Origin of the sequence: Aquabacterium sp. A3 (assembly GCF_038069945.1) — a bacterium.
Lineage (GTDB): Bacteria > Pseudomonadota > Gammaproteobacteria > Burkholderiales > Burkholderiaceae_C > Aquabacterium.
This window is the reverse complement of the sequence record NZ_JBBPEV010000001.1, coordinates 1,992,603-2,048,597: the sequence shown is the minus strand read 5'-3', so window position 1 is coordinate 2,048,597 and position 55,995 is coordinate 1,992,603. Positions and strand designations below refer to the sequence as shown.

51 protein-coding genes (2 of these 51 running past the window's edge) are annotated in these 55,995 nt (G+C 67.6%); 27 read left to right on the top strand and 24 right to left on the bottom strand.

Annotated features, from left to right (window positions below; translation table 11 throughout):
• A protein-coding gene (locus tag WNB94_RS08900) for an HD-GYP domain-containing protein (RefSeq protein ID WP_341389797.1) crosses the window boundary here: on the top strand, nt 1-465 show its 3' portion. 603 nt of this gene lie to the left of the window's left edge; 465 of the gene's 1,068 nt are visible here — the last part of the coding sequence; the start codon falls outside the window, past its left edge; it ends in the stop codon at nt 463-465.
• Here the strand turns inward: WNB94_RS08900 and WNB94_RS08895 are convergent, their stop codons facing one another.
• On the bottom strand, nt 466-4,563 hold the full coding sequence (locus WNB94_RS08895; RefSeq protein WP_341389796.1) for a PAS domain-containing hybrid sensor histidine kinase/response regulator family protein: 4,098 nt from the start codon (nt 4,561-4,563) through the stop codon (nt 466-468).
• Between the two features lie 168 nt (nt 4,564-4,731).
• Between WNB94_RS08895 and WNB94_RS08890 the strand changes: the two genes are divergently transcribed.
• Genes WNB94_RS08890 through lptC form a run of 3 tightly spaced genes read left to right on the top strand, consistent with a single transcriptional unit; the run spans nt 4,732 to nt 6,960 of the window.
• Nucleotides 4,732-5,748 carry a KpsF/GutQ family sugar-phosphate isomerase gene (locus WNB94_RS08890; protein ID WP_445819033.1) on the top strand — a complete coding sequence of 339 codons (1,017 nt, stop codon included), beginning with the start codon at nt 4,732-4,734 and terminating at the stop codon, nt 5,746-5,748.
• A 13-nt stretch (nt 5,749-5,761) separates the two neighbouring features.
• Complete coding sequence (locus WNB94_RS08885; protein ID WP_341389794.1) at nt 5,762-6,343, top strand: KdsC family phosphatase; 582 nt, start codon at nt 5,762-5,764, stop codon at nt 6,341-6,343.
• The gene (gene lptC / locus WNB94_RS08880) at nt 6,340-6,960 is read left to right on the top strand and encodes an LPS export ABC transporter periplasmic protein LptC (protein WP_341389792.1); all 621 of its coding nucleotides are present in this window, start codon (nt 6,340-6,342) and stop codon (nt 6,958-6,960) included. Before WNB94_RS08885 ends, lptC begins: the two co-directional genes overlap by 4 nt.
• A gap of 72 nt (nt 6,961-7,032) precedes the next feature.
• Here the strand turns inward: lptC and rbp are convergent, their stop codons facing one another.
• Complete coding sequence (gene rbp, locus WNB94_RS08875) at nt 7,033-7,470, bottom strand: RNA-binding regulator (RefSeq protein ID WP_341389791.1); 438 nt, start codon at nt 7,468-7,470, stop codon at nt 7,033-7,035.
• Between the two features lie 269 nt (nt 7,471-7,739).
• Here rbp and WNB94_RS08870 point away from each other — a divergent pair, with 269 nt between their 5' ends.
• Both WNB94_RS08870 and WNB94_RS08865 read left to right on the top strand, forming a co-directional pair.
• Nucleotides 7,740-8,693, top strand: coding sequence for a hypothetical protein (locus WNB94_RS08870; protein WP_341389789.1), 954 nt, complete (start codon nt 7,740-7,742; stop codon nt 8,691-8,693).
• The gene (locus WNB94_RS08865) at nt 8,690-9,106 is read left to right on the top strand and encodes a YchJ family protein (RefSeq protein ID WP_341389787.1); all 417 of its coding nucleotides are present in this window, start codon (nt 8,690-8,692) and stop codon (nt 9,104-9,106) included. Before WNB94_RS08870 ends, WNB94_RS08865 begins: the two co-directional genes overlap by 4 nt.
• Here WNB94_RS08865 and WNB94_RS08860 read toward each other — a convergent pair.
• The gene (locus tag WNB94_RS08860) at nt 9,079-9,357 is read right to left on the bottom strand and encodes a YkgJ family cysteine cluster protein (RefSeq protein ID WP_341389786.1); all 279 of its coding nucleotides are present in this window, start codon (nt 9,355-9,357) and stop codon (nt 9,079-9,081) included. The two genes, WNB94_RS08865 and WNB94_RS08860, sit on opposite strands and share 28 nt — an antisense overlap.
• 95 nt (nt 9,358-9,452) lie before the next feature.
• A complete protein-coding gene (locus tag WNB94_RS08855; protein WP_341389785.1) occupies nt 9,453-10,109 on the bottom strand; it encodes a PEP-CTERM sorting domain-containing protein in 657 nt (218 codons plus the stop codon).
• Nucleotides 10,110-10,303: 194 nt separating this feature from the next.
• On the opposite strand from WNB94_RS08855, the gene WNB94_RS08850 reads away from it, so the two are divergent.
• Together WNB94_RS08850 and rsmG are read left to right on the top strand one after the other, a co-directional pair.
• A complete protein-coding gene (locus tag WNB94_RS08850) occupies nt 10,304-12,427 on the top strand; it encodes a tRNA uridine-5-carboxymethylaminomethyl modification enzyme MnmG/GidA (RefSeq protein WP_341389783.1) in 2,124 nt (707 codons plus the stop codon).
• Nucleotides 12,424-13,209, top strand: coding sequence for a 16S rRNA (guanine(527)-N(7))-methyltransferase RsmG (gene rsmG, locus WNB94_RS08845; RefSeq protein WP_341389781.1), 786 nt, complete (start codon nt 12,424-12,426; stop codon nt 13,207-13,209). Before WNB94_RS08850 ends, rsmG begins: the two co-directional genes overlap by 4 nt.
• A 50-nt stretch (nt 13,210-13,259) precedes the next feature.
• Here rsmG and WNB94_RS08840 read toward each other — a convergent pair whose 3' ends face one another.
• The gene (locus WNB94_RS08840; protein ID WP_341389779.1) at nt 13,260-14,747 is read right to left on the bottom strand and encodes a choice-of-anchor I family protein; all 1,488 of its coding nucleotides are present in this window, start codon (nt 14,745-14,747) and stop codon (nt 13,260-13,262) included.
• A 124-nt stretch (nt 14,748-14,871) separates the two neighbouring features.
• Nucleotides 14,872-17,481 (bottom strand): FAD-dependent oxidoreductase, encoded by a 2,610-nt coding sequence (locus WNB94_RS08835; protein WP_341389777.1) that lies wholly within the window; start codon nt 17,479-17,481, stop codon nt 14,872-14,874.
• A 169-nt stretch (nt 17,482-17,650) separates the two neighbouring features.
• Between WNB94_RS08835 and WNB94_RS08830 the strand changes: the two genes are divergently transcribed.
• From WNB94_RS08830 to WNB94_RS08810, 5 genes are all read left to right on the top strand, one after another.
• Nucleotides 17,651-18,427 carry a ParA family protein gene (locus WNB94_RS08830; protein WP_341389775.1) on the top strand — a complete coding sequence of 259 codons (777 nt, stop codon included), beginning with the start codon at nt 17,651-17,653 and terminating at the stop codon, nt 18,425-18,427.
• Between the two features lie 62 nt (nt 18,428-18,489).
• Nucleotides 18,490-19,143 carry a hypothetical protein gene (locus tag WNB94_RS08825; RefSeq protein ID WP_341389773.1) on the top strand — a complete coding sequence of 218 codons (654 nt, stop codon included), beginning with the start codon at nt 18,490-18,492 and terminating at the stop codon, nt 19,141-19,143.
• 45 nt (nt 19,144-19,188) lie between these two features.
• Nucleotides 19,189-20,091 (top strand): ParB/RepB/Spo0J family partition protein, encoded by a 903-nt coding sequence (locus WNB94_RS08820; RefSeq protein WP_341389772.1) that lies wholly within the window; start codon nt 19,189-19,191, stop codon nt 20,089-20,091.
• A 17-nt stretch (nt 20,092-20,108) separates the two neighbouring features.
• Nucleotides 20,109-20,861 carry a class I SAM-dependent methyltransferase gene (locus tag WNB94_RS08815; RefSeq protein ID WP_341389771.1) on the top strand — a complete coding sequence of 251 codons (753 nt, stop codon included), beginning with the start codon at nt 20,109-20,111 and terminating at the stop codon, nt 20,859-20,861.
• Between the two features lie 61 nt (nt 20,862-20,922).
• A complete protein-coding gene (locus tag WNB94_RS08810) occupies nt 20,923-21,438 on the top strand; it encodes a flavin reductase family protein (RefSeq protein ID WP_341389769.1) in 516 nt (171 codons plus the stop codon).
• 8 nt (nt 21,439-21,446) lie between these two features.
• On the opposite strand, the gene WNB94_RS08805 is transcribed toward WNB94_RS08810, so the two are convergent.
• From WNB94_RS08805 to WNB94_RS08795, 3 genes are all read right to left on the bottom strand, one after another.
• Nucleotides 21,447-23,012 (bottom strand): ATP-binding protein, encoded by a 1,566-nt coding sequence (locus WNB94_RS08805; RefSeq protein ID WP_341389767.1) that lies wholly within the window; start codon nt 23,010-23,012, stop codon nt 21,447-21,449.
• A 127-nt stretch (nt 23,013-23,139) separates the two neighbouring features.
• Nucleotides 23,140-24,324: a GGDEF domain-containing protein gene (locus WNB94_RS08800; protein WP_341389765.1), complete on the bottom strand. Its 1,185-nt coding sequence runs from the start codon at nt 24,322-24,324 to the stop codon at nt 23,140-23,142.
• Nucleotides 24,325-24,335: 11 nt separating this feature from the next.
• Nucleotides 24,336-25,508: a GGDEF domain-containing protein gene (locus tag WNB94_RS08795; RefSeq protein ID WP_341389763.1), complete on the bottom strand. Its 1,173-nt coding sequence runs from the start codon at nt 25,506-25,508 to the stop codon at nt 24,336-24,338.
• A gap of 157 nt (nt 25,509-25,665) precedes the next feature.
• Between WNB94_RS08795 and WNB94_RS08790 the strand changes: the two genes are divergently transcribed.
• From WNB94_RS08790 to WNB94_RS08745, 10 genes are all read left to right on the top strand, one after another.
• Entirely contained in the window at nt 25,666-26,229 is a 564-nt protein-coding gene (locus WNB94_RS08790; RefSeq protein ID WP_341389761.1) for a cytochrome b, read from the top strand.
• Between the two features lie 28 nt (nt 26,230-26,257).
• The gene (locus tag WNB94_RS08785) at nt 26,258-26,839 is read left to right on the top strand and encodes a YceI family protein (RefSeq protein ID WP_341389760.1); all 582 of its coding nucleotides are present in this window, start codon (nt 26,258-26,260) and stop codon (nt 26,837-26,839) included.
• 77 nt (nt 26,840-26,916) lie between these two features.
• Nucleotides 26,917-27,486: a YceI family protein gene (locus WNB94_RS08780; RefSeq protein ID WP_445819050.1), complete on the top strand. Its 570-nt coding sequence runs from the start codon at nt 26,917-26,919 to the stop codon at nt 27,484-27,486.
• Between the two features lie 259 nt (nt 27,487-27,745).
• Nucleotides 27,746-28,762, top strand: a complete 1,017-nt coding sequence (locus WNB94_RS08775; protein ID WP_445819049.1) for an ABC transporter ATP-binding protein — start codon at nt 27,746-27,748, stop codon at nt 28,760-28,762.
• Between the two features lie 191 nt (nt 28,763-28,953).
• The gene (locus tag WNB94_RS08770) at nt 28,954-30,171 is read left to right on the top strand and encodes an ABC transporter substrate-binding protein (protein WP_341389989.1); all 1,218 of its coding nucleotides are present in this window, start codon (nt 28,954-28,956) and stop codon (nt 30,169-30,171) included.
• 49 nt (nt 30,172-30,220) lie between these two features.
• Nucleotides 30,221-31,285, top strand: coding sequence for a porin (locus WNB94_RS08765; RefSeq protein WP_341389755.1), 1,065 nt, complete (start codon nt 30,221-30,223; stop codon nt 31,283-31,285).
• A gap of 22 nt (nt 31,286-31,307) precedes the next feature.
• Nucleotides 31,308-32,195 carry an ABC transporter permease gene (locus tag WNB94_RS08760; RefSeq protein ID WP_341389753.1) on the top strand — a complete coding sequence of 296 codons (888 nt, stop codon included), beginning with the start codon at nt 31,308-31,310 and terminating at the stop codon, nt 32,193-32,195.
• A 1-nt stretch (nt 32,196) separates the two neighbouring features.
• A complete protein-coding gene (locus tag WNB94_RS08755; protein ID WP_341389752.1) occupies nt 32,197-33,066 on the top strand; it encodes an ABC transporter permease in 870 nt (289 codons plus the stop codon).
• A gap of 24 nt (nt 33,067-33,090) precedes the next feature.
• The gene (locus tag WNB94_RS08750; RefSeq protein ID WP_341389751.1) at nt 33,091-33,849 is read left to right on the top strand and encodes a GntR family transcriptional regulator; all 759 of its coding nucleotides are present in this window, start codon (nt 33,091-33,093) and stop codon (nt 33,847-33,849) included.
• 14 nt (nt 33,850-33,863) lie between these two features.
• On the top strand, nt 33,864-34,574 hold the full coding sequence (locus WNB94_RS08745; RefSeq protein ID WP_341389750.1) for an aspartate/glutamate racemase family protein: 711 nt from the start codon (nt 33,864-33,866) through the stop codon (nt 34,572-34,574).
• 25 nt (nt 34,575-34,599) lie between these two features.
• Here the strand turns inward: WNB94_RS08745 and WNB94_RS08740 are convergent, their stop codons facing one another.
• From WNB94_RS08740 to WNB94_RS08720, 5 genes are all read right to left on the bottom strand, one after another.
• Nucleotides 34,600-36,537, bottom strand: a complete 1,938-nt coding sequence (locus WNB94_RS08740) for an ATP-binding protein (RefSeq protein WP_341389749.1) — start codon at nt 36,535-36,537, stop codon at nt 34,600-34,602.
• Nucleotides 36,538-36,684: 147 nt separating this feature from the next.
• Nucleotides 36,685-37,599, bottom strand: coding sequence for a PEP-CTERM sorting domain-containing protein (locus WNB94_RS08735; protein ID WP_341389748.1), 915 nt, complete (start codon nt 37,597-37,599; stop codon nt 36,685-36,687).
• 105 nt (nt 37,600-37,704) lie between these two features.
• Nucleotides 37,705-38,532, bottom strand: a complete 828-nt coding sequence (locus WNB94_RS08730) for an HDOD domain-containing protein (protein ID WP_341389746.1) — start codon at nt 38,530-38,532, stop codon at nt 37,705-37,707.
• A 64-nt stretch (nt 38,533-38,596) separates the two neighbouring features.
• On the bottom strand, nt 38,597-39,676 hold the full coding sequence (locus WNB94_RS08725) for an AraC family transcriptional regulator (protein ID WP_341389744.1): 1,080 nt from the start codon (nt 39,674-39,676) through the stop codon (nt 38,597-38,599).
• 113 nt (nt 39,677-39,789) lie between these two features.
• Nucleotides 39,790-40,995 carry a class I SAM-dependent rRNA methyltransferase gene (locus WNB94_RS08720; protein WP_341389742.1) on the bottom strand — a complete coding sequence of 402 codons (1,206 nt, stop codon included), beginning with the start codon at nt 40,993-40,995 and terminating at the stop codon, nt 39,790-39,792.
• A gap of 137 nt (nt 40,996-41,132) precedes the next feature.
• On the opposite strand from WNB94_RS08720, the gene WNB94_RS08715 reads away from it, so the two are divergent.
• On the top strand, nt 41,133-42,776 hold the full coding sequence (locus tag WNB94_RS08715) for an ATP-binding protein (protein WP_341389740.1): 1,644 nt from the start codon (nt 41,133-41,135) through the stop codon (nt 42,774-42,776).
• Nucleotides 42,777-42,963: 187 nt separating this feature from the next.
• Entirely contained in the window at nt 42,964-43,278 is a 315-nt protein-coding gene (locus WNB94_RS08710) for a hypothetical protein (RefSeq protein WP_341389738.1), read from the top strand.
• Nucleotides 43,279-43,302: 24 nt separating this feature from the next.
• On the opposite strand, the gene WNB94_RS08705 is transcribed toward WNB94_RS08710, so the two are convergent.
• The 5 genes from WNB94_RS08705 to dapF all read right to left on the bottom strand — a co-directional run bounded on the left by WNB94_RS08705 (nt 43,303) and on the right by dapF (nt 47,056).
• Nucleotides 43,303-44,295, bottom strand: a complete 993-nt coding sequence (locus WNB94_RS08705; RefSeq protein WP_341389737.1) for a tyrosine recombinase XerC — start codon at nt 44,293-44,295, stop codon at nt 43,303-43,305.
• Between the two features lie 40 nt (nt 44,296-44,335).
• A complete protein-coding gene (locus tag WNB94_RS08700; protein WP_341389735.1) occupies nt 44,336-44,695 on the bottom strand; it encodes a PEP-CTERM sorting domain-containing protein in 360 nt (119 codons plus the stop codon).
• Nucleotides 44,696-44,757: 62 nt separating this feature from the next.
• On the bottom strand, nt 44,758-45,396 hold the full coding sequence (locus WNB94_RS08695) for a hypothetical protein (RefSeq protein ID WP_341389733.1): 639 nt from the start codon (nt 45,394-45,396) through the stop codon (nt 44,758-44,760).
• A 66-nt stretch (nt 45,397-45,462) separates the two neighbouring features.
• Entirely contained in the window at nt 45,463-46,170 is a 708-nt protein-coding gene (locus WNB94_RS08690) for a DUF484 family protein (RefSeq protein ID WP_341389731.1), read from the bottom strand.
• 10 nt (nt 46,171-46,180) lie between these two features.
• Nucleotides 46,181-47,056 (bottom strand): diaminopimelate epimerase, encoded by an 876-nt coding sequence (gene dapF, locus WNB94_RS08685; protein ID WP_341389730.1) that lies wholly within the window; start codon nt 47,054-47,056, stop codon nt 46,181-46,183.
• Between the two features lie 103 nt (nt 47,057-47,159).
• Here dapF and WNB94_RS08680 point away from each other — a divergent pair, with 103 nt between their 5' ends.
• Nucleotides 47,160-47,903 carry a PEP-CTERM sorting domain-containing protein gene (locus WNB94_RS08680; RefSeq protein ID WP_341389729.1) on the top strand — a complete coding sequence of 248 codons (744 nt, stop codon included), beginning with the start codon at nt 47,160-47,162 and terminating at the stop codon, nt 47,901-47,903.
• A gap of 3 nt (nt 47,904-47,906) precedes the next feature.
• Here WNB94_RS08680 and WNB94_RS08675 read toward each other — a convergent pair whose 3' ends face one another.
• The 4 genes from WNB94_RS08675 to WNB94_RS08660 all read right to left on the bottom strand — a co-directional run bounded on the left by WNB94_RS08675 (nt 47,907) and on the right by WNB94_RS08660 (nt 52,286).
• Entirely contained in the window at nt 47,907-49,469 is a 1,563-nt protein-coding gene (locus WNB94_RS08675; protein WP_341389727.1) for a methyl-accepting chemotaxis protein, read from the bottom strand.
• 97 nt (nt 49,470-49,566) lie between these two features.
• The gene (locus WNB94_RS08670; RefSeq protein ID WP_341389725.1) at nt 49,567-50,475 is read right to left on the bottom strand and encodes an LpxL/LpxP family acyltransferase; all 909 of its coding nucleotides are present in this window, start codon (nt 50,473-50,475) and stop codon (nt 49,567-49,569) included.
• On the bottom strand, nt 50,472-51,383 hold the full coding sequence (locus tag WNB94_RS08665) for a lysophospholipid acyltransferase family protein (RefSeq protein ID WP_341389724.1): 912 nt from the start codon (nt 51,381-51,383) through the stop codon (nt 50,472-50,474). Before WNB94_RS08665 ends, WNB94_RS08670 begins: the two co-directional genes overlap by 4 nt.
• A gap of 90 nt (nt 51,384-51,473) precedes the next feature.
• A complete protein-coding gene (locus WNB94_RS08660) occupies nt 51,474-52,286 on the bottom strand; it encodes a hypothetical protein (RefSeq protein WP_341389723.1) in 813 nt (270 codons plus the stop codon).
• 359 nt (nt 52,287-52,645) lie between these two features.
• Here WNB94_RS08660 and metK point away from each other — a divergent pair, with 359 nt between their 5' ends.
• Nucleotides 52,646-53,833: a methionine adenosyltransferase gene (gene metK, locus WNB94_RS08655; RefSeq protein WP_341389721.1), complete on the top strand. Its 1,188-nt coding sequence runs from the start codon at nt 52,646-52,648 to the stop codon at nt 53,831-53,833.
• A gap of 167 nt (nt 53,834-54,000) precedes the next feature.
• On the opposite strand, the gene eruA is transcribed toward metK, so the two are convergent.
• On the bottom strand, nt 54,001-55,995 hold the final stretch of the coding sequence (eruA, locus tag WNB94_RS08650) for an NACHT domain-containing antiphage protein EruA (protein ID WP_341389720.1). 2,088 nt of this gene lie beyond the right edge of the window; the window shows 1,995 of its 4,083 coding nt (coding positions 2,089-4,083); its start codon lies off the right edge, out of view; the stop codon is at nt 54,001-54,003.

The window sequence follows — 55,995 nt, the reverse complement described above, 5'->3', positions numbered from 1 at the left end:
GCCTTGCACGACGTGGGCAAGATCGGCATCCCCGACCATGTGTTGAGCAAACCGGGCCCTCTGACCGATGACGAGCGCGTGCTGGTGCGCCAGCATCCCCAGATCGGGGCCGACATCATCGGCCGCCACGAGCACGAGTTGCTGGCCACGGCCCGCACCATTGCGCTGACCCACCATGAGCGCTGGGACGGCACCGGCTATCCCCAGGGCTTGCAGGGCGAGCAGATTCCCTTGTTCGGGCGCATCGTGGCCATGGCCGATGTGTTCGATGCGCTCATGAACGACCGGCCTTACCGCCCCGCCATGACGGGCCCGCAGGCACTGGCCATCATCGCCGAAGAGCGCGGCCGGGCGTTTGACCCGGTGCTGGTCGATGCGTTCATGCAGCAGCAGTACGAGATCTTGCGGATCATGGAGCTGTACGCCGACGAGCGCGGCGCAGGCTTCGCCGATTCGGTGATCTGATCACGCCGGCGTGTGCTGGCCGTGGAGGGCCAGACCGTTCACCAGGGCCGTCAGCGCTTGCTGGGCGGCGCTGAAATCGTACTGTTCCAGCGCCCGACGCAGTGGCGTGATCAGCGGCTCGTCCAGCAGGGCCGGCCAGGTCTCCAGCAGTTCGTGCAGGTGGTCGCGGGCCTGCGCGTCGTGCTCGCTGATCAGGCGGGCCAGGGTGTCCCAGTCTTGGCCGTCGGTTTGTTGGGTCATGGCCTGCAGGGCCTGGCGCGCCGCGTCCTGGCGATCGGCGCCGGTTTGTTGCATGGCGTCGATCTCGCCGATGACCTGGTCGAGCGCGCTCACGGCCAGCTGCTGCAGTTCGCGACAACGGGTGCGCCACAGGGCCGGTTCTTCGGCGGCCTGCTGGCCACCCGACAGCGCCTGCTCCAGGTGTTCGCACGCCTCGGCCAGCGCCCGCGCGCCGATGTTGCCGGCCAGGCCCTTGAGGGTGTGCGTGAGCAGTTGGGCCTGCTCGCGGCTGCTGGCGTGATCGTAGAAGGTGCCGAAGTCGCGCTGGGTGCGCGCAAAGCCCTTGAGTAGCCGGCTGTACAGGTCCAGGTTGCCCATGCAGCGCGCCAGTCCGTCGGTGGTGTCCAGGTGCTGCAGCGAGCCGCTGTGTGGTGTCTGGCCGTCCACGCCCTGGAGCAGGTGCGCGGTGTCTGCCCGTCCTGAGGGCGTGATCCAGCGCGCCATGATGTCGAACATGCGGGCCAGGTCCAGCGGCTTGGTGATGTGGTCGTTCATGCCGCTGCGCAAGACGCGCTCGCGGTCGGTGGCCATGGCCGAGGCGGTCATGGCGATCACGGGCAGGCTTTGCCACTGGGCTTGCTCGCGGATGCGCTCGGTGGCGGAGTAGCCGTCCAGCACGGGCATCTGGCAGTCCATCAGCACGCCGTCAAAGGGCCCGTCGTCCTGCAGCCGGTTCAAGGCCTCCTGCCCGTTGTTGGCCGTGATCACCTCCATGCCGGCGCGCTCCAGCAGGTCACGGGCCAGTTCCTGGTTCATGGGCTGGTCTTCGACCAGCAGCACGCGGGCGCCCGCCAGACGCTCACGGGCCTGGGTCAGGATCCGGGTGCTCTCTGGCAGGGCGCTGGGTGGGGTGTTGTCCTGGCCGAGCACGCGGCTGAGCGTGTCGAACAGGGTGGAGGGCGTCACCGGCTTGTTGAGCACGCCGGCCAGGTCGACGCCGGCGTCCTGCGCGGCGGCGGTCGCTTCTTCACGCCCGAAGGCGGTGACCAGCAACACGCAGGGGCGGTGTTCCGGCGGCATGTCCAGCGCTTCGCGGGCAAAGGTGATGCCGTCCATGTCCGGCATGCGCCAGTCTGTCAGCAAGATGTCGTGGGGCTGGCCGGCCTGCACGGCCTGTTGCATGCGCAGCAAGGCGGCGTCGCCGCTGTCGGCGGTGTCGACGTGCAGACCCAGGCGACGCACCATGTCGCCCAGCACCTCGCGGGCGGTGGCGTTGTCGTCCACCAGCATCACGCGGCGGCCCTGCAGCTCGCTGGCCAGCAGGGCGCGGCGCGTCTGTTGCGACTGCACGCCAAAGCGCGCCGTGAAGTGGAAGGTCGATCCTCGGCCGGGCTGGCTGTTGGCCCAGATGCGGCCGTTCATGAGCTCGACCAGTTGTCGCGAGATGGTCAGGCCCAGGCCGGTGCCGCCGTACTGGCGCGTGGTGGAGCTGTCGGCCTGGGTGAAGGGCTCGAACAGGTGCTCGATCTGGGCCTGGTCCATGCCGATGCCGCTGTCGCGCACCCAGAAGTGCAAGAGCACGTCGTGCGGGCCCTGGCGCTGCACCTCGCAGCCGATGAGGATGTCGCCGCTGTCGGTGAACTTGATGGCGTTGGTGCCCAGGTTGATCAGCACCTGGCCCAGGCGGATGGGGTCGCCGATCAGGGCCGTGGGGATCTCGGGCGGGGCGGTGAACAGCAGCTCCAGCCCCTTTTCTTCGGCGCGCACGCCCAGCACTTCGGCCATGTGGCGCACGACGTTTTCCAGCTGGAAGGGCACGGACTCGAGCTCGAGCTTGCCGGATTCGATCTTGGAGACGTCCAGCACGTCGTTGAGGATCTGCAGCAAGGTGGTGGCCCCGCGGTGCGCCTTGTCCACATAGCTGCGGGCCTTGGCGGGCAGCTCGTCCATCAGGGCCAGATGGGTCATGCCCATGATGGCGTTCATGGGGGTGCGGATTTCGTGCGACATGTTGGCCAGGAAGTTGCTCTTGGCCTGGGTGGCCGCTTCGGCGGCGCGTTGAGCGGCCTGTTGGGCCAGCTCGGCCCGTTTGCGGGCACTGATGTCCTGGATGACGGCACAGTACTGCAGGCGCTGCTCGAACTCGAAGGGCACGAGCACGATCTCGGTGTCGAACGGCTCCCCGTCCAGGCGGGTGTGTCGCCATTCGAAGGTGACGGCCTGTTGGGTGTGGGCGGCCTGCGACAGGATGGCCTGGGCATCGGGGTTCAAGGCGGCCATCGGCGACAAGGGCGGGCGCGTCGGGTCCAGTCCCAGCAGGGCCTGGTCGGTTTCGGCACCAAACAGCTGCAGGGCGCTGGGGTTGCAGCGCGTGATGCCGTGTTCGGTGTCAAAGAACAGGAAAGCCACCGGCGAGTTGAGGAACACGGCCTGGGTGCGGGCCTCCACCTGCTTGCGCTCGGTGATGTCGGCCCAGTAGCCGTTGAAGACCTGGCTGCCGTCGCTGTGGTGCACGCACCGGCTTTCGCAACGCAGCCACCGGTTGCCTTCGGGTGTGCGGATCTGGAAGTCGGTGGGGTGCAGCGGTGGGCCCACCATGTCCGGCCCCATGAGCGACCAGACTTTCTGTGGTTGCGTGCGGAAGTCGTCGTGGCCCAGCGCCAGCAGGCTCTGGGCGCTTTGGGCCACGAAGCTGAATTCGCCCGGGGCGTCGGGTGGCTGGCGCCAGCAAAACACGCTCAGCGGCAGGGCGTGGGCCATGCGTTCCAGCTCGCGCTGGGCGCGGCTGAGTGCGGCCTGGCGACGGATGCGCTGCCCCATCAGGGCCAGGCCCCCCAGGCCCCCCAGCCAGGCCAGCGTGGTCACGGTGGCGCCGGCCGCGATCAGGGCGGCTTCGCCTTGCATCGGCACCAGCGCCCACAAGGTCAGGTCGCGCCCGTCCAGGGGCCGCGACAGCGCCATGAAGCGTTGCTCGCCTTCGCGCACCACCAGCACCTGCTCATCACGCACCCGCAAACGTTCAAGTTGCCAGTCCACGGGCACGGGGCGGGTTTTGTACAGGCGCGCAGACGCTTCCTCATTGAGGGCCCCACGCCCCATCAGCGGTGTGCGCTGCAGGGGCAGGGCCAGTTCGCTGGCCATCACGATGACGCCTTGCTCGTCGGTGACGAACAGCCGCCGCCCCGGGTCTTGCAGCATTTTGGAGAACGCGCGCGCGTACTGCATCACCACCACGACGCCCATGGGCGCGTCGATGGGTCCGACCCGCGATGAAAAGAAGAACGCCGGCCCGACGGCCACCTGCGAGACCGCGAACTGGTAGCCCAGGCCACTGGGGTTGTCCAGGGCATCGACGTAATAGCGGCGGCCGCGGAAGCTGCGCCCGATGGCGTTGTCCGTCTGGTGGGCGTTGCTGTCGGCCAGGGTGGTGCCGTACGAGTCGGTGACGAACAGGGCGCCCAGCCCAAAATCCTGCGCCGTGGCGGTGAGCTGCTCGCTTTGGGCCTGCACGCTGCGCTGCACCTCGGCCAGGTTGCGCACCTGTGTGCGCTGGGTCTCGCTCAGGCGGTCGCTGTTGGCCAGCACGTGGTCGTTCAGGTAGCGGCGGATGCCCTCCTGGCGGGCCAGGGCGCGGGGCAACACCGTGAGCTGCTGAAAGCTGTCTTGCAGGCCGCGCTGGGCGCTGTCCAGTCGGTGCTGGGTGGCTTGCAGGGCTTCGTGGCGCAAGAACTGCAGGGCCTGCCACAGGCCCCAGCCCCCAAGCGACAGGGCCAACACGCTCCATAAGACGGCCGCGATGGTCACGCGGCGCGAGAGCACGCGCCAGGGGCGGTCGGTGGGCAAGGACATCGCATCCGGTGGGGTGCTGGCCATGGACATGGAGCCTCCAGGGTGAATGGCGCCCCTGCTGGGCCTGGACGGCTGGGACGCCGGGCCGCGGTGCGCATGGCCCCGAGTGTGCATCTTTGAGGGCCACAGGCCTAGAGGGCATGCCCCGCTTTTGGGCATTGAACAACAACAGACTGCACACAACCTAGAATCGACCGCATGAGCGATGTCAATCCATCCATGCCGCCCGAGCAGGCGGTGCTGAACCAGGCCACCCGGGCCCTGGCCATCGAGGCGCAGGCCCTCAGCGAGATGCGCGATCGATTGCAGGATGTGCAAGGCCCGGCGGGCCAGGCCTTCGTGCAGGCGGTGCGCACGGTGCTGGCCTGCCGTGGTCGCCTGGTGGTCATGGGCATGGGCAAGAGCGGTCACGTGGGGCGCAAGATCGCCGCCACGCTGGCCTCCACCGGCACGCCGGCCATGTTCGTGCACCCGGCCGAGGCCCACCACGGGGACCTGGGCATGGTGCGCCCGGGGGATGTGGTGCTGGCCATCTCCAACTCGGGCGAAAGCGAAGAGCTGACGGCCTTGCTGCCCGTCATCAAGCGCCAGGGCATTGCCCTGCTGGCGATGACCGGCAAACCGGGATCGGCCCTGGCACGGCACGCCGATGTGGTGCTGGACAGCGCCGTGGCCCTGGAGGCCTGCCCCCTCAACCTGGCGCCCACCGCCAGCACCACGGCCCAGATGGCCCTGGGGGACGCGCTGGCCGTGGCCCTGCTGGATGCGCGGGGCTTCAAGGCCGAAGACTTTGCCCGCTCGCATCCGGGCGGCTCGCTGGGCCGGCGCCTGCTCACCCACCTGCGTGATGTCATGCGCACGGGCGAGGCCATTCCGCGCGTGGGGCCCCAGGCCAGCTTTGGGGATCTGATGCGCGAGATGAGCGCCAAGGGCCTGGGCGCCGCTGCCGTGGTCGACGCCGATGACCGGGTGCTGGGCGTGTTCACCGATGGCGACCTGCGCCGCCGCATCGAAGCCGGGGTGGATCTGCGCGCCCTGGACGCGCAGGCCCTGATGACCCCTGCGCCGCGCACCGTGCGCGATGAGGTGCTGGCCGCCGAAGCCGTGGCCCTGATGGAACAACACCGCATCAATACCTTGCTGGTGGTCGATGCGCAGCAACGGCTGGTGGGTGCGGTCAGCACCAACGACCTGATGCGCGCCAAGGTGATCTGACAAGGTGGTGAACGTGTCTGCTGCAAACCTGTTTTTTGATGCCGCCTTGCTGGCCCAGGCTGCGGGCGTGCGCGCGGCGATTTTCGATGTGGACGGCGTGCTGACCGACGGCACGCTGTACATCAGCGAGGCGGGCGAGACGCTCAAGGCCTTTCACGCCCTGGACGGCCATGGCCTCAAGCTGCTGGCGATGGCGGGCCTCACGCCCATCGTCATCACCGGCCGGGATTCGCCGGCGGTGCGTCGCCGCCTGAAAGACCTGGGCATCACCGAGGCGGTGTTTGGCGCCCACGACAAGCTGGCCGTGGCCGAGCCCGTGCTGGCCCGCCTGGGGCTGTCGTGGTCGCAGGTGGCGGTGATGGGCGACGACTGGCCCGACCTGCCGTTGTTGCTGAGGGCCGGCCTGGCGGTGGCCCCGCCCAATGCCCACACCGAGGCGCAGGCCGTGGCCCACCACGTGTGCCGTGCGCGAGGCGGTCAAGGGGCTGCGCGTGAGTGCTGCGACCTGCTGCTGCTGGCCACGGGCCACTACCAGCGCCTGCTGAGCGGCCACGCGCAAACGCTGGACACCACGGCCGAAGGGCCCCGCACATGAGCCCCCGGCCAAGCCGGGTCCGGCGCGCGTGGGTGTGGGCCTGGCTGGAGCGGGCGCAGGCTGCCTTGCCGCTGGTGGCGCTGGCGGGGGTGGCCGGCTTCAGCTGGTGGCTGGTGCGCTCGTCCATGGTGCCTGAGCCGAGCGTGGCCACTGCACTGAAGGACGACACCGCCGATGTCGAGCTGCAGCACGCCGAACTGTTGCGCGCCGGGCCGGATGGCCGTCTGGCGTGGGTGCTGCAGGGCGACCGCATTCGGCACCTGCCCCTCAGCGAGCGCCTGACCGTGGACCGCATTCGCCTGCATGCACTGGACGACACCGGGCGCACCCTGCGGGCCGAGGCCTTGTTGGGCGAGGCCGATCAGCGCCGCGAGGTCGTGACCATGCGCGGTGACGTGCAGGCCTGGATGCGCGGGCCCGGTGCCTCGGGGACGTCGATGTTGCTGGGTGAGGGCCTGAGCGCCGACCTGCGCCGCGAGGTGCTCAGCTCGTCCACACCGGTGGTGATGCTGCAATCCGGCAGCGTGGTGCGGGGCCAGAGTCTGCGCCACGATGCACGCACCGGGGTCAGCGAACTGGGCGGGCGGGTGACCGGCCGCTACGAGTCAGCACCCTGAGCTGCAGCGCGCCCAAAAAAAAACGACACCCGGAGGTGTCGTTTTTGGGGGGGTCAGTGTGACCAGACGGGCTCAGTAGCCGCCGTAGCCACCACCGTTGCCGCCACGGCCACCGCCGTAACCGCCGCCGTCACCACGGCCGCCGCCGTAGCCGCCTTCGCGGCGACCGCCGCCAAAGCCACCACCGCCGCCTTCACGACGGCCACCGCCGCCGCCGCCGTTGCCACCACCGTAGGGGCTGCGGAAGCCGGCAGGACGCTCTTCACGGGGACGGGCCACGTTCACGACCACGGCGCGACCCGCCACGGGCTGACCGTTCAGGCCGTTGATGGCGGCCTGGGCTTCTTCGTCAGAGCCCATTTCGACGAAACCGAAGCCCTTGGAGCGGCCGGTTTCGCGGTCCATCATGACCTTGGCCGAGTTGACCGAGCCATATTGAGAGAAAGCGTCGTTCAGATCCTGATCGCGCACGCTGTAGGCCAGATTGCCCACGTACAGCTTGTTGCCCATGAGAGAGCTCCTTTCCAGTGAACCATGCGGAGCTTCAACCCATCAGGACCCATTCCATCAGACGGTGCCGCTTCCAGACACAGACCCGGCCATTATGGTGGAGCACAATGCGTTGTGCCAGTCTGTCAAGCAGAAATTTTGCTGCCATGTCAAGCCAGCCGATTCCGTGTTGTGTGGCCCCCTCAGGGTCCCCCCCGGGCTTGCCCCTATGATCGGGACGCGTTCGACGCCCGCCCGGCAGGCCGGCGTGACGCCACAGAAAGAGGTGTATGTCTGTTCCATCCCATGCGCACGGCCCGGCAGGGGGCCGGTTTGACTGGTGGCAGGCCCTGGTGAGGGTGCTGTCCAGCGTGGAGGCCTTGCGTGAGGGCCGCGCGCTCTACACCCTGCTGGCCACCTTCTGTTGCGCCGGCCTGGCGGCGGCCAGTGCCCAGGCCTCGGTGGGGCGCGATGAGCTGCCATGGGCCATTGGCCAGGGGGCGTTGGCCTTGTTCGTGGCGTTTTACGGCGTGAACGCGGCCGGTCTCATCATGATGGACCGTGCACAGGGGCGGCCGCCCCGCGAGGTGGTCGATGCCGTGCTCGACGCCTTGGGCATGGCCCACCGTGTGCTGCTGGTGCTGTCGGTGATGCTGCTGGCCGGCGCCTGTCTGGCCGCGGTGCTGGGCGGCATGTACTGGCTCAGTGGGCCCAGGCAGGTGGGGCCCTGGTTGTTTGCCCTCGTGGCGCCCGTGACGGTGGTGCTCATCGGTTGGGCCTTGCTGGCCGGTGCGGCGGTGCTGGCGCCCCTGACGGCGCCCACGGTGTGGGCCGGTGCAGGCTCATGGCAGGCCCTGCGGCGGGTGTGGCGCTTGATGCGCACCCGCCTGTTGCAGGCGGTGGTGCTCAATGCCGCCCTCAGCGTGGCCACCGGCTTGGTGGGCGCCGCCGCCAGCCTGATCGTGCTGATCGGGGGGCGTGTGATGGCCGAGGCCTCGGTGTGGATCATGGGGGTGGACGTGCCGCCCGAGGCCTTGATGGCCGGTCTGGTCGGCCGTGGGGTGTGGGTCAACAACCCGTCGGCCGTGCCTGCCGAGTCGCTGCAGTACATCGCGTCGGCCACCATCGGCGGGGGCGTCGTCTTTGCCATCGCCCTGGTGTTGCCCACCCTGGTCTACCTGCGGGGCGTGTGCGAAATCCACCTGGCCCTCGCAGCCTCTGATGCGTCGTCCGAGGCCCCATGACGTCACCGGCCTTGCCCCGTCGCCCGACCGACCCGCCGCCTTGTGATTGCGGTCGCGCCAGGGCCTACACCGCGTGCTGCGGCCTGTTCCATGCCGACCCCATGGTGGCCGCGCCCGACCCCGAGTCATTGATGCGCTCGCGTTACAGCGCCTTCGTGCGCGACGAGCGGGCTTATCTGCTGGCCACCTGGCACCCCTCGACCCGCCCATCCGAGATCGAGGCGCCCGAGCCAGGCTTGCGTTGGCTGGGCCTGGAGGTCAAGGCGGTGCGCTGGGATGGTGGCGATGAAGGCACGGTGCGTTTCGTGGCCCGATACAAGCTCGGGGGGCGGGCCTTCAGGCTGGAAGAAACCAGCCGCTTCGTGCGTGAGGCGGGGCGCTGGACTTACGTGGCGGCGCTGGACGCCGCTTGAGGCTGGGTGAGGTCTTCCAGCACCTCCAGCCAGTGCAGGGCGTGGACCCGGTCGGGGCCGCACATGTCGGCGCTGGGTGGCAGTGAACTGCAGACGGCCGGGCGCTGCGGCTGGCCGAACAAGCGACAGCGCAGATCGTGGTCCAGGTGGGGGCAGGGCACGCCGGCCGGTTTGCCCTGCGGCAGCCCCGGCATGGGCGAGCTGATGGACGGCGCGATGCAACAGGCCGCGCAGCCAGGACGGCAGTTCATCTGAGGAAAGAGGGCCCTGCTTGAATGCTCGGTGACGACAGCGAGAACAGTCACTATACGAGCCTGCCGGGGGCTTGCCAAGCCCCCATGCGTGCTCAGGCGCGGCGTCGGGCCGCCCAGCCCAGCCCGACCAGGCCGATGCCCATCAGGGCCCAGGTGCCGGGCTCGGGCACGGCGCCCACCACCAGGCTGGTGCTGTCGTAGGCCACCACGCTGCTCAGCAGTTCCAGCTGACCTTGTTCGTCAAAGCGCAGCTGGGCCCAGCCCAGGCCTGTCCAGGGCTGGGATCCGACATTGCCTTCGCGGGTTTGGGCGCCCAGCCAGAAAGTCTCTGTGCCGTACACGGTCAGGCTGGTCCAGGTTTGGTTGGTGGCGCCCACCAGCGGGATGTAGGCGCCGCTGTCGAACAGCGCGTTGCTCAGGGTGGCGCCCTCGTTGACGATGTAGAGCGCGGCGGCCACGTCCAAGCTGAAGCTCAGGCCCTGCAGGGTGTGGCTGAGGCTGCCGTCGCCCGCGACTTGCTGAGTCACTTGCCCGTACAGATAGGTGACGTCCGACTGGTTGGGTGCGTGGTAGATGGAGAACTGCACGTTGCCATCAGGCCCGTTGTAGACGTCCCAGGCGTTGGTGTCGATGGCGGCCTGGGCCGTTGGTACCATCAGCGCCGACAGCGTGGCCACGCCCAGGGCGATGGCGCGGGGGACAGGGCGCACGGCGGTGGGGCGCAAGATGGTGGACCTGGATGGGATCATGGTGTGCTCCTGGGTTTGGTGGGTCGGTCACGCGACGGTGTCCGATCAATTCGTGGCTTGATTGTGCCCGCAGGATCGCGGCGGCGCCACTGCGGGAGCACCCTTGTTGAGGGGGCGAGCGTGGCAGGGTTTCTCGCCGACAACGGCCGCCCTCGGTACAATGGAAGGTTGCTCAAAAATGAGGCAGGTTGCCCATGCTGTATCCCCAAGAATTTGACGTCATCGTGGTCGGTGGCGGCCACGCTGGCACCGAGGCCGCCCTGGCCGCGGCCCGCATGGGCTGCGCCACGCTGCTGCTGAGCCACAACATCGAGACGTTGGGGCAGATGAGCTGCAACCCGTCGATCGGCGGCATCGGCAAGGGCCACCTGGTCAAAGAGGTCGATGCCCTGGGCGGGGCCATGGGCCTGGCCACCGACGAGGGTGGCATCCAGTTCCGCATCCTCAACTCCAGCAAGGGCCCGGCCGTGCGCGCCACCCGCGCCCAGGCCGACCGCATCCTGTACAAGGCCGCCATCCGCAAGCGCCTGGAGAACCAGCGTAACCTCTGGATCTTCCAGCAGGCGGTGGACGACCTGATGGTCGAGGGCGATGGCGACGGGGCCCGCGTGGTGGGCGCCGTCACGCAGGTGGGCATCCGTTTTCGCGCGCGCACGGTGGTGCTGACCGCCGGCACCTTTCTGGACGGCAAGATTCACGTCGGGCTGCAGAACCACAGCGCCGGCCGCGCCGGTGACCCGCCCGCGATCTCGCTGTCGGCACGCCTGAAAGAACTCAAGCTGCCGCAAGGGCGTTTGAAGACCGGCACGCCGCCGCGCATCGACGGGCGCAGCATCGACTTCAGCAAACTGAGCGAACAGCCCGGCGACGGGGTGGGGGCCGTGGGGGGCTGGGGCGTGCCTGGCGAGCCGCTGTCGGCCCCGACCGGCCCCAACGTGCCCGTGTTCAGCTTCCTGGGCACGCCCGAGATGCACCCCCGCCAGCTGCCTTGCTGGATCACGCACACCAACCAGCGCACGCACGACATCATCCGCTCGGGCTTCGACCGCAGCCCGATGTTCACCGGCGTGATCGAAGGGGTGGGGCCGCGCTACTGCCCGTCGATCGAGGACAAGATCAACCGCTTTGCGGACAAGGACTCGCACCAGATCTTCCTGGAGCCTGAAGGGCTGACCACGAACGAGTTCTACCCCAACGGCATCAGCACCTCGCTGCCCTTCGACATCCAGCTGGCGGCGTTGCGCTCCATGCCCGGCTTGGAGAACGCCTACATCCTGCGGCCGGGCTACGCGATCGAGTACGACTACTTCGACCCGCGCGAGTTGAAATCCACCTTCGAGACCAAGGCCATTGGCGGCCTGTACTTCGCGGGCCAGATCAATGGCACCACCGGCTACGAAGAGGCGGCAGCCCAGGGCTTGTTCGCCGGCGTCAACGCTGCGCTGCAGGCCAAGGGGGAGGGGCCCTTCACCTTGCGCCGCGACCAGGCCTACCTGGGCGTGCTGGTGGACGACCTCATCACCAAGGGTGTGACCGAGCCGTACCGCATGTTCACCAGCCGGGCCGAGTTCCGCCTGCAACTGCGGGAAGACAACGCCGACATGCGCCTGACCGAGCTTGGCCGCCAGATCGGCCTGGTGGACGATGTGCGCTGGGATGCCTTCAACCGCAAGCGCGATGCTGTTTCACGTGAAACAGAACGGCTGCGCAACACCTGGGTGCGCCCGGCCACACTGCCGTCGGCCGACGCCGAGCGCCTGGTGGGCAAGGCCTTGGAGCGCGAGTACAGCCTGGCCGACCTGTTGCGCCGACCGGGCGTGGGCTACGACCAGGTGGCCGAGGTGGCGGTGGTCGCTGCGGCCAACCAGTTGCGGCTGCGGGCAGAGGCGGGCAAGCCGGATGGGTCGGTGAGCGGCGAGGGCGGTGTTTCACGTGAAACCACCGGCCGTGCAGCCTTGAGCGAAGGGCTGGGTGCCAAGCTGGCCGAGGCCGTGATCGAGCAGGTGGAGATCAGCATCAAGTACGCCGGCTACATCGACAAGCAGAATGAAGAGGTGGAGCGTGCCGCGTACTACGAGAACCTGCGCCTGCCCGATGAGCTGGACTACATGACCGTCAGTGCCCTCAGCCACGAGGCCCGTCAGAAATTGAACAAGCACCGGCCCGAGACCCTGGGGCAGGCTTCCCGCTTGTCGGGCATCACCCCGGCGGCGATTTCGCTCTTGCTGATCCACCTGAAGAAGGGGCGCTTCAAGGGCTTCGGTGGTTCGGCGGTGCCCGCACCCGATCAGGCCCAGACCCGGGGAGAGGTGGCATGAAAGGCTACAGGCGGCCTCTCGGCCTGAGCTCGCCAGGCGCCGGCAAGACCGGTGGCCAGCGCCCCCAACCGCGACTCGCGCCGAAGCCGGCGGTTCGCCCGCCCGTGAGCTGGTCCGAGGACCAGTGGCTGAGTGCCCTGGGGCCGGTGCTGGAGGCGCTGGGTGTGGCGCTGGACGAGGCGCAGCGTCAGCGTTGCGCTGCCTACATGGGCATGCTGGCGCACTGGAACGCCACCTACAACCTGACCGCCTTGCGCGACGCGCCGGAGATGTTCACGCACCACCTCAGCGACTGCCTGGCAGTGTTGCCTCGCCTGAACGGCCATCTGGCGGAGCGTGGCGGTGATGCGCCCGTGCGCCTGCTGGACGTGGGGAGCGGCGGTGGCCTGCCGGGGGTGCTGTTGGCGATTGCCCGTCCGGATGTGCAGGTGACCTGCGTGGACACCGTGGGCAAGAAGGCGGCCTTCATCCGGCAGGTGGCGGCCGAATTGCGCCTGCCCAATCTGCGGGCCGAACACGCGCGGGTGGAAGACCTGCGCAGTCAGCACGAGTTGGTCACGTCACGGGCCTTTGCGTCGCTGGCCGATTTCGTCGCCTTGACGCGAGAGCGCCTGGCCCCTGGCGGCGTGTGGATGGCGATGAAGGGCAGGGCACCCGAGGACGAGTTGTCTCAACTGCCTGCCGACGTCGAGGTGTTCCACGTGGAACCATTGACCGTGCCCGGCCTGGAGGCCGAGCGTTGTCTGGTGTGGATGCGCCCCGTGCCTGCCCAGGTCGGCTGAAGCCGCTGACACTGCCGATACGGCCGACAGGTGACGGGGCCGCTGCTGGCTCAGCCGCGTTGGCGGCGGCGACGGGCCATCGCGCCCACCACGCCCAGACCGGCCAGCATCAGGGCGTAGGTTTCAGGCTCGGGCACGGCCGCCGTGGCCAGGTGGAACACCGCGGTGGTGCTGGTCACTTCGTTGGACAGCGCCAGGTAGTAGTCGTTGCCCACGCGGAAGCCCTTGAGGCCTTCGGGCGAGACACTGCCATCGGCCACCAGCAGCTGCAGGAAGCTGACCGCGTTCGGATCGGTGATGTCGAAGGCGGCCACGGCCGACTTGGTGGTGCGCTCCAGGCCGATGAAGGCGACGGTGCGGCCTTCGATCTGCATGATCTCCACGCCCTCGGGCTCGACGCCCTTGTCGTCGCTGCGGCCGTCGTCGTAGATGCCGGCGGCGATGGCGGCGGCGTCCAGGATGCTGCCGCTGTCGTACACCAGGTTGCCATCTTCGTCACGGATCGAGAACGAGCGCGCACCGGCGGTGATCAGGTCGTTGGCGGTGGAGTCGGTGGTGGAGATGTTCAACTCGTTCAAGGGCGCGGCGGTGCCGAACACGTTTTTCGCGCGCTCTTTGTCGGCGTCGTCTTCGCGGAAGTCACCTTCGTTGGCCATGACCAGGAAGGTCTGACCACCCGCCTCGTAGGCCACCACGCTGTCGGGCATGTACAGGCCCTTGACGTTCAGCGACTGCAGTTCGATCTTGTTGTCTTTGTGGCTGGCATCGATCTGATTGCCCGGCTGGCTGAAGTCCTTCACGCCCAGGCCCACCACCTTGTCCACCTGGCCGCTGGCCACGTCCACCACGGCCAGGCCGTTGGCCTCTTGCAGGGTGACGTAGGCCTTGGTGCCGGCGGCGTTGACAGCGATGTACTCGGGCTCGAAGTCCATGCCGGTGTTGGTGCGCAGGTAGGAGCCCGTGCGGGCGGCGGTGTTCAGGTTGCTGGTGGTGGTGACGGTGCCCGTGGCCACGTTGATGATGCTCACGCTGCCCACGGGATCGCTGGGCGCCATGCTGCTGCCCAAGGCGCCGTAGACCGAGGGGGTGCCTTCGTTGGCCACCAGGATCTTGCTGCCGTCCTTCGTGAAGGTGAGCATGTCGGGCAGGGCGCCCACGGCGTAGCTGTTGCTGAGCGAGCGGGACGCCGTGCTGTAGGTTTGCACCAGTCCGGGCAAGTCGCGGTTGTTGTTCTCGATGGCCAGGGCGGCCACGCCGTTGTGGATGGCCACGCTGTTGACGTGCCCGAAGTTGCTGATGTCCAGGCGCTCGATGAAGGCACCCGTCGCGGCATTCAGGATGTCGACGCCCGTCACGCCCGCCACCCACAGCTCGTTGCGGGCGTCGTCAAAGGCGATGATCTCGGACAGGTAGTCTCCGTCGACGCTGTGTTGATGTGTCCAGGCCAGCGATGCACCGTCCAGCAGGCCGGCATGGGCCGAAAGGCTCAGGGTGGACAGAGAAGCGGCGGCGGCCAGGGCCAGAAGCGATTTTTTCATGGTGCACTGCAATCAGGGTGAAACACAAACCGCCAGCGAGGCGGCATACACCCTGCCAATGTGCAGAGACCGTGTGAAAGTACCGTGACATGCTGCGCACCGCTGAAGCGGTGTCACCCCCCGCTCAGAGGGTGTCCAGCGCGTCGCGCGCCTGGCGCGGACAGCCGCTGTGCAGGGCTTGCGCCAGGGCCTGTGCGCTGCCGGCAGGCCCCACGCACTGCCATCCCGCCAGGGTGTCTGCACGCCACACCACGCGCCAGAAAAAGCCGCTGTCGGCGTCGGCCTGCCAGACCTCATCGGAGTCCTGGGCCCGGCTGTCGCCCCACGCCACCACGTCCAGGTCATCGGCCTTGAGCTTGAGCATCAGCGGCCCCGCATCGCCGGTGGTTTCCTGCGCCAGCAAACCCTGCACGGCCCGTTCGGCCTGCGCCACGGCCGTGGCCCACAGCCCGCCGGGCCCGGGGGTCAGTGCCACGTCCCCCACGGCCAGGATGTGCGGGTCACTGGTGCGCTGCAAGCCGTCCACCTCGATGCCACGGGCCTGCACACGCAGGCCGGCTTCTTGTGCCAGGCGGCTGCGCGGCCGAATGCCCAGGCAGGCCACCACGATGTCGGTGGCCAGCTCCGGTCCGTCGCCCATGCGCACGCCGCGCAGTTGCTGATGGGCGTCGGTCACCCAGTGCAGTGCGGTCACCTGGGTGTGCACCGAGATGCCGCGCGCCACCAGGGCATCCGTCAGGTGGGCGCCGCCCACCGCGTCCAGCTGCGCTGCCATCAGGTGGGGCGCACGCTCCAGCAGGTGCACCTGCAGTCCACGCAACTGAAGCGCCAGCGCGGCTTCGACCCCCAGCACCCCGCCGCCCACCACCGTCGCCCGGCGTGCGTCGTGCTGACCCAGGTGGCGCTGAATGCGCTCGACGTCGGCGATGGTGCGCAACACGAAGGCGTTGCCGGCCGCATCGAACACCGCATCGGGCCGGGCGGCGTGGGCGCCTGTGGCCAGCACCAGGCGGTCATAGGGCAGGGTGCGGCCGTCTTTGAACACCACGGTTTGCGTGTGCCGGTCGATGCGCCGAACCGGGGCCCGCAGCCAAGGCGTGATGCGCCAGTCGTCGGCCCAGGCCGCGTCGCGCAGGTACAGATCACTCACCTGGGCCGAGGCCCCCAAGGCGTCCGCCAGGCCCATGCGGTTGTAGAAGGGGTGTGCTTCGTCGCTGACCAGGTGCAGCGTCACGCCAGGGCAGTGTCGCCGCAGGGCTTCGGCCATGGACACCCCGGCGATCCCGTTGCCGATGATGACGACCTGCTCGATGCCTTGCTGTTGCAGCGCGTCGGGCCCGGACGCCCTGGCCCCGTCAGGCGCGCAGGCCAGGGCTTCGCGCCGTGTGTCCACCGCGATGGGTGCGGTGACCTCGCACATGCACGCCAGGCGTGCGCGGCCTTCCAGGCCGAGGCGCCGCAAGGTGGCCAGCTCTTGGGCACCCGGCGGTGGCAACTGTTCCAGCCCTTCGCAGATGGCCACGGCATCGCCGCCACAGATCCCGGCCCCACAGCCCTTGGGCAGGCGCGTGCCCTGTTCGCGCAAGGCCTCGGCCAGGCGCTGCCCGGGTTCGACCGTGGACTGCTGGCCAGTGGCGACGTTGCGCAGGGTGGGGCGGTGCAGGTGGATGGCCTGCCACTGTGCTTTGCGCTGAGCCTCGGCCTTGCGCTGCGCCCGCAGGGTGCGGCGGTGCAGGTGCTCGTTGCGCAGGCCATTGACCAGCATGCTCAAGCCACCCAGCAAACCCAGGCCGGTGGCCCAGCCCTGGGCGTGGGGCGAGGCCTCCAGGCCCAGCAAGGCGGCAGCCTGGCGCACCATGCCCGGGCCGGTGTACAGGTAGAACAGGGCCAGCGCCGTCAGACCAAACAACAGCGACAGGCGGTAGCGGCCGATGGGCAGGGCCGTGCTCAGCAGTGCGTACAGGCCCAGGGGCGCCAGGGCGGACCCCAGCAGGCGCGCCTCGTAGTGCCACACACTGGCCGCCACCGGGGGGCTCAGGGTGAAAAAGCCCACGATCAGGCCGGGCAGCAGCCCGAAAAACCATTGCCGCCACTGCGCATGGCGGGGATCGTCGGCCGACAGGTCCTGAAAGATGGCCTGCCGGGGGTTGGCATCAAAGCAGTGCTGCTGGCAGCCCACGCAACTGGGGCAATAGCCGTTGGGCACGACGGCCAGCGGCGCATGGCCATAGGCCCGTTGCACGGGCCCCAGAGGGCAAAAAGTGCCGCACCAGCCACTGCGGCCTTTGAAGACCAGGCCGCCCGCAAACGCCAGTGCGCCCATCATCAACAGCACCCCGGCCAGCAAGGGGCCGTGGGTGTTCAGCACAGGCCCCCGCAGTGCCACACCCAGAATGAACAAGCCCATGGCGATGCCGAAGGAGGCCCGCTGCCAGCCATCGGGCAAGGTGCGCCGCCAGCCGACGCGCAGGGTGCGTGGCAGTTGGTTCATCAGCGCCATCGGACAGACCTGCCGCCACAGCCCCGGTGCCAGCACCAGCACCATCGGTACAGCGGGCACAACCAGCCCCCAGAACACAGGCAGGGCCTGCTCAGGCGCCCAGGCCATCCACGTGATGAGCCCGAGGGTGATCGACAGCGTGAACAAGCGCAGGCCCCACCACCAGGCACCGGGCAGGGCTGAACGCGCGTGCGCGTCTCGCGCAAATGGATGAACGATGTCTGTGGTGGACACGGCGGGCTTCCCTGAACGGTGCCACCGGCGGCGCGACGACCGGGGCCCTGATTTATTAATGAAACCTTAACAGTCTAGGGGTTGGCCCTTGGGTTGAACACCTCCGCAAGGGGGTACGGTGTGAAAATGCAGGCCGGCCGGAAGCGTTCTGCCACGCGATAATCACCCCATGCCGCACATCTTCTGCATTGCCAACCAAAAGGGCGGGGTGGGCAAGACGACCACCACCGTGAACCTGGCCGCCGGCCTGGCCCAGATCGGGCAGCGCGTGCTCATCGTCGACCTGGACCCGCAGGGCAACGCCACCATGGGCTCGGGCGTGGACAAGCGCACCTTGCCCCACAGCGTGTACGACGTGCTGCTGGAAGACGTGACCATCGCCGAGGCCCGTGCCCGCAGCGAAAAAGCCGGCTACGACGTGCTGGGCGCCAACCGCGAGCTGGCGGGCGCCGAGATCGAGCTGGTCAACCTGGAGCGGCGTGACCGACGCCTGAAGGCCGCCATCGAAGCGGCCGCCGCCGACTACGACTTCGTGCTCATCGACTGCCCGCCCAGCTTGAGCCTGCTCACGCTCAACGGCCTGACCTGCGCGCATGGCGTGATCGTGCCCATGCAGTGCGAGTACTTCGCGCTGGAAGGCCTCACCGACCTGGTCAACACCGTCAAGCAGGTGCATGCCAACCTCAACCGCGAGCTCAAGCTGATCGGGCTGTTGCGGGTGATGTTCGATCCGCGCATCACCCTGCAGCAGCAGGTGAGCGAGCAGCTCAAGGGGCACTTTGGCGACAAGGTGTTCAACACCGTCATCCCGCGCAATGTGCGCCTGGCCGAGGCCCCCAGCTATGGGGTGCCTGGCGTCGTGTTCGACCCCTCCAGCAAGGGCGCGCAGGCCTTCGTCAGCTTCGCGCGCGAGCTGGTGGACCGGGTGGCCCGGGGCGTGGCCTGATCGCCGCATGCCCGCGATCCGGGGGCTGTGCGGTCTGCCGGTCTGTGACAAGCTCTGACGCCATGAAACACATTGGAGTACCGGGCATGGGGATGCGCCTGTGGCCCGCGGCCGTGATGGCTGCCGCTTTGTTGTCGTCCATGGGCGCACAGGCCCAAGAGGTGCTGGCCGTGGACAGCTACACCTTGTCGGTCAACGGGCCCAACAATGGCTATGGCTACAACGACCCGGGCGGCGAGCTCACGGATGGCGTCATCCCGGCGGGGGTGGGCGCGGGGTACAACAACTGGGCGCCCTATGTGCTGTGGGATGGCAAGTCACCCACCATCACCTTCGACCTGGGCAGCGACCAGGCCGTGGGCCAGATCCGGGCGCATTTCCTGACCTATCCCAAGGCGGCGGTGTACCTGCCCTTGTCGGCCACCGTGCGGTATGCGCTGGACGGCGGCGAGTTTGGCGAGGCCGTCACGGTGCCCACGGGTTATGTGTCAGGAGGTGCGCTGGCCCACGATACGCCCGTCATGCTGAGCTTCAACACCCCGGGCGTGGGCCGGCTGGTGCAGCTCACCCTGCAAACGCCTGGCCGCTGGTTTGCCTTGAGCGAAGTGCAGTTGCTTGCCCCGACCACGCCGGTGCCTGAGGCCCAGTCTGCATGGCTGGCCCTGGGCGGTCTGGCCGTGTGCGCTTGGGCGCTGCGCCGCCGTCGCCAGGCCTGAGTGTGGGGCTCGTTGGGGCCTGACGAATGGGGGACAATGCACCCCATGGCAACGAAAAAATCCAAAGGTTTGGGCATGGGCCTGGAGGCCCTCTTGGGCCCGAAGGTGAGCGACACGCCCGCGGTGGCCGCCGAGGGTCTGCCCAGCACCCTGCGGCTGGACCTGCTGCAGCCCGGCAAGTACCAGCCCCGAACCCGCATGGACGAGGGCTCGCTGTACGAGCTGGCCGAGAGCATCCGCGCCCAAGGCATCATGCAGCCCATCCTGGTGCGCCCGGTGGGCGGGGGCCAGTACGAGATCATCGCGGGTGAGCGCCGCTCGCGGGCCGCCAGGTTGGCGGGCCTGCACGAGGTGCCGGTGCTGGTGAAGGACGTGCCCGACGAGGCCGCCGCCGCCATGGCCTTGATCGAGAACATCCAGCGCGAAGACCTCAACCCGCTGGAAGAGGCCCAGGGCCTGCAGCGCCTGACGGCTGAATTTGGTCTGACCCACGAGCAGGCCGCCCAGGCCGTGGGCCGTTCGCGCAGTGCGGCCAGCAACCTGCTGCGCCTGCTGAACCTGGCCGAGCCCGTGCAGGGCATGCTGATGGCCGGTGACCTGGACATGGGCCACGCCCGGGCCTTGCTGGCGCTGGACAAGGCCCAGCAGATCACCACCGCCCACGAGGTGGCCAGCAAGAAGCTGAACGTGCGCGAGACCGAAAAGCTCGTGTCCAAGGTGCAGGGACAGGGCCGCCAAGCCCCGCTGTTGCGGGTCAAAAGCGAGAAGTCGCGTGACGTGCAGCGCCTGGAAGAAGCCCTGTCTGACTTGCTGACAGCGCAAGTGAGCATTCACATCCGCAAGAAAACCAAGCGTGGCGAGCAAGGCGAGGTCACCATCGCCTTTGGCAGCCTGGACGAACTCAACGGCCTGATCGACAAGCTGCGCGGCTGCGCGGCCGAGGCCTGAGCCGTTACCGCCCCGCCATGATCTGGCCCTTGCCCGCCGTGTTGAGCTGGCTGGCCGCCTGGGGCCTGTGCCTGGCCTTGCAGCGGGCCGCCGCGCCGGTGTGGGCCATCTGGCTGCTGCCGGCCTTGCTGGGTGCGGCGCTGGCCAGCTGGCCCCGGGTGGCGTCCACACCCTGGCGACAGGTGTTCGTGGCGGCAGGCTTTCCGGCCAGCGCCTTGGCCCTGGCGCCCTCGGGTGGTCTGCCCGCCTGGGTGTGGCTGGTGCCGCTGGGCGTGTTGCTGCTGGCCTACCCGCGTCAGGCCTGGCGCGACGCGCCGGTGTTTCCCACGCCGGTGGGCGCGCTGCGCGAGTTGCCACGCCACCTGCCCCTGCCGGCCGGCGCGCGCATCCACGACGCCGGTTGTGGCCTGGGCGATGGCCTGAAGGCCTGGCGCGAGGCCTACCCCACCGCGCAGCTCAGCGGCATCGAGTGGAGTTGGCTGTGGTGGGCCGTGGCGCGCCTGCGCTGCCCCTGGGCCCGCGTGCAGCGTGGCGACATGTGGGCGGTGGACTGGTCGGCCTTCGAGGTGGTCTACCTTTTCCAGCGGCCCGAGACCATGCCCCGCGCCATGGACAAGGCCCGCCGGGAAATGCGGCCTGGCAGCTGGTTGGTCAGCCTGGAGTTTGAAGCGCGAGACGCCCAAGGCCAGGCCTGGCCGGCGCAGGCCGTGCTGCGCCTGCCGGCGGGTGATCCGCAGGGCCGGCCGGTGTGGGTGTACCGCAGGCCATGACCTTGCTGGCCCCACTGGCGCGTGGCGGCACTACACTGTGCGCTTGATTCCCGCCTGCTCCATGACCACCTCGTCCGACGCCTGCCCGGCAGATGTGCCCTTCAGCCCCGATGAATTCCGTGCCGCACTGGGCCAGTTCACCACCGGGGTGACCATCGTCACGGCGCGTGACCCCGAGGGCCGGCTCATCGGCCTGACGGCCAACTCCTTCAACTCGGTGTCCTTGTCGCCCCCGCTGGTCTTGTGGAGCCTGGCGCGCCAGTCCACGTCCATGCCTGGCTTCCTGGCCGCTTCGCACTACGCCATCAACGTGCTGGCCGCCGATCAGCGCCTGCTGGCCGAGCGCTTTGCGCGCAAGGGCATCGATCGCTTCGAGGGCACGCCCTGGCGGCCAGGCCTGACCGGCGCGCCCGTCATCGAGGGGGCGGTGGCAGTGTTCGAGTGCGCCCACCGCAGCCAGCACGACGAGGGGGATCACCTCATTTTTGTCGGGCGGGTCGAGCATTGCCGGCGCCGCGTGGGGGCCACGCCGCTGGTGTTTCACGGCGGGCGTTTTTTCACCGACCTGGCCATCTGAGGGGCCGATCAGCCCGACAAGGGCAGTTCACCCCGCGCACAGCGGTCCAGCAGCTTCAGCAGGCGTGCCACGTCCAGGGGCTTGCTCAGGTAATCCACAAACCCTCGGTGCCGGGCGGCCTCCACCCGGTCGGGCATGACATCGGCCGAGAGGGCCACGCGGGGGATGTCCTGGGTGGTGGGGTGGCTGCACAAGGCGTCCGAGACGTCCAGGCCCGTCATGTCGCCCAGGTGCATGTCCAGCAAGAGCAGGTCGGGCGGTTCTTGCAGCGCCTGTTCGATGGCCTGGTGGCCGTTGACGGCGACCAGGAGCGTCCATTGGGGGCGCATGCGCAGCACCTGGCGCACCAGCTCCACGTTCACCGGGTTGTCCTCGGCGTACAGCACGCGCAGGGTGCGTTCGCCGATCTCGTCGAGCAGGCCAAAGCCCGAGCGGGTGCTGGGCGTGGCCTCCTGAGCGGGGTCGTGTGCCGCGACGGCCCGTGGCAGGATCACGCGAAAGCAGGTGCCCACCTCCGGCGTGCTGCTGAGCTGCACCCGCCCGTGCATCAGCTCGATCAGGCGCTTGACGATCACCAGGCCAATGCCGGTGCCTTCCACCGCCGTGCGCTCGGCGCCCAGGCGATTGAAGGGCTCGAACAGGTGGGCCTGTTGCGCAGGCGTCAGGCCCCGACCGGTGTCCGTCACCGAGATGACCAGCTCAGACCCCAGGGGCTGGGCTTCGAGCTGCACCCAGCCACCGGGCCGGTTGTACTTGATGGCGTTGCTCAACAGGTTGACCAGCACCTGGCGCAGGCGCACGTGGTCGCCCATCACCTGCCACGAGGGGTCGGCCGGGGTGATGCGCAGGCCCAGCTGGGCCTCTTGCGCCTGGTGGCCCACCAGGGCGGCGGCGTCGTCCAGCACCTGCTGCACTGGCAGGGCGCGCATCTGCATGGGCAGGCTGCCGGCTTCGATGCGCGACAGGTCGAGCACGTCGGTCAGCATGGCCAGCAGGTGGGCGCCGGCTTTTTCGATGTGGTCCACCTTCTGGCGTTGGGCGGGGCTCAGGGGCTGCTGGGGGTCCACCCGCAGCAGCTGCGCAAAGCCCAGCATGGCGTTGAGCGGAGTGCGCAGCTCGTGGCTCATGCGCGAGAGGAATTCGGTTTTGGCCTGGCTGGCCCGTTCGGCCGCCTGTGCGCTGGCCATGGCCTCCTGCATGCGTCGGCGCTCGCCGATGTCTTCGACGATGGCCAGGAACTCGCCAGGCGAGCCGGCTTCGCCCTGCCACAGGGTGACGGTGACGGCCACCCACACGGTCTGACCATGGTGGGTCAGGTAGCGTTTTTCTAGCGAATAGCGCTCGTGGTCGCCGTTGAGTGCGGCGTCCATCTGCGCCTGGCTGATGGGCCAGTCGTCCGGGTGGGTGAGGTCTTGCACGTGCAGACCCACCAGTTGCTCGGGCGTGCGCCCCACCAGCTCGGCCAGCCGAGGGTTGACTTCCAGAAAACGCCCTTGCAATGACAAACGGGCAATGCCCGAGCCGGCTTGCTCGAAGATCTGCCGGTAGGGCGCGTCGTGAGACGGGCTGTGCATGCTGATACGGCTCTTGTACGCGTGCGCCACACCACGTGTTGTCGTCTGGCCCGCACCTGGTGGGCGTGCCGGACGTGCTCCCTTGTTCAGCCGAGGGGTGGCGCGCCCCAGCCTTGCCTCGACTGTCTCACAATTGGCCGTTTTCGGCCAGTGGCTGGCGTGTGTCCGGGTGTGACAAGCTGCCAGGGGCGTCGGGGTGTGGGCCCTGTGCCGGCAAGGTCACGGCGCGGTCACGGCCCGCGTGTTTGGCCGCGTACAGGGCGCGGTCGGCGCGCTCCAGGGTGGCGTGCAGGGCTTCGTCGGTCGGGTGGTCGGTCACGCCGGCCGAAAACGTCACCCGGATGCCCTCGGGCCAGGTGGTCTGGGCCACGGCCTGGCGCAGGCGCTCCAGGGCCACGCCCACGCCCGGGGTGCCGGGGTCGGGGGCGGTGAACATCAGCAAAAACTCTTCGCCGCCCCAGCGGGCCAGGGCGTCGGTCTGGCGCATCACCTGGCTGGCCACCCGGGCGAAGGTGCTCAAGACCTCGTCACCCGCCTGGTGGCCCAGCCGGTCATTGATCTGCTTGAAATGGTCCAGGTCGATGATGGCCAGGCTGAAGCCTTCGCCACAGCGTTGCTGGCGCAAGACCTGCTGGTCCATCACCGATTGCATGTGCCGCCGGTTGTACAGGCCGGTGAGCTCGTCGCGCATGGCCACTTGCTCCAGCCGGCTGAGGGCGTCGCGCAGGGCTTCCTTGCGCTGCAGCAGGCGGGCCCGCACCTGCGCCACGTAAAAAGCCACCGCCGACACCGCCGGCAGGGTGCAGGCCGTCAGCACGAACTTGATGAATTCGAGCCGGGGGTCGAATGCCTCGGGGTGGGCCAGCACCATGGCCGTCATCACCAGGCCCAGGCTGAGCACCGTGAACACCCCCATGATCACCACCTGCATGGCCGTGAGGGTGAACATGCCAAACACCAGCACCAGCGCGATCAGCATCAGCACCGACGAGCGCACCGGCCCCGTGATGACGTAGGCAAACAGGATGGCCACGATGGCGTACAGGCACTGCGGCAGGTCCATGCCGGGGTTGCCCAGGCGGGTGGACCAGTCCGTGCGCACCAACAGGTAAAAGCCCAGCATGCCGACCAGCACGTAGGCCAGCAGCACCTGGCCGGGCCCTTCGGCCACCAGGCCGATGCGCATGGCGTACACCAGCAGCAGGGCGCTGACGCTGTAGCCGTACACGGCGATCATCGTGAGCTGAACGCGGGTGCGCACCTTGGGCTCGGGGCCCAGCACCAGGTTCAGCAGCGCCTGCCAGATCCGCACGGCCCCACCCGTCACGGCGGGATCGAGGCCGCGCCCTGCAGCCTGGTGGGGGCGACCGTGGGCGCCATGGACACGTCCATCACCGTGCGGTCACGGCCTTCGCGCTTGGCGCGGTACAGGGCCTTGTCGGCGCGCTCGATGCAGCTGTCCAGGCCTTCGCCCTCGTCGTAGGCGGTCAGGCCAGCCGAGAACGTCACTTTCAGCTGCGGCAGCGTCGGCACCAGCACCGCCTCGGTCAGCAGCGCGCGCGCGCGCTCCAGGCCCACATTGGCCAGCTCCGGCGCCGTGTCATTGAGCAGCAGCAGAAACTCTTCGCCACCCCAGCGGGCCACCACATCGGTTTCGCGCAGGCCGCGTTGCAGCACCTGGGCAAAGCCGCGCAGCACCTCGTCGCCCACGCCATGGCCGTGGGTGTCGTTGATGCGCTTGAAGTGGTCGATGTCCACCAGGGCCAGGCAGAACTTGTGGTGGCCCGAGCGCAGCAAGCGCTTTTGGTGCTGGCCCAGCACTTCCATCATGTGCCGGCGGTTGATCAGCCCGGTGAGCTCGTCGCGCGTGGCCAGGATCTGGATGCGCGTCAGCGCGTTGGCCAGCTCGTCTTTCTGTTTTTGCAGTTTGGCGCGCAGGCTGCTGAGCTGGGCCGCCAGCGACGAAATGGTGGGCACGATGGCCGCGGTCAGCACGAAGTGCGCGATCTCCAGCTTCCAGGGGTAGTGCACCGGGTCGGACTGGGTTTTGTAGGCGATCACCACGCCCATCAAGACCACGGTGTAGCCCCCCGCGATGCGGGCGCCCCGGGGTTTCATGTTGAAGATGCCGAACACCAGCACCAGGGCCAGCAGCATCAAGGTGGAGCCATGCACCGGCCCGGTCACCGCATAGGCCCCCACGATGATGGTGATGGCCGACAGGATCTGCGGCAGCGTCATCGCCGGATCCCGGTAGCGCAGGTTGTGGCCCGAGCGCAGCACACCGTACCAGGCCAGGCAGTTGAGCACGATGACGCCGCTGAGCCGGTACACGTCACGGTAGTCCATGAAACCGATCCACGCCGCGTAGAACTGCAGCGCGCAGCAGGCCAGGAACACATTGGCCGCCATCAGCGAGCGCGTGATGCGCAGTCGCTGTCGGGGATCGCGGCTCAAGAGCAGATCGGCCAGTCGGGACGAGGGTTTCGCAGACATGGGGCGTGAACAAAGGCTACGACGGTGTATCGGTGCTTGGCGGCCATCCTTGAGCACTCAAATTAATTGAATGATGGCGTCAAGCGCGTGCAATCCTTTTCATCTTGTGAACGCTACGCTAGCGCATGATGACGTGAACCCAGGAAGGACATCCGCGATGAAACAAGGTCAAACCCCCCCAGACTCGCGCTACACCCTGACGGCCATGGCCTTGCACTGGGTGCTGGCCGTGGCCATTTTGGGGGCCATCGGCGTGGGTTGGTACCTGGAGGGGCAGCCGTTTTCGCCGGCCAAGCTCAAGCTGATCAACTGGCACAAGTGGGCGGGCATCACCATCCTGGCCCTCAGTGTGCTGCGCCTGGTGTGGCGCCTGACGCACCGTCCGCCGGCCTTGCCCGCCGCCGTGGAGGCGGGCATGCCGCCCTGGCAGCGCCTGGCGCACCATGGCACCCACGCCCTGATGTACGTGCTGTTTTTTGTGGTGCCCCTGCTGGGCTGGGCCGCCAGTTCGGCCAAGGGCTTTCCCATCGTGTGGTTCGGTGTGCTGCCGCTGCCCGACTGGGTGGGGGTGGACCAGGAACTTGGCAAGGCCTTGCAGGGTCTGCACAGTCTGAGCGCCTGGACGCTCACCGCCTTGATCGCCTTGCACGTGGCCGCCGCCCTCAAGCACCAGTTCATCGACCGCGATGGCCTGCTGGCCCGCATGCGCCCCGGGCGCTGACCCTCTGAAACCCTGAAGGACCGTTGTCATGCATGTCACGTCTTCTTTGTCTGCCGCTGTGTGTCTGGGGCTGGCGTTGTCGGCCGCCCCCGCCCGGGCCCAGACCGTGCCCACCCAGACCCTGGTGCCTGCGTCCAGCGAGGTGGTTTTTGTGGCCAAGCAGCTGGGCGTGCCCATCCAGGGCCGCTTCCAGCGCTTTGCCGTGCGCAGCCAGTTCGACCCCAAGGCGCCCGAGCGCAGCCAGGTGGCCATCGACATCGAGCTGGGCAGCGCCAGCATGAACCCCGATGCCGACGCCGAGCTGCCCAAGCCCGAGTGGTTCCATGCGGCCAAGTTCCCCAAGGCCACCTTCCAGTCCAGCGGCATCCGCGCCACCGGCCCGGGCCGTTTCGAGGCCACGGGCCAGCTCAACATCAAGGGCCAGGTTCGGCCCGTGGTGGTGCCCGTGCAGATCAGCCAGGCCCAGGGCCTGAGCACGGCCAGCGGCCAGTTCAAGCTCAAGCGCCTGGATTTCAAGGTGGGCGATGGCGACTGGCGTGACACCAGCATCGTCGCTGACGAGGTGGAGGTGCGCTTCAAGCTGGCGCTGCGCAACATGCCGCCGCTGTGAGCCCCCACCTGCCTTGTGTCGTTTCTCTCGTTCGTTTGTGTTCAACCCCTGACCTCGTAAGGAAGCCCTCCATGACCATCCGTGTTGCCCTGGCCGCCGCGGCCGCCACCCTGCTGTCCGTCACCGCCGTGCAGGCCGAGCCCGTCACCTTCACGCTCGACCCGACCCACACCTTCGTCACCTTCGAGGCCAAGCACTTCGGCACCTCCACCAACCGCGGCCGCTTCGACAAAAAGAGCGGCAGCATCGTGATCGACCCGGTGGCCAAGACGGGCCAGATCGAGATCAGCATCGACATGGCCTCGATCAACACGGGCACCGGCTCGTTCGACGGTCACTTGAAGAGCAAGGATTTCTTCAACGCCGAGGAATTCCCCACCGCCACGTTCAAGAGCACCAAGATCAAGTTCGAGGGCGACAAGATCGACGAGGTGGAGGGCACCCTGACCATGCTGGGCAAGACCGTGCCCGTGACGCTGGACGCCGAGCACTATGGCTGCTATGACCACCCCCGACTGAAGCGCCAGGTGTGCGGTGGCGATTTCGAGACCACCATCAAGCGCAGCGACTTTGGCATGAGCTATGGCCTGCCCATGATCCCCGACAACATCAAGCTGGACATCCAGGTCGAGGCCGTGCGCCAGTGACCCACTGAACCCGCCCGCAAAAGTGCATGCACTTTTTGTATGCAATCTTGATGTGAGATTGTATGCAATCTGGTGCATGCGCCCAGGGATGACGCCCTGCAAAGGCGCAAAACCGGCCCCATCTGCCGTGTTTTGCGCCTTTTTTGCGTCCCAAAGGCCTGGCACGCCGTTTGCGCTGTAGAACCCGTGCCGACGGGAGGTCGGCGTCACGGAGTTCGCCATGTCCCTCATGTCTTTGCGGTCCCAGCGGGTGGCCACCATGGCCGCGCAGGCCGACCTGCTGCTCAACCAGCTCGTCAAGCGCTATGGCGACGGTCCGCAGGCGCCCGTGGCCGTCAACGCCATCGACCTGCAGGTGCAGGCAGGCCACTATTGCTGCCTGCTGGGCCCCTCGGGCTGCGGCAAGAGCACCACGCTGCGCATGATCGCAGGCCACGAATCCGTCAGCGAAGGCGACATCGTGCTGGGTGGCCGCAACATCACCCACTTGCCGGCCTCGGCGCGCGGCACGGCCATGATGTTCCAGAGCTATGCGCTGTTTCCGCACCTCAGCGCGCTGGACAACGTGGCCTTCAGCCTGAAGATGCGCGGCGTGTCGCGCGAAGAGCGCCAGGCCAAGGCCGCCGAGTTGCTGGAGCGCGTGTCGCTGTCGCACCTGGCGGCACGCAAGCCCGCCGAGATGTCGGGGGGGCAGCAACAGCGCGTGGCCTTGGCGCGGGCCCTGATCACCGAGCCCCGCGTGCTGCTGCTGGACGAGCCCTTGTCGGCGCTCGACCCCTTCTTGCGGGCGCGCATGCGCACCGAGCTCAAGGGCTGGCAGACGACCCTGGACATGACCTTCGTCCACGTCACCCACTCGCAGGAAGAGGCCATGGCCCTGGCCGACCAGGTGGTGGTCATGAACGCCGGCCGCATCGAGCAAAGCGGCCCGCCCAGCGAGGTGTTCAATCGCCCGCTCACCGAGTTCGTGGCGCGCTTCATTGGTGGGCACAACGTCTTGCCCACGCCGCAAGGCCCTGTGGCCGTGCGCACCGACAAGACCCGCCTGAGCCGCACGGCCTGCGCAGACGGCTCGCCCGGCCTGAGCGCCGTGATCGAGGCCATCGAGTACCAGGGCACGCATGTGCTGGTGTTCCTGATCGCCGGTGAGGGCGCGTCGGCGCTGGAGCTCACCGTGATGCTCAGCGAGGCCGCCTGGGCCGATCAGCCCTGGCAGCGCGGCGAGACCGCCCTGGTGCACTGGGCCCTGGCCGACCAGCACGCGCTCAAGGGCTGAGCGCGCGCCTGCCCGGCCCCGCCGTTGTTCTCCCTGCTTGCCTTTCTCTCTTGTCCACCCCCACCGCATCCTCAAGGAGCCTGACCATGACCTGTCCCGAAGACCGCCCCGACCACTTGTCTGCCGCCGACGCGGCCGCACCCGACAGCCCCCATGACCTGAGCCGCCGCGGGGTGTTGCGCGCCGGCCTGATGGGCACGGCCGGCATCCTGGCGTCGGGCTGGGCGCCCGCCGTGCACAGCAGCGAGACCATCACCCTGCGTTACCTGGGCACGGCCGTCAACCAGGACAAGGCGATCGCCGAGAAGTTCGCGGCCGACACCGGCATCAAGATCCAGTACATCCCCGTGACCACGGACGACGTGACCAAGCGCGCCGTGACCGCCCCCAACAGCTTCGACCTGATCGACACCGAGTACTTCTCGCTCAAGAAGATCATCCCCACGGGCAACCTCAAGGGCATCGACGTCAAGCGCATCAAGAACGCCGACAAGATCACCTCGCTGTTCACCAAGGGCGAGGTCAACGGCAAGAAGGTGGGTGACCAGGGCACCGCACCGAAGAAGGTGATGTTCCTGGACGGCGAAAAGAGCAAGAAGTTCGCCGCCAGCCCCACGCAGTTCATGACCCTGATCCCCACCGTGTACAACGCCGACACGCTGGGCATCCGGCCCGACCTCATCAAGCGCCCCATCACCAGCTGGAAAGAGCTGCTCAACCCCGAGTTCAAGGGCAAGGCCGCCATCCTCAATATCCCGTCCATCGGCATCATGGACGCGGCCATGGTGATCGAGGCCATGGGCCTGTACAAGTACCCCGACAAGGGCAACATGAGCAAGGCCGAGATCGACCTGACCATCAAGACCCTGATCGAGGCCAAGCGGGCCGGTCAGTTCCGCAGCCTGTGGAAGGACTTCAACGAGTCGGTCAACCTCATGGCCTCGGGCGAGGTGGTGATCCAGTCGATGTGGAGCCCGGCCGTGACCGCCGTGCGCACCAAGGGCATCGCCTGCACCTTCCAGCCCCTGAAAGAAGGCTACCGCGCCTGGGCTGCCGGCTTCGGTGTGCCCGCCACGCTCAGCGGCAAAAAGCTGGATGCCGCCTACGAGTTCATCAACTGGTTCCTGGACGGTTGGGCCGGGGCCTACCTGAACCGCCAGGGCTACTACAGCGCCGTGCTGGACACGGCCAAGGCCCAGATGGAGGCCTATGAATGGGCCTACTGGATGGAAGGCAAGCCCGCCACGCAAGACATCAAGTCACCCACAGGCCAGGTGCTGGCCAAGAAGGGCGAGGTGCGCGACGGCGGCAGCTACGAGCAACGCATGGGCGGCATCGCCTGCTGGAACGCCATCATGGACGAGAACACTTACATGATCCGCAAGTGGAACGAGTTCGTGGCGGCCTGAGCCCTCTCACCCTTTCATCCCCTCCCCATCAACTTTCAGGAATCCCACCATGAACACCACCCGCACCACCGGCCTGGCGCTGGCCGCCGGCCTGGCCCTGTCTCAAGCCCCTTTGCAGGCGCAGGCCCAAAGCCTGACCCTGTACGGCGCCATCGGCCTGGACGTGGTCTCGGCCAGCAACGTGTATGACGGCACCCGCAGCGGCAGCGTCGTCAAGGTTGAAGACAACGCCATCGTCAACTCCCGCTTCGGCCTCAAGGGCAGCGAAGACCTGGGCGGCGGCCTCAAGGCCTTGTTCAACCTCGAATCGTCGATCGCCCCGGACACCGGCGGGGCCCGCAACACCTTCTGGAACCGCGGCGCCTGGCTGGGCCTGTCGGGCTCGATGGGCACCATCAAGCTGGGCCAGCAATGGAACGTGGCCGACGACTACCTGTGCGGCTACTTCGTGTGCGGCTACTACGCCCCCTTCCTGATGAGCGGCTTCTACGCGCTGAGCGACTACTACAGCAACGCCATCAAGTACACCTCGCCCAACATGGGCGGCTTTGAAGGCGCGCTGTACCACAGCGTGGGTGAGCGCGCGGGCGACAGCAGCGCTGGCAGCAAGTCGCAGGCGGCCCTGAACTACAGCGCCGGCGCCTTCGGTCTGGGCCTGGCCACCTTCTCTGAAAAAGACCCCAAGGGCGGCCCCTCCAACACCATGCACGCCGTGGGTGCCAGCTATGACCTGGGTGCGGCCAAGCTGCGCGCGGGGCTGGCCTATGCCGAGGTCAAGTACAGCTACAACGGCACCACCGACACCAGCGACTACAGCAGCGGCTTCAAGGCCCGCCTGCTGGACCTGGGGGTGGACGTGCCCATCAGCGCCAAGCTCAGCACCTCGCTGGACTACGTCAAGAAAGACGTGAAAGACAGCGACAACGACACCTGGTTCGTGCGCGCGCGCGCCAGCTACGCGCTGTCCAAGCGCACCGCGCTGAACTTCAACCTCATCCGCAGCAGCAACGATGGCACCGCCGACTTTGCCTTCGTCACCCAAGGCCGGGGCTTCAGTGGTGAGGCCGGTCAATCCCAGACGCTGGTGACCGCCGGCATCACGCACGCGTTCTGAACCGACGCCAGGAGTGAAGCCCATGAAACCCGCTATCCCAGCTTGGTGGCAAGCCACGCCCATGGCGGCGGTCTTTGGCCTGTTCTTTCTCTTGCCCTTGCTGCTGATCCTGGCGGTCAGCTTCTGGCCGCAAAACGAGTACACGCTGGAGCCGGGCTTCACCCTGGAGAACTACGTCACCGTCTTCGAAGGCTGCTTCGGTGGGGCGGATTCGGTCACGGGCGATGCCCTGTGCACCACCTTCCGCACCTACCTGTCGACCTTCAAGTTCTCGGCCATCGTGTGGCTCGTCACCCTGGTGCTGGGCTTCACGCTGTCGTACTTCCTGGCCTTCCATGTGCGCAGCCCCGGCACGCAGACGGTGCTGTTCATCTTGCTGACCATCCCGTTCTGGACGTCCAACGTCATCCGCATGATCTCGTGGATCCCGCTGCTGGGCCGCAACGGCTGGGTCAACCAGACGCTGATGGACATGGGCCTGATCCAGCAGCCCATCGAGTGGCTGCTGTACTCCGATTTTTCGGTGGTGCTGGCCTTCGTGCACCTGTTCACCACCTTCATGATGGTGCCCATCTTCAACTCCATGATGAAGATCGACCGCTCGCTGATCGAGGCCGCCACCGACTGCGGCGCCTCGGCCTGGCAAACGCTGTGGAACGTGATCGTGCCCCTGTGCCGCACGGGCATCCTCATCGGCTCCATCTTTGTCATCACCCTGGTGATGGGCGACTTCGTCACCGTCGGCGTCATGGGCGGGCAGCAGATCGCCTCGGTGGGCAAGACCATCCAGGTCCAGACCTCGTACCTGCAGTTCCCGCTGGCGGCGGCCAACGCCGTGGTGCTGCTGGGCATGGTGATGCTGATCATCGTGGGCCTCAACCGCCTGGTTGACCTGCGCAAGGAGCTGTGAGATGAACCAACGTGGTTTCTGGCCCCTGGCCATCGTCTTCGGGCTGTACCTGCTGTTTTTGTATGGCCCCGTCATCACCATCTTCGTGCTGAGCTTTCAGGGGCCGGACGGCGGCCTGACCTTTCCCATGCAGGGCGCGTCGCTGCACTGGTACCGCGAGCTGTTCAGTGGCCTGGGCGTGGTGGACATCGGTGCGGCCGTGCGCCGCTCGCTGGCCCTGGGTGCGGTGGTGATGGTGCTGACCGTGCTGCTGTCGCTGCTGGCCGGGCTGGCGTTTCGCAAGGGCTTCAAGGGCAGTGGGCTGCTGTTTTACGCGGCGGTGGCCAGCCTGATCATGCCCTCCATCATCGTGTCGCTGGGCATCGGTTTGCAGTTTCGGCTGCTGGACACGGGCGTGCGCCACCTGCTGGAACAGTGGGAGTGGCAGGGCGCGCTGGAGTCCTACACCACGCTGATGGGCCTGTACACCTCGGGCCTGGGCGCCCACCTGACGTGGACGCTGCCCTTTGGCATGCTGATCATGTTCGCGGTGTTCAACCGCTTCAGCCCCGCGTACGAAGAAGCCGCCCGCGACCTGGGCGCCACGCCCTGGCAAAGCCTGCGCCACGTGGTGCTGCCGCTGATCGCGCCCTCGCTGGTGGGCATCGCCATGTTCGGCTTCACGCTGAGCTGGGACGAGATCGCGCGCTCCTCGCAGGCCATCGGCGACCTCAACACCCTGCCGCTGGAGCTGCAGGGCCTGACCACCACCGTCACCACCCCGTCCATCTACGCCCTGGGCACGACCACCACCGTGCTCTCGCTGCTGGCCATCTTCCTGGCGCTGGCCACCGGTCACTGGATGCGCCGCCGCAGCCAGCCTGGTGCATGATCGCTTGCCGCACACCCCCAGACCATGTCACCTGAGACCCCCACGCCCGCCACCGCCTTGTCGGACGACGACATCCACCAGCAACTGATCGAGGCCATCGTCGACCAGCGCCTGCTGCCCGGCACCAAGCTGGTGGAAGACCGCCTGGGCCAGGCCTTTGGCGTGTCGCGCACCCGCATCCGCCAGGTCTTGATTCGCCTGGCGCAAGAGCAGGTGGTGACCATCCTGCCCAACAAGGGCGCCAGCATCGCCCAGCCCACGGTGGACGAAGCCCGCGAGGTGTTCGAAGCCCGCACGGTGATCGAATCGGTGCTGGTGCGCTATTTCGTTGCGCGCGCCCGCCAGGATGACCTGCGCGCCCTGGCCGAGTGCATCGAGGCCGAAGAGGCCGCGCGCAAGGCGGGCGACCACGTCACGGCCCTGCGCCAATCGGGGCGCTTTCACCTGCTGCTGGCCCAGGCCGCGCGCCACCAGACCTTCGAGCAGTTTTTGCGCAAGCTGGTGTCACGCACCAGCCTGATCTTGATGAGCTATGGCGCGGCCGAGCGCGAGCGCCCGGTGCGCCAGGCCGAACCGGTACGCTGGGTGCAATCGTGCCGCTGTGAAGACCACCGCCAGCTGCTGGGCGCGTTGAAGGCCGCCATGCGGGGCAAGGCCTCGGCCGATGAGGCCGTTGGCCTCATGAGCAGCCACCTGCAGCACATCGAGGCCGGCCTGTGCTTCAACGAGCCCCAGGCCCCGGCCGACCCCCTGTGGGCGGCCCTCCATCCTGCGCGCCGCTGAGCCCCGAGGCACGCATGCCCCTGCCCACGCCCACCCACCTGGCCAGCACCCCGCATGAGCATGTGCTCTTGCTCAATCCCAACACACGGGCCGACCTCACGGCGCACCTGGCCGCGCAGTTGCAGTCCATGGGCCTGGGCCAGGGCGCGGTGCGCCTGATGACGGCCACCCCCACGCAAGGCGTGGACTACATCGCTTCTGAAGTGGCGTGCGTGACCGCCGCTGCCGGCGCCTTGGCGGCCTGGCAAGACCATGTGCGCCTGCATGGGGCGCCCAAGGCCATCTTGCTGGCTTGCTTTGGCGACCCCGGGGTGTGGGCCCTGCGCGAGGCCGCGGGCGTGCCCGTGATGGGCCTGGCCGAGGCCTCGTTCATCGAAGCGAGCCCGCACGGGCCGTTTGGCGTCGTGACCGGGGGCCACGCCTGGCGGCCCATGCTGGAGCGCCTGGCCCGCAGCGTGGGCGTGTGGGGCGATGAGGCCTTGTGCCGCATCGACACCGTGGATGCCGCCGGCGGACAACTGCTGGCCGATCCCGAGCGCGGGCGTGAGGCCTTGCTCCAGGCCTGCCTGCACAGCCTGCATGGCCCAGCGCCCGTGGTGCCGACGCGGCTGGTGCTGGGTGGCGCGGCCCTGGGCGGCTGGGCGCGTGATCTGCAGCCCCGCGTGCCCGTGCCCGTGATCGACAGCGTGGAGGCCGGTGGCCGCTGGCTGGCGCGTCAGGCCTGAGGGCCTGTCGGCGCTCAGTCCATGTTCAGCCTGCGTTCAGCAAGAACCGCTGCATCACGTCGGCCAGGTCTTCTTGTTTGAAGGGTTTGGGCAGGTGGCCGTTCATGCCGGCGGCCAGGCAGCGGTCGCGGTCGCTGGGCTGGGCGTTGGCCGTCAGGGCCACCACCGGCAGCGGCTCCAGGCCATGCTCGCGCTCCCACAGGCGCAACTGTCGGGTGGCCTCCAGGCCGTCCATGCCCGGCATCTGCAGGTCCATCAGCACCAGGTCAAACGCCCGGGGCTGCCGGCGCAGTGCGGCCAGCGCCTGCTGCCCATCTTCCACCCGTGTCACCTGCAGGCCCAGGTTGCTCAGCGTGGCCTCGGCGACCAGGGCGTTGACGGCGTTGTCTTCGGCCAGCAGCACCCGGGCGTTCACCGACACCGGCAAGGTGGTGGCCACATGGGGCGGCAAGGTGCTGGGCCAGCCCAGGCTGTCGGGGCCCTCGCCGGCCGGGGTGTCTGTCGACGCAGAGGCCGGCAGCGCCATGTCGGCGGGCGGGTTCAGCGGCTGCAGGCCGCTCTGAGCGGCCGGTGGCGTGGTTTGCAGGTCGGCAAAAAAGGTGAACTCCGAGCCCCGCCCCAGCACCGATTGGCAACGGATGTCGCCGTCCATCGCGCGCGCCATTTCGCGCGCGATGGTCAGGCCCAGGCCCGTGCCCTTGTGCTTGCGGCCAAAGCTGCCGTCCACCTGATGAAAGGCCTCGAACACCAGGGGCACCTGGTCGGCCGGGATGCCCTCGCCCGTGTCCGACACCGTCAGCACAAAGCGCTGGCGGCCGGGGTCGCGCGCGGCTTCGGTGTGCAGCTTCACCCGCACCTCGCCCACCTCGGTGAACTTGATCGCGTTGCCCACCAGGTTGCTGAGGATCTGGCGGATGCGCCCACCATCGGCCCACACCCAGCAAGGACGGGGCAGGCGCAGGTCGACCTGCAGGCTCAGGCCCTTGTCCTGGGCGTTGACGCGCAGCACCTCCAGGGACTCGCTCAGCAGGTGGTGCAGGTCCACCGCCTGGGCGTCCATGTGCAGCTTGCCGGCTTCGATGCGCGAGTAGTCGAGCACGTCGTTGATGATCTCCAGCAGGTGCTCGCCAGTGTGCTCGATCAGCTCGGCCTGGTGGCGGGCCTCTTGCAGCAGCCCGGGGCGGGGTGGCAGGCGATCGCGCAGCAGGCGCGCCAGGCCCAGGATGCCGTGCAGCGGCGTGCGCATTTCGTGGCTCATGGTGGCCAGGAACTGGTCCTTGACCGCGCTGTGGCGGCGCGCCAATTGCAGCGCCTCCGAGCGCTCGCGCGCGATGCGGTCGGTCAAAAAGCGCAGCCACAGCAGCTCGGTGATGCGGCGCTCGGCCCGGCGGCTCTCGAACAGCATCACGCCGGTCAGGGTGGCCAGGCCCAGGCCGGCGAACAGGCCCAGGGCGTCCTGCCGCGTCAGCAGCATCACCGAGGCGGGCAGCAGCATGGGCAGGTTGGTGGCCAGGTTGGGCCGAAAGTGCGCCTGCAGGGTGAAGGTGGACACCGAGGCGGCCCCCACCAGCGTGGCCACGACGGCGGCGTTGGTCACCATGTCGTCCACCGGCACCAGCAGGCCCGCCAGGCCCCAGATGGCCCCGTGCACCAGGCAGACCTGCGACAGGCTGTCCAGCCACCGGGGTGAGGCGCGGTCGGCGGCCCGCAGGTAGGCCTGCCAGTGGCCCCAGCGCAGCAGCGAGCCCAGCACGCACAAGATCACCCACCCCAGGGTGCGCTCCATGTGTTGCCACTGCTGTTGTGCGCCAATGACCAGGCCCAGCGCCATCGCGCTGAACGCACTCACCACCGCCACCTGCAGGGTGGGCGAAAACAGCATGCGCAGCCGTTCGGCGCGGATCAGGCGATCCAGCTCGGGGTCATCAAGGACGGCGCGGGCCGGGTCGGGGGCAAGCAGCATGGATCAAGCAAAAACAGGCCGCAGGGCCCCAGACGATCGAAAGCCGACGCGGCGCACGCCCAAAAGCGTCACGCGCCAGTTTGGCGTGAAATGCCAAACATGCTGAGTCTTGCTTGTTGCGCTGTCAATCCAGAGAAAACAGGGGGGTCAGGTAAGCAGACGTTTCTGCGGCCGGGCCTGACGCAGGCCGGCCAAGCCCAGCAGCCCCAGGCCCATCAGGGCCCAGGTGGCGGGTTCGGGGATGGCGATGGGCGGGTTGGGAAAGGCCTGTGAGGGCGGCACAAGGCCGCCAAAGTTGGGGCTGAGCATGACTTGAGCAGACAGTGTCATGCCCAACTCCACCTCGTTACTCCAGTAGTTGGCCAAGCCAATCTCGAACGTGCCACCGTCGCTGAAGCTGCCTGTTTCCTGGGAGAAATTCCAGAATGCGCCGGTGGGAATGTCCGAGGACACGCTGCCGATGGGTTGTGTGGATGACAGCGGGTTCAAGCCAATCTTCAACGAGGCGCTGACAGCGCTGGCCTCCGGATTGGTGTCTTGGCCTGCGATCGGTGCCAGCAGTGCGTCGAGGTCGTTATGACCTTGGAGAGACCACGTGCCCGAGATCACGATGCCTGTGTCGCCACTCAGGATGAGCGTGCGCTGCCCGGTTGGCGTACCGTACTGCACGGTGGCACCGCTCACGGACAGGTCGCCCCACGTGCTGTTCGCGATGGTGTTGCGACGTGCTTCAACCTCGGCCGTGCTGATGGAGAGGCTGGCCCCGAATTCGTTGCCCTCGAGCGGAAAGTTGGGGCCAACCAACGACAAGTCGGCATCGATGTTCGAGATCGTTGGGCCTGTCTGCAGGCCAACCACGGTCGGCAGCCACTGCACCGATGGCGCCACGTCATCGAAGGGGTTCAGGTCCACCAGCGTGAACGTCAGGTTGCTCAAGCGGGCTTCGCCGGCCATGGCCAGGTCGGCGGTGCTGGCCTGCGCCGGCGCACCCACCAGGCCGCACACCAGGATCAGGGCCGATGGGGTGAGCTTGAAGCGCAAGGACGAACGACAGTGGGCCATGGCGGCGGTCTCCCCGAGGTGTTTGAGATGGTCTGCGCGCATCATCTGCAGACACATCCGGGGTGTCAACCACCTGATCAGGGTCGGCCGGATGGCCGACGGGGCTCAGCCTTCGCGCGTCATGTTCAGGCGTTCGCACACCCGCATGGTGGCCAGCTGGAAGGCCTGGAAGTGCAGGCCCACCTGCTGGGCCAGGGGCTCGAGCGACTGCCACACCCCCTGTGGGTCGGCGGCTTGCGTGGGGTTGAGCAACAGGGCGTCCACGGCGGTGCCGATGGTCAGCAGCTTTTGCACCGTGTCGCGCTCTTGAGGCCACTGGCTGGGGGCACTGGGCCGGGCACGCACGCTGTCGGCCACATCGCGCGACAGGCCCCAGCTCTGGCACAGGGCCGCGCCCAGGGCCGAATGGCTCACGCCAAAGGCCTCGATCTCGGCGGCGCACAGCAGGGCCTCTTCATCGTGACCGGATTCCAGGGCCGCGTAGCGGGTCTGGTCGTAGGCGTACAGCACGGCGCGCCCACTTTCGGCAAACAGGCCGGCGGTGTGGGCCAGCCAGGGGTCCACGTCCAGCTGGCGGGCAATGCGCCCCATGGCCAGGCCGCGGATGCCTGCGCGGTCCCAGATGCTTTGCAGCAAGGGGCTGGGTGGAAACGCCCCGCGCAGGCCGATCTCGTAGGTCAGGCCCGCCACCTGCGCCATGCCCAGGTAGCGGATGCCCTCGTGCACCGTCTCTACCCGCTTGAGCAGGCCGAACAGCGCCGAGTTCACCGTGCGCACGATGGCCGACGACAGGGCCATGTCGGTCTCGATCAGCGCGGCCAACTGGTCGACCGTGCAGTCGTCGTCGGCCATCAACAATGACAGCTTGACCAGCGTGCTGGGGCAGGCCGGCAGGTCGATGTTGAGGTTGCGGAGTTGGGGGGCGATGCTCATGGGGCCGAGTCTAGGCCGCCTGCGCCCGCCTGAAACCCCGAACAGCGGCCCGGAGTGTGGCTTTTTACCGGGGGATGAAACGCCGCCGCAGGTTCTGGCCTGGCAGGCCCTGTTGCTTGCGGAACTCGCTGGGCGGCACGCCCTTCCAGCGTCGGAAGGCTTCGATGAAGGTCGTGACGTCGGCGTAGCCCAGGCGCTCGGCGATTTCGCCATGGGTCAGGCTGGCCGAGCCCATCAGCTCTTCGGCCAGGGTTGAGCGCACCTCTTCCAGCAAGGCGCGGAACGAGGCGCCCTCGGCCGTCAGGTGCCGGCGCAGCGTCCGCGAGGTCATCTGCATTTCGGCGGCCACCTCTTCCATGTCCGGGATGTGGCCCGGGGTGCGCAGCAGGCGGTCGCGCACCTGGGCGGCCACGCCGGTGCGCTGGCTGCGGCGGTCCACCAGCTTTTTGCACATCTGCTCGCACAGCTGGGCCGTGTGGCTGTCGGCCTGAGGCAGGGGTTGTTGCATCAGGCCGGCGGCAAACAAGCTGCGGTCGTGGCTTTGCCCAAACTGCGGGCAGATGCCAAACAGGCTGGTGTAGGCCTCGGCCACGTCGGGCGTGGGCTCGGGGCGCCGCATCAGGATGGCCTGGTAGGGCAGGGGCTGGCCCAGGATCTCGCGCTGCAGCGTGATCACCGAGGCCCGGTCGCGGTCAACGATGAAGCCGCGCACATCCGGCGGCAGGTGGTCGCTGTGGTAGGTCACCGTCACCAGCTCGGCGGCTTGCTCCACCTCGTTGGTCGTCAGCGAAAAGGTCTGGTTGAGCATGCGCGAAGCCATGCCGATGGCCGCGCCCAGGGTGGGGCTGCTCAGCACCGCGTAGCCCCACAGCCCGTAGGTGGTCACGTGGTAGCGCGTGCCGGCCTGCAGGCCCAGGGTGGGGATGTGGGGCAGCGCCTGCTGCAGGTTGCGGATGAGCTGGATTTCTTGATGCGCATCAATTTCACCCTTGGGGTCGTCCAGCACCGCACGCGTGATGCCGGTGTGGCGCAGCATGTCGTCCACGCTCACGCCATGGTCGTAGCCCAGCTGGGTCAGCACCCGCGCCGTCGCCACGCCTCGCCGGAAATCCCAGGCGGCCCTGGGGATCGATTTCGCGCTCATGACGCTGCCTCTCCGTTCGTCTGTGTGACGACCGATTATGTCGGATGAGGCCGGCGAGGTGTCCGAGATTCCGTGGCTTTACCCGGATTTACGAGGGGTATTGGGGCGCAATTTCAGGATTTTCGGACAATCGCCAGGCCCTTGAGGTATTCGCCCTCGGGGAAGGTGAGGGTGGTGGGGTGGTCCGGGGTGGCTTCCAGGCGCTGCAGCAGGTAGCCGTCCACGCCGGCGTCCATGGCCGCCCCCGCCACGATCTTGTGGAACAGCTCGGCCCCGATGCCGCCAGAGCACGAAAAGGTCAGCAGCAGGCCGCCCGGGTTGAGCAGCTTGAAGGCCAGGCGGTTGATGTCCTTGTAGGCGCGGCTGGCGCGGTCGGCGTGGGCGGCGCTGGGGGCGAACTTGGGGGGGTCCAGCACGATGGCGTCAAAGCGCTTGCCCTCCTGGATGAAGCGGCGCAGCGTGCCATTCACGTCGGCATCCAGCGCAGTGTGAGCACTCACTTCGTAGCCATTCAAGGCCACATGGGCGCTGGCGCGGGCCAGGGCCGGGCCGGACGAGTCCACACTGAACACCTCGGTGGCGCCGCCGGCCAGGGCCGCCACGCTGAAGCCACCGGTGTAGCTGTAGCAGTTCAGCACGCTCTGGCAGCCGAACTGCCGCACCAATTGCGCAAACAGCCCCCGGTTGTTGCGCTGGTCCAGGTAGTAGCCGGTTTTGTGGCCTTCGGCCACGTCCAGGGTCAGCTTCCAGCCGTTTTCATCGATGGTGACCTCGGTGGAGCGGCGGCTGCCATCGGCCGTCTCGGGGTGACGCAGCCAGCCGGTCACGGGCGCCAGGCCTTCCAGGCCGCGCACGCCGGAATCGGAGCGCTCATACAGGTAAGGGCAGCCGGTCACGGCCACCAGGGCGTCGGCGATGGCGTCTTTCCAGCGTTCGGTGCCGGCGCTCAGAAACTGGGCGCTCAGCAGGTCGTTGTACTGGTCGACGATCAGCCCGGGCAGGCCGTCGGCCTCGCCATGGATGAGGCGGATGCCGTTGGAGGGGATGCCCAGGCGCTGGCGCAGGGCAACGGCGGCCTGCACGCGGCGCTCGAAGAAGGCCGCGTCGATGCGTTCGGCTTCGTCAAAGCTCCAGGCGCGCACGCGGATCTGCGAGCTGGGGCTGAAGGCCGCCCAGGCCAGGAACTTGCCGTCGTGCGACTGCACGCGCACCGTTTCGCCCGGGTCGCCGCCGCCTTTGGCCACACTGCCCTGGAACACCCAGGGGTGACGGCGCCACAGCGAGCGTTCTTTGCCTTCGCGCAGGGTGATGACTTTCATGGTGCAGGGGCCGGGTTCAGCGAGGTCGTTCAAACCCTGTATTGTCTGCCGAGACGGAACTTCGCCCCGGGACAGCCCCCCTTGTGGCCCACCGCAGAGCGTGTATCGTGACACGTCACCCCTGAACGTGGAGCAGTATGGCCTCGCAAGCAAGTCCCGATGGCAAGGGCGCCAGCGACCTGTCGTCCGGACTGGATTGGCAGGCCGAGCGTGCGGCCCTGCAAGACGAATTGCACGCGCTGCGGGCCCAACTGGCGGCCCAGACCGCCGACCACGCGCGCTGGCAAACCATCCTGGACCGCATGCCGGGCGCGGTGGCCTATTGGGATGCACACCTGCGCCTGCGCTACCTCAATCCCTACCTGGCCCGGCACTGGGCCCACAAGGACGAGGCCACGCAGGGCCTGGGCCTGTTGGGGCGCCACATCACGGACGTGCTGTCCGCCGCGGGCTGGGCGCGCACCCGGCCCTACGTGCACGCCGCCCTGGAGGGGCGCGCCAGCGTCTGTGAACACGTTGAGCGCGACGGCCTGACGGCCCATGTCAGCTACACGCCCGACCTGGTGCAAGGCGAGGTCCGGGGCTTCATCGTCATGGCCCTGGACGTGACCGAGCTCAAGCGCGCCCAGGCGGCGGCCGAATCGGCCAGTCGCGCCAAAAGCGAGTTCCTCGCCAGCATGAGCCACGAAATCCGCACGCCGCTCAACGCCATCATCGGCTTTGCACAGGTGGGCCAGCTCAAACACACCCAGCAGCCCGAGGTGGTGGCCGATTTTGACCGCATCCTGCAAGGTGGACAGCACCTGCTGCGCCTGCTCAACGACGTGCTCGACTACTCCAAGATCGAAGCGGGCAAGCTCACCCTGCAGCCCGCCGAGCTGAACCTGCCCGAGCTGCTGGAGCGCACCCTGGGCCTGCTGCGCGCCCAGGCCGATGCCAAAGGGCTGAGCTTGTGCCTGGACGTGGCGCCGGGCACGTCGGCGCGCTGGTGGGCCGATGGCCTGCGCTTGGGGCAGGTGCTGCTCAACCTCTTGAGCAACGCCGTCAAGTTCACCGAGCATGGCGAGGTGCGCCTGCGTGCCGAGCCCTGGCGACAGGGGCTGCGCCTGGTGGTGGAAGACACCGGCCCGGGCCTGGACGCCGACATGCGCGCCCACCTGTTCGAGCCCTTCGAGCAAGGGCAGCACAGCCGGCGCCTCAGCGGCGGCACGGGGCTGGGCCTGTCCATCTGCAAACGCCTGGTCGACCTCATGGACGGGGACATCAGACTGGACACCCACACCATGAGCGGGACCCGCTTCGTGCTCACCTTGCCCCTGCAGGCCTTGGATGAGCAGACAGCGCTCATCGACAACGCCGATCCGGCCCGCCGAGACCCGGAGGTGATCGCCACCGTGCCCGGCATGCTGTCGGGCCTGCGGGTCCTGGTGGCCGAAGACCACCGCGTCAACCAGATCGTGCTGACGCAGTTCCTCATGGCCCTGGGCGCCGAGGTGGACTGCCGTGACGACGGCGAGGCGGCGCTGGACGCTGTGCGCCAGGCCGGCGTCGGCGCCTACCACCTCATGCTGTGCGACGTGGACATGCCGGTGCTGGACGGCTGTGAGGCCGCCCCCTTGATCCACCAGATCGACCCGGGTCTGCCCATCGTGGGCCTGACCGCCCACGCGCTGGACGAAGCGCGTGAACGTACCCGTGCGGCCGGCATGGTCGACCACATCACCAAGCCCTTTTTGTTTGACGACCTGCGTGAGCGGGTGCTGGCCCACGCCCGCCGATGATCCGAACGGACCATCCGTAACCCGCAATGGCGCACCACGGCGGTGCCGTTTGCCACAATGCCCCGGTAAACTCAGGGGTGTTAGACATGTGCAGGGTCAGCCTCGCCTAAGCTGCACCACAGACCGGCCTGTTCAAGCCGGCCGGATCGCAGCTCTGGCTTTGGCTTCAACCTGCAAGGAGCAGTTCATGTCCCTTCCCCTCGACCTTGACGGCACCGCCGTGTTGCAGCGTACCTTTCAGGGCCAGATCGCCCTGCTGATGGGCTCGGTGGATGACCAGCCCGCCGCCCGCCAGTTGTTGTCTGTGGTCAATGGCTACACACCGCTGGCCCACCTGGTGCGCCGCTTGCAGGCCGAACATGGCACACAGGCCACCCAGGCCGCCGTGCAGCACCTGGTGGCGATCGGCTACGTCAAATCAACGCCGCCGCCCAGCACCGCGCTGCCCACCACCGCGCAGTGGCACTGGGGCGACGACGAGCCATCCCTGCACGCTTGTTGAACCACCCCGGCTGAGCCGCCCGATTCACTTGCGCTTGGCGCGGGGGTGGGCCGCGTCGTACACGCGCGCCAGGTGCTGGTGGTCCAGCCGGGTGTACACCTGCGTGGTGCCGATGTGGGCGTGACCCAGCAGCTCTTGCACGGCGCGCAGGTCGCCGCTGGACTGCAGCAGGTGGCTGGCAAAGCTGTGGCGCAGCATGTGCGGGTGCACGTGTTGGGTCAGGCCGGCATCCAGGGCCAGCTGCTGAAGCCGCTTGCGCCACTGCGCGGCCGTGATGCGCCGGCCCAGCCGACTCAAGAACAGTGCTGAGTCCTGCGGCGCCACCAGGCTGGCCCGCACCTGCAGCCAGGCCTGGAGGGCCCGGCGCGCGGCCGCGCCCATGGGCACGATGCGCCGCTTGCTGCCCTTGCCCAGCACGTGGGCTTCGCCGGCCTGCAGGTCGATCCAGCCGTGGGCGCCGGGGCCGGGGTGCACGTCCAGGCCCAGCAGCTCGGCGCTGCGCAGGCCGCTGCCATACATCAGCTCGACCATGGCGTGATCTCGCGCCGACAACCACGGCCCTTCGGTTTCCATGCGCCGGGCGGCGGCGGCCGTGGCCGCGCGGGCCACCATGACTTCGGGCTTGGGTTGCGCCTCGGCCAGGGCCACGGCCTGGTCCACCGTCAGGGCCTTGGGCAGGGGCTTGGGCGCCTTGGGCGCCCGAATGCCCTCGGCCGGGTTGGTGGCCACCAGGTGCTCTTGCGCCAGCCAGCGGTACAGGCCCCGCCAGGCCGACAGCGCGATCGCGATGCTGCGCGGGCCCAGGCCCTGCCCATGCAACTGTCCTACCCAGCCCCGCACGTGGTGGGCCTGCACCTGCGTCAGCCCGATGCGCTGAGCCTCGCAGGCCCGCTGCAGCCGTGCGAAGGCTTCGGCGTACATGGCCAGCGTGCGCTCGGCCAGCCGGCGCTGCACGCGCAGGTGCTCCAGGTGACGGTGGATCAGATCGGGTTCAGACAAGGGCCGAGCGGCAGACATGCGCCCATTGTGCGCCGGCTGGCGACGCCCCGCCGGGCGCTCACTTGGTTGAGCGTCGTGCCGCCGCGCCCACGGCCAGCAAGCCCATGGCTATCAGCGCCCAGGTGGACGGCTCGGGCACGGCCGACACCTGTGGCGCACCAGTGATCAAGGGCATGTCAGAGGTGTTCAGGCCGGTGGGGGACGAGATTACCACCGTGCCACCTGCGCTGAACGGCGGATCATTCGATGGCGTCTGTGGCGATTGAAGCGAAATGCCGCCAGCGCCAACGTCTCCGTCGGCTTCGATCACGATGGCGTTCGACGGGTTTGGTGCGTTGCCCAACAGGTCTCCCACGCGGTCACTGCCATGGGCAGCGCCCGTCAGTGCCAAGGCGACGATGAACAAAGACGAACGCATGGAACCCTCCCGTGATCTTGCATTGATGTGCGTGCCACTATAAAGCCATGCGCCGCGTGCCATCACCCCCGGGGGCGTGGGGGCACTCTGCACAGCCCCACCGCCAGCAAACCACCCAGCGCCAGTGCCCACGCGCCTGGCTCGGGCACGGGCGACAAAGACGGTGACAGCGACAGGAAGCCCTCTGGCGGCTCCGTCGTCAAGGTCAACGAACCTGACAGCATCTGCAAACGCCCGCCTGCCGACACAGATGGACGGCCTTCGTGTCCCGCGACATGGATCATGGCCCCGGGCGTGATGACGATCGATCCACCCGGCGCCGTTGGGCCGCTGCCCATGGGTGGTCGCTGGCTTGGCGCGCGGTTGGCGAAGACGTCAATGGTGCCGCCAGGCGACACCAAGCCACCGTTGAGCACCACCTCCAAGCCGTCCAGCACGATGTGAGGCGCCACCAGCGTGAGGTCGCTCAGGCTCAGCCGGCCATCGGCGCGCAGGGTGATGGCGTCCGCCGCTTCCAGGCGGGCATTGGGTGCCAGGCCGGTCAGTGACAAGTCGCCTGCGCAGTCCATGGCCACCACATCGCCCCAGCGTTGGCTGAAAGCGCCAGTGCAGTGCCCCTCAAACGCCCAGTCTGCAGATCCCACACTGGCCTGGGCCCCGGTGACCATGCACAGCATCCACACTGCACGCGGCAATCGCATGTTCGTTCTCCCTTTTTTGCCGCAGCTTACGGGCGCGCCATGACATGCTCATGACACACGAACAGATCACTCTGAGCGTTCAGCCCCGGCCACCGGCACCAGCAAACGCGACAGCGCCGCGCTGGCGATCTCTGCCACCTGCACCAGAAAGTCCACACCCATGTCGGCGGTGTAGCGCGTGGGGTCGGGCGAGCCCAGCACCAGCAGGCCAAAGCAGGCCGGGCCGTGGTGCAGAGGCAGCAGGGCCACCGAGGCCATGCTGGTGCCATCGTCCAGCCAGCGGCTGGCCTCAAAGCCTGCGTTCACCCCGCAGTACGGCAGGCTGAGGCTGGCGGCAAAGCTGCGGGCGTCGTCGCTCACGGCCTGGGTGCAGGGCAGGTCGGCCAGGCCGGTGTGCAGGGCGTGGGTGTCGGTGCCCCACACGCGCACCGCCGCTTGCGGGATCAGAAACTGATCTTGCAGTCCCTGTACCAGCACCTGGGGCAGGATGCGGTCGTCGTGCGTGAGCATGGCCTCGCGCACCCAGTGGTGCAGGCGGGCGGCGATGGCTTCGTTTTCCTGGCTGTGGCGGATCATGTCCATGATGCGCCGCTCCAGCCCGCGGATTTTCTCGCGCAGCATCTCCATTTGCCGCTCTTGCAGCGACACGGCCCGCCCGCCATGGGGGCTGACCAGCTGCACCGCACCCAGCAGTCCGGCCTGGCGCTCGAAAAACCCCGGGGTGTGGATCAGGTAGTTGGCGATCTCGTCTTCGGTGATGCCTTGCAGGGTCATGTCAGCTTGCTCACAGTTCGGGAATGTCGATCTCGCCGTCAAACACCTTGACGGCCGGGCCGGTCATCATCACCGGCGTGCCGGGGCCGGCCCAGCGGATGGTGAGCCGCCCACCGGGCATGTCCACGTCCACGGTGTCGTCCAGCCAGCCCAGGCGGATGCCGGCCACCACGGCCGCGCAGGCGCCCGAGCCACAGGCCAGCGTCTCGCCGCTGCCGCGCTCGTAGACGCGCAGCTTGATGTGCTGGCGCGACACCACTTCCATGAAGCCCGCGTTCACGCGGCGCGGAAAGCGCGCGTGGCCCTCGACCTGCGGCCCGATTTCGTCCACAGGCGCGTGCTCGGCGCTGTCCACCCGCATCACCGCGTGCGGGTTGCCCATGGACACCACGGCCACCTCCAGCGGGTGGTTGGCCAGCTGGATGGGCCACAGCTCGCAGCCGTTGACCAGCTTGGGGCTGAGACCCGTGGCGTCAAACGGCACCTCGGCAGGCACCAGGAAGGGCGCGCCCATGTCCACCGTCACGCGGCCATCGGCCTGCAGGCGGGGCTCGATGATGGCTTTTTGCGTTTGCACACGGATCACGTCTTTGGTCGTCAGGCCCGTGTCGTGCACGAAGCGCGCGAAGCAGCGCGCACCGTTGCCACACTGTTCCACCTCGCCGCCATCGGCGTTGAAGATGCGGTAAGTGAAGTCGGTGCCCGCCGCCGCGTGGCCGGGCTCGACGACCAGGATCTGGTCGGCGCCCACGCCCAGCCGCCGGTCGGCCAGAAAGCGAAACTGGGCCGTGCTCAAGGTGTGCCCTTGCGCCAACGGCCCCCGGGTGGCGTCGAGCACGACAAAGTCGTTGCCCGCGCCGTGCATCTTCGTGAAACGCAGCTTCATCCGGGGATTATCGGTCGGTTACCAAACCACTGACATCTTAGGGATGCACTTTGTGGCGGCGCTTGCCCATCATGCGGGCACGATCACTCTGGAGGCATGCACCATGCGCACCGATGTCCGACCCCTGATTCGCCCGGCCGGCTGGGCCCTGAGCACCTTGATGCTGGCCGGCACCGCCCAGGCCCTCACCCTGGAGCGCGGCACGCCCAGCACCCTGACGGGCAGCCTGGGGCCGTTCCAGGTGAACTCGGTGGACGACGCGCCCAGCGTGAGTGGCTACCACGCCGGCGGCAGCCTGCTCACCGAGGTGGATCCACCGCTGCCCGTCACGCGGGTGCAGTACGACGTCTACAACACCAGCCCCAGCAGCCTGGCCTTCACCTACACCGTGAGCTATGCGCCGGGCGCTACCGTGCTGGGCGCGGCCACGCCCCAGGGCTTCTACACCGAGGCCGGCGACAAGCTCACCTACTGGGCGGGCACAGGTTATGCCACGCTGTTTGACCGGGGCTACGGCACCTATGCCGAAGACGGCAGTGAGTGGGTCATCGAGTACACCGCCGACAGCGTCAGCTGGACGCAGCGGGGCAACGGCATGGCCGAAGGCACCGCCACCGGCTTGACCAATTTCGGCTTCAACGCCACGTTTGGGCTGTACTTCGAGCGTGGCACCGCGCTGGGCTGGATGCCGGCGTCCATGTCGGGCTACAACCGCAGCATTCCCACGCAAGGCATCTCTGAGGGGCTGGTGATCTCGGCCGTGCCTGAACCCACGACCCTGGGCCTGTTGGCTGCAGGGCTGGTGACGGTGGCGGGGCTGGGGGCCACCCGCCGCACGCGCCGCTGAGCGTCACACCCTGAAGCGTTGCACGGCCTGGGCCAGATCCCGGGCCTGCTGGCGCAGGCTGTCGGCGGCGGCGGCCGATTGCTCGACCAGGGCGGCGTTCTGCTGGGTCATGTGGTCCAGTTCGGTCACCGAGTGGGTGACCTGACCAATGCCGCTGGATTGCTGGCGCGTGGCCTCGGCGATCTCGCCCATGGCGTGGCTCACGCGCTGGATGGACGACACGATCTCGGTCATCACCGAGCCTGCCTCGCGCACCTTTTGCGAGCCCACCTCCACGCGGTCGACCGACTGGCCGATCAGGCCCTTGATCTCGCGGGCGGCCTCGGCACTGCGCTGGGCCAGCGAACGCACTTCGCCGGCCACCACCGCAAAGCCCCGGCCCTGTTCGCCGGCACGGGCGGCCTCCACGGCGGCGTTGAGCGCCAGGATGTTGGTCTGGAAGGCGATGCCGTCGATCACGCCGATGATGTCGCTGATCTGGCGCGAGGCCTGGCTGATCTGCTCCATCTGGCTAACCACGCTCTCGACCACCTCGCCACCCGTGCTGGCCTGGGTGCTGGCCGTGTCGGCCAGGCGGTTGGCCTCGGTGGCGGCCTCCGCCGAGTGCTCCACGGTCTTGCTCAGTTCGTCCATGGAGGAGGCGGCCGACTGCAGGTTCGAGGCGGTTTGTTCGGTGCGGTTCGACAGGTCCTGGTTGCCTGCGGCGATCTCGGTGCTGGCCGTCAGCATGCTCTCGGAGGACTCGCGCACCGAGGCCACCATCTCGCGCAGGCCGTCCTGCATCAGCCGCATGGACTGCATCAGTCGGGCGATCTCGTCCTGGCCTCGGGGGTTGATGTCGCGCGTCAGGTCGCCATGCGAGATGGCCTCGGTGATTTCTTCGGCCCGTTTGAGCGGGCCCGTGATCGACACGATGGTCAGGCCCATCAAGGGCAGGAAGATGATGCCGGGCGACAGCAGCAAGGCCCACAGGGCGATGATGGCCATGTTGGCACTGTCTTCGGCCGCATCACGCCGGGTGTTGGCCAGCTCGGTCACGCGCGCATGCAGGGCCGATTGGGCTTTTTCCACCTCCAGGGCCAGCTCACGGGCCGGGCCACTGGACTGGAAGGCTTCTGCCGACGAACCCAGGGCCAAGGAGGCCACCAGCTCCAGCGTGGGGCGCATGCTCTGGCCATAGGCCTGGAGCTGCTCTTTGAGTTGTTCGGCGGTCACGCGCACATCGTCGGCCGGTGCCGAGGCCACCACGGCGTCCAGGGTGCCCAGCGTGCGCTTGAGCGACTCATCCCAGGCCTTGAGGGCCTCTTCGGCCGAGACCGAGTCGCCCGCGTTGATCATGGCGTTTTTTTCGAAGCCGCGCAGCTGGCTCATGTGGCCCGCCAGTTCGGCCATGCGCTGCGTGGCGGTGAACTCCTGGGCAGCGAACTTCGTGAATTCGTCTTGCAGTTTGAGCAACTGCCAGCTCATGCCGCCGCCCACGATGGTGCCGATGGCCACCACCAGGCCCATGCAGATCAGCAGGCGCGATCGGATGGAGTAATTTCTCAGCCAGGTGATCCAGTTCATGCGGGTGCGCTCCTCGTTCGATGAGGCGCCAGCACTTCGCTGCGCGGAGGTGACGCCTTGGCTCGGTATCGGCGCGCGGGCCCCGAACTTGAGGCGTTCAGTACAGGCCGGGGCTGCCTGCCGGGCGGGTTTTGAAGCGCTTGTGCACCCACAGGTACTGGGCCGGCATGCGCTGGATCTGCGATTCGATGAACTGGTTGAGGCGGGCGGTGTCGGCCTCGGCATCGGCGGTGGGAAAGTCCTTCAGCGGCGTGAGAAAACGCACGCGCCAGCCCCGCCCCCCGGGCAGGATCTCGGTGATCACGGGCTGCACCGCCATGCCCAGCAGGCGCGACATGCGCGAGGGCGCCAGCAAGGTGGCCGCCGGCACGCCGAAGAAGGGCACGAAGGCGGCGTCTCTGCGCCCGAAATCCATGTCGGGCAGGTTGAAGAAGCCGTGCCCGGCCTTGATGGCCCGCAACAGCGGCTTGACCGAGTCCTGGCGCGGGAAGATCTCGGCATTGCCAAAGCGCAGGCGTCCGCGTTTCATGAGGCGGTCCATCAGCGGGTGGCTTTGCGCCTGGTAGATCGAGGCGCCGGGTCGGGGCTGTTTGAGCAAGATGGCCGCACCGGCCACGTCCAGGCCCACAAAATGCGGGCACAACCACATCGTGGCCTGCTGGCGGGTTTGCCACAGGCGCTCGGCCAGCTCGATGTCGCCCTCCACCTGGATCAGGCGCCGGATGCGCGCCTGTGGCGCCCACCACAGCACAGCCCGGTCCAGCAGGCTTTGTGTCAGCCACTGAAAGTGTTCGCGCGCCAGGGCCTGGCGCGCTGGCTCGTCCATGTCAGGAAAGCACAGGGCCAGGTTGCGCAGCGCCACGCGACGGCGCGAGCCCGCCAGGCGGTACAACAGCCGGCCCAGCCCGCGCGCGAAGGCGGCCAGCACGGGCAGTGGCAGCCAGTGCAGCAGCCACAGCAGGCCCAGGCCCAGGCGGATGCCGCCCTCTTTCAGCCAGGCGGTCATGCGCCGGCCCCGCCCTTGACGTCGGCCGAGGTGAGCGCTTCGGCGCGCGGCCCCTTGTATCGGTTGTAGCCCCACAGGTACTGCTCGGGTGCTTGCATGATGGTGGATTCCATCAGTTGGTTGAGGGTGAGCGTGGATTGTGCCGTGTCTGCGCTGGCCAACTGGGCGGCCATGGCGGCGTCCACCCGCTGGGCGTGCACCACGTACTCACACCCCTGGCGCCAGCGCGCCCAGGGCCCCAGGCGCTCACCGCGCATCAGCACCACGGCGCAACCGGTCTGGGCCACCAGCTTCGGGGCCATGGTCATGGTGTAGGCCGGGCGCCCAAAAAAAGGCGCCCACTGGCCCATGCCCTCCGGGGGCACCTGGTCGGGCAGGATGCCCACCGTTTCACCCCGTTTGAGCGCACGCAGCATGGCCCGCACGCCCGCCAGCGTGGCCGGGCTGGTGTTCAGGCCAGGCCGGCTGCGGGCGTCGATCATGACCTGGGCCAGCCAGGCTTGCCGGGCGGGCCGGTACAGGGCGGTCATGGGTGCGCGTGGCCCAAACCGCTCGGCGTAGGCCATGGCCACCATCTCGAAGCAGCCCAGATGCGGCGTGAGGATCAGCAGGCCGCGCGAATCGTCCAGCGCCTGGTCGATCGCCTCGGCGCCTTCCCACCGCACCCGTGCGCCCAGCGGCACTTCACGTGGCCAGGCCCACAGGCGGGGCAGCTCGGCCACCATGCGCCCGGCGTGGGCCACGGCCTGCCAGCGCTGCCACCAGCCCAACCCGGCCTGGCGGGTGTGCGCCCGCACATGCCGCCGGTAGCTGGGCGACAGCAGGTAAGCCAGCCACCCCAGCACGCTGCCCAGGGGGTGCAGCACGGCCAGAGGCCAGGATGACAGCAAAAAAAACAGGCGGCTCATGGGTCTGGAAGATGCAAACAAGCTGCGAATCTTCTCAGATCCTGGCAAGTGATCCCTCAAGGCGCGTGTTGCCCCCCGAGGGCTGGGGCGTCACTCGTGCTGCGGCATCTCGGTGCCCAGCTGTCCAATGTCGCCACGGCGGCAGTTCAACGAGACCCGAGTCGGGTTCATGCGGCGAGGCGCATTTCCCCATTCGGTGGGGCCATTCACTGACAGCCAGTAGCGTCGGTCGATGGCACCTTGAAACACCCGCTGGAAGCTGTAAGTGGCCGCTTTCTGGCCGTCGGCGCCGCGTTCGAAGTCGCTGGCATGCAGGATGACGCTGTTGGTGGTGTCGTCGCCGTTCAGTCTCAGGCGGACCGAGCCGATCTGGCCCGTGGCGGTGAGCGTGGCGCGCAACATGACCACGGCCGGGCACTCGTTGTCGCGGCTGACCCGTTGAGCCTTCAAGGACATGGACTTGATGACCAAGGCCGCGCCGCCGCGCCTGGGGGGCACGGCGGTCGCATCGATCGCGCCATCACGCGGCACATCGACGTACCGGCACGGTTGCGCGTAAGCGCTGCATTGATGCCACTTGACGCCCCAGATGCGCTTGGTGCGGCAGCAATAGCCATCACGGCAATCCGAAAACGGAACGCTTCGCTCGGCCAGCCCCCAGTCGTCCCACGCGCTGCCAAACGTCGAGGTGGCCCGCACCTCTTGGCGCCAACGAATGCGGGCATTGCGTTGGGCGGCATTCCAGATGGTGTCCCAGGCCCCTGGTTTCCCGACGATCACCGAGTCACGACACTCTCGCGTTGGTTGATCGTCAGACCAGGCTGGCGTGGCGAGCGCCATGAGTGCACTCAGCCACAACAGGCAGTTGGCGATCCTGGCACTGCGGTTGAAGAATGCCCTCATGTCAATGTCCTTTCGGCTTAACAGCACAGCTCAAGCTCATCGCCGATGGCGATGGCGTCTGTCAGATTGGGGGGCTGGTGATGATGAATTTGTGCAAATGTGTTTGCACCTTGAACCCAGTCGCAGGTTTGAGCACTCCCTAGGCTTAGGGGCCGTCGTCCCAGGGGCCTCGTGGGCCATTTGCACCACATCGCCCACCAGGGGCGTGATCCGCTACACTCAACACCACATCGCCGAGTTAACAGGACAACTTGCGGGGCGATTCACAAATGCCGCTAAAGCGTTCGCCGCTGCCCGGAAACCGTTCCACAGCCCCGGCGACGCCGAGGCCCTTGAACCATCAACCGGAGCTTTTCACCGTGGCGAACGATTTCCTCTTCACCTCCGAGTCCGTCTCTGAAGGTCACCCCGACAAGGTGGCCGACCAGATCTCGGATGCCATCCTCGATGCCATCCTGGCGCAGGACCCAGTGTCGCGCGTGGCCGCTGAAACCCTGACCAACACCGGTCTGGTGGTGCTGGCTGGCGAGATCACCACGCAGGCCAATGTGGATTACATCCAGGTGGCCCGCGACACCATCAAGCGCATCGGCTACGACAACACCGACTACGGCATCGACCACAAGGGTTGCGCCGTGCTGGTGGCGTACGACAAGCAGTCCAACGACATCGCCCAGGGCGTGGACCGCGCCAGCGACGACTACCTCAACATCGGCGCCGGTGATCAGGGCCTGATGTTCGGTTACGCCTGCGACGAGACGCCCGAGCTGATGCCCGCGCCCATCTACTACGCCCACCGCCTGGTGGAGCGCCAGGCTCAGTTGCGCAAGGACGGCCGCCTGCCCTTCCTGCGCCCCGATGCCAAGAGCCAGGTGACGATGCGCTATGTGGACGGCAAGCCCCACAGCATCGACACCGTGGTGCTGTCCACCCAGCACCATCCTGACCAGTCCGAGAACGCCACCACCATGAAGGCCTCGTTCACCGAGGCCGTGATTGAAGAGATCATCAAGCCGGTGCTGCCCAAGGAGTGGCTGCAAAACACCCGCTACCTGATCAACCCCACCGGTCGCTTCGTGATCGGGGGCCCGCAAGGTGACTGCGGTCTGACGGGCCGCAAGATTATCGTGGACACCTACGGCGGCGCCTGCCCGCACGGCGGCGGCGCGTTCTCGGGCAAGGATCCCACGAAGGTGGACCGCTCGGCCGCCTACGCCGCCCGCTACGTGGCCAAGAACGTGGTGGCCGCCGGCCTGGCCAAGCAGTGCCAGGTGCAGGTGGCCTACGCCATCGGCGTGGCCAAGCCCATGAACGTGACGGTGTACACCGAAGGCACGGGCGTCATCCCTGATGACGAAATCGCCAAGCTGGTCGAGGCGCACTTTGACCTGCGCCCCAAGGGCATCATCCAGATGCTGGACCTGCTGCGCCCCATCTACAGCAAGACGGCGGCCTACGGCCACTTCGGCCGCGAAGAGCCCGAGTTCACCTGGGAGCGGGTGGACAAGGCCCAGGCGCTGCGGGACGCAGCGGGCCTGAAGGGCTGAGGCCTGCGTCAGCAGGGCTTCCTGGGCCTTGCGGGGAGCGGCCGTCAGGCCGCGAGCCACAAGGCGGCCGCCCTGCGTGCGGCTGCGGGGCTGCAAGAGACTCGCGCATCATCCACCTGATGCGCAGCCAAAGCGGGGCCTGGGTCCCCGCTTTTTCGTTCGATGGCTTAAAGGCTGAGATCAAGTGCCACCACCTTTAGGCGGTGACGATCAGCCTCCGGGATGCGTTCGCTTAGGAGCCGTTCCAGGTCTTCTGCATTTCTTGGCCTGACGCCTTCCGGACTTTTCTCTGGTGAGTGTCCGAACCACAGCACCAGGTAAACGCCGTGACCTTGGGCGGCAGGATCAGTGGCATATCGGCCTTCAAGCTGGTCTCGCCAGGCCAGCCAAATCTGTTCGTGGTTTTCTTTCTTGATTTCGATCGGTACGACCACCCGACGATGGTTGATGACGGCACTGACACGCAAGTCGGCTCGTGTGTCTTGTTGTGCGCTAGCTTCCTTCTCCAGTTGCACCGACATGTTGATCAGGCGAGCTCGCAACAGCGGCATGAGCCGATCTCGGCAGGTGTTCTCGATTTCTGGCACACGCTGTTCAAGCGACTTGGCTTTGTTGGTGGCCAGGTATCGCCAGAAGCTCGCTACGCCATTCCATTCGGCGCCACGCAGCTCCTTGCCCAACTGTCGCAAATGATCCACCGTCAACGCGGCCAGATCCGCAACGTTCGCCGGCTCCCTGCTGTACAAGGTCTGGACTACCGATGCAGCTGAAGCGTGCCTGAACCCCGCTTCTCGCGCGGCGCGTGTGTGGGCAGCTAGCGCTCCGTCCAGCACATGGCGCCATCGCATCGTGTGGGAATTGACACGCAACCTGCGAAGCGCCTCGCCCGCCGCAGTTTCAGTGGATTCCGCCAGCCGCGCGATCATGCTGTGCACCAGTTCGCGGCGGCGGTTCGATTCGCCAACCCAGAAGTCGCGGTCTGGTCGATCCGGCTCGGCATGGGGCGCTAGCTGTTCAATGAAGCTTGCCCAAAATGGTGGCGGCAACTCCAGTCGGTGTGGCAATCGCGCGCCCATGCTGATCAATGCATTCGCCATCTGAACCGCGCGTGTTTGACTGCTGCCCGTGAACTTGATCAATGCCTTCGCCATGGGTTCTGGGTCGATGCTGAGTCCGGCCACCAGCCATGAAATCCGTTGTGGCGCATCGAGGCTTCTGAGCTTCAGCCTGGCTTGAATGATGTCGAGCAGCGCATGCTTGTCCACGTGCCGGATGGCCGCTGGCAAAAGAGATTGGTTCAGGTGGCTCAACTGCGCCTGATTGGCCTTTGCAGGAAAGGCCTCCAAGATGGCTGGCAGACACCGTTTTGCGAGCTCTGCCGAGCCTTTCTCGCTGTTTAATGTCCACAAACCTGTGATCGAGCCTTCGGCCCGATGACGCAACATGCCTTGCACATACTGAGTGAACACCTGGGACACCAATTCGACGCGAGATCGCACGATGGAGGAATACCAGGTGGGTTCATCTCCTGTGCCATCTGTCAGCCACATGGCCGCCAAGCGTTCAGTCAGTTCATCCGGCCAGCCTTTGGTGGCATCTGGGTCTTCGCTGGCAATCAGTTCTGCACCGAGGAGGCATGCCGGATCGAGGGGGTGCATCCGCAGTTCACGGCCAGCTTGAAGAATGGCAGTTGCTTCCGGAAGGTCGGTCCTGTTGAGCACCTTTTTCATGCCTTCAAGCGCCACGGGCAACAATGCCGCATCACCGAGGTAATCGCACAGCCGATCCTCCGGCGTTGCACCATGGATGTCGGTGTACCGACCCAGGTAAGACATGGCCATTTGGTGGTAAAGGCCTGAGGGCGCCGAGCCGGTCGCCATGGCCTCCACGTGAGGCGCGATGCGTTCCCGGCGCTTCACTTGTTGAAGCATCTGCGTTGTGCGCCATTGCTCTTGATTCCGCCAATGCTCACCTTGAGCATCGTCGATGGGCCAGCTCCAGATGGCCTCGCGCCAAGCGTCTGCCGCCGGCCACCTTGCTCGCTGAGCCTCACACCACTCTTCCACATCACTCAGCGTGATGTCTGAATCGACAGAGGGGTTGATAGCCTGGTAAGCGGCTTGTTCAACACACCACTTGGCGATGGCTTCTGACGAGGTCTG

Coding starts and splice junctions, on each gene's coding strand:
- WNB94_RS08720 (WP_341389742.1), bottom strand. CDS start 40,995: ATGAAAGTCATCACCCTGCGCGAAGGCAAAGAACGCTCGCTGTGGCGC.
- WNB94_RS08890 (WP_445819033.1), top strand. CDS start 4,732: ATGAGCGATGTCAATCCATCCATGCCGCCCGAGCAGGCGGTGCTGAAC.
- WNB94_RS08715 (WP_341389740.1), top strand. CDS start 41,133: ATGGCCTCGCAAGCAAGTCCCGATGGCAAGGGCGCCAGCGACCTGTCG.
- WNB94_RS08735 (WP_341389748.1), bottom strand. CDS start 37,599: ATGGCCCACTGTCGTTCGTCCTTGCGCTTCAAGCTCACCCCATCGGCC.
- WNB94_RS08790 (WP_341389761.1), top strand. CDS start 25,666: ATGAAACAAGGTCAAACCCCCCCAGACTCGCGCTACACCCTGACGGCC.
- WNB94_RS08675 (WP_341389727.1), bottom strand. CDS start 49,469: ATGAACTGGATCACCTGGCTGAGAAATTACTCCATCCGATCGCGCCTG.
- WNB94_RS08820 (WP_341389772.1), top strand. CDS start 19,189: ATGGCAACGAAAAAATCCAAAGGTTTGGGCATGGGCCTGGAGGCCCTC.
- WNB94_RS08755 (WP_341389752.1), top strand. CDS start 32,197: ATGAACCAACGTGGTTTCTGGCCCCTGGCCATCGTCTTCGGGCTGTAC.
- WNB94_RS08865 (WP_341389787.1), top strand. CDS start 8,690: ATGACGTCACCGGCCTTGCCCCGTCGCCCGACCGACCCGCCGCCTTGT.
- WNB94_RS08710 (WP_341389738.1), top strand. CDS start 42,964: ATGTCCCTTCCCCTCGACCTTGACGGCACCGCCGTGTTGCAGCGTACC.
- WNB94_RS08705 (WP_341389737.1), bottom strand. CDS start 44,295: ATGTCTGCCGCTCGGCCCTTGTCTGAACCCGATCTGATCCACCGTCAC.
- WNB94_RS08825 (WP_341389773.1), top strand. CDS start 18,490: ATGAAACACATTGGAGTACCGGGCATGGGGATGCGCCTGTGGCCCGCG.
- WNB94_RS08870 (WP_341389789.1), top strand. CDS start 7,740: ATGTCTGTTCCATCCCATGCGCACGGCCCGGCAGGGGGCCGGTTTGAC.
- WNB94_RS08815 (WP_341389771.1), top strand. CDS start 20,109: ATGATCTGGCCCTTGCCCGCCGTGTTGAGCTGGCTGGCCGCCTGGGGC.
- WNB94_RS08670 (WP_341389725.1), bottom strand. CDS start 50,475: ATGACCGCCTGGCTGAAAGAGGGCGGCATCCGCCTGGGCCTGGGCCTG.
- WNB94_RS08740 (WP_341389749.1), bottom strand. CDS start 36,537: ATGCTGCTTGCCCCCGACCCGGCCCGCGCCGTCCTTGATGACCCCGAG.
- WNB94_RS08840 (WP_341389779.1), bottom strand. CDS start 14,747: ATGAAAAAATCGCTTCTGGCCCTGGCCGCCGCCGCTTCTCTGTCCACC.
- rbp (WP_341389791.1), bottom strand. CDS start 7,470: ATGGGCAACAAGCTGTACGTGGGCAATCTGGCCTACAGCGTGCGCGAT.
- lptC (WP_341389792.1), top strand. CDS start 6,340: ATGAGCCCCCGGCCAAGCCGGGTCCGGCGCGCGTGGGTGTGGGCCTGG.
- rsmG (WP_341389781.1), top strand. CDS start 12,424: ATGAAAGGCTACAGGCGGCCTCTCGGCCTGAGCTCGCCAGGCGCCGGC.
- WNB94_RS08830 (WP_341389775.1), top strand. CDS start 17,651: ATGCCGCACATCTTCTGCATTGCCAACCAAAAGGGCGGGGTGGGCAAG.
- WNB94_RS08810 (WP_341389769.1), top strand. CDS start 20,923: ATGACCACCTCGTCCGACGCCTGCCCGGCAGATGTGCCCTTCAGCCCC.
- WNB94_RS08680 (WP_341389729.1), top strand. CDS start 47,160: ATGCGCACCGATGTCCGACCCCTGATTCGCCCGGCCGGCTGGGCCCTG.
- WNB94_RS08745 (WP_341389750.1), top strand. CDS start 33,864: ATGCCCCTGCCCACGCCCACCCACCTGGCCAGCACCCCGCATGAGCAT.
- WNB94_RS08795 (WP_341389763.1), bottom strand. CDS start 25,508: ATGTCTGCGAAACCCTCGTCCCGACTGGCCGATCTGCTCTTGAGCCGC.
- WNB94_RS08700 (WP_341389735.1), bottom strand. CDS start 44,695: ATGCGTTCGTCTTTGTTCATCGTCGCCTTGGCACTGACGGGCGCTGCC.
- WNB94_RS08665 (WP_341389724.1), bottom strand. CDS start 51,383: ATGAGCCGCCTGTTTTTTTTGCTGTCATCCTGGCCTCTGGCCGTGCTG.
- WNB94_RS08690 (WP_341389731.1), bottom strand. CDS start 46,170: ATGACCCTGCAAGGCATCACCGAAGACGAGATCGCCAACTACCTGATC.
- dapF (WP_341389730.1), bottom strand. CDS start 47,056: ATGAAGCTGCGTTTCACGAAGATGCACGGCGCGGGCAACGACTTTGTC.
- WNB94_RS08730 (WP_341389746.1), bottom strand. CDS start 38,532: ATGAGCATCGCCCCCCAACTCCGCAACCTCAACATCGACCTGCCGGCC.
- WNB94_RS08860 (WP_341389786.1), bottom strand. CDS start 9,357: ATGAACTGCCGTCCTGGCTGCGCGGCCTGTTGCATCGCGCCGTCCATC.
- WNB94_RS08775 (WP_445819049.1), top strand. CDS start 27,746: ATGGCCGCGCAGGCCGACCTGCTGCTCAACCAGCTCGTCAAGCGCTAT.
- WNB94_RS08855 (WP_341389785.1), bottom strand. CDS start 10,109: ATGATCCCATCCAGGTCCACCATCTTGCGCCCCACCGCCGTGCGCCCT.
- WNB94_RS08785 (WP_341389760.1), top strand. CDS start 26,258: ATGCATGTCACGTCTTCTTTGTCTGCCGCTGTGTGTCTGGGGCTGGCG.
- WNB94_RS08725 (WP_341389744.1), bottom strand. CDS start 39,676: ATGAGCGCGAAATCGATCCCCAGGGCCGCCTGGGATTTCCGGCGAGGC.
- WNB94_RS08695 (WP_341389733.1), bottom strand. CDS start 45,396: ATGCGATTGCCGCGTGCAGTGTGGATGCTGTGCATGGTCACCGGGGCC.
- WNB94_RS08765 (WP_341389755.1), top strand. CDS start 30,221: ATGAACACCACCCGCACCACCGGCCTGGCGCTGGCCGCCGGCCTGGCC.
- WNB94_RS08850 (WP_341389783.1), top strand. CDS start 10,304: ATGCTGTATCCCCAAGAATTTGACGTCATCGTGGTCGGTGGCGGCCAC.
- WNB94_RS08805 (WP_341389767.1), bottom strand. CDS start 23,012: ATGCACAGCCCGTCTCACGACGCGCCCTACCGGCAGATCTTCGAGCAA.
- WNB94_RS08660 (WP_341389723.1), bottom strand. CDS start 52,286: ATGAGGGCATTCTTCAACCGCAGTGCCAGGATCGCCAACTGCCTGTTG.
- WNB94_RS08895 (WP_341389796.1), bottom strand. CDS start 4,563: ATGTCCATGGCCAGCACCCCACCGGATGCGATGTCCTTGCCCACCGAC.
- WNB94_RS08770 (WP_341389989.1), top strand. CDS start 28,954: ATGGGCACGGCCGGCATCCTGGCGTCGGGCTGGGCGCCCGCCGTGCAC.
- WNB94_RS08760 (WP_341389753.1), top strand. CDS start 31,308: ATGAAACCCGCTATCCCAGCTTGGTGGCAAGCCACGCCCATGGCGGCG.
- WNB94_RS08750 (WP_341389751.1), top strand. CDS start 33,091: ATGTCACCTGAGACCCCCACGCCCGCCACCGCCTTGTCGGACGACGAC.